This window comes from Arthrobacter sp. SLBN-53, from assembly GCF_006715585.1.
Taxonomy (GTDB): Bacteria; Actinomycetota; Actinomycetes; order Mycobacteriales; family Mycobacteriaceae; genus Mycobacterium; species Mycobacterium neoaurum_A.
In genome coordinates, this window is sequence record NZ_VFNN01000001.1 from 398,321 (window position 1) to 454,870 (window position 56,550).

The 56,550-nt window shown below is 67.8% G+C and carries 57 protein-coding genes (2 of these 57 only partly in view); 26 read left to right on the top strand and 31 right to left on the bottom strand.

All coding sequences use genetic code 11. The features are described from left to right. From FBY28_RS01955 to FBY28_RS01975, 5 genes are all read right to left on the bottom strand, one after another. On the bottom strand, positions 1–145 hold the 5' end (the start) of the coding sequence (locus tag FBY28_RS01955) for an Rv1815 family serine proteinase (protein ID WP_216847441.1). 626 nt of this gene lie to the left of the window's left edge; the window shows 145 of its 771 coding nt (coding positions 1–145); it begins with the start codon at positions 143–145; its stop codon lies beyond the left edge, outside the window. A 153-nt stretch (positions 146–298) separates the two neighbouring features. Continuing rightward, entirely contained in the window at positions 299–514 is a 216-nt protein-coding gene (locus FBY28_RS01960; protein ID WP_286177648.1) for a LysM peptidoglycan-binding domain-containing protein, read from the bottom strand. 78 nt (positions 515–592) lie between these two features. Next, positions 593–2,002, bottom strand: a complete 1,410-nt coding sequence (locus FBY28_RS01965) for an NAD(P)/FAD-dependent oxidoreductase (RefSeq protein WP_286178484.1) — start codon at positions 2,000–2,002, stop codon at positions 593–595. A gap of 27 nt (positions 2,003–2,029) precedes the next feature. Further along, complete coding sequence (locus FBY28_RS01970; RefSeq protein WP_141863866.1) at positions 2,030–2,989, bottom strand: sterol desaturase family protein; 960 nt, start codon at positions 2,987–2,989, stop codon at positions 2,030–2,032. Between the two features lie 29 nt (positions 2,990–3,018). Continuing rightward, positions 3,019–4,587: a carboxylesterase/lipase family protein gene (locus FBY28_RS01975; RefSeq protein ID WP_141863868.1), complete on the bottom strand. Its 1,569-nt coding sequence runs from the start codon at positions 4,585–4,587 to the stop codon at positions 3,019–3,021. Between the two features lie 117 nt (positions 4,588–4,704). Between FBY28_RS01975 and FBY28_RS01980 the strand changes: the two genes are divergently transcribed. Then, on the top strand, positions 4,705–5,046 hold the full coding sequence (locus FBY28_RS01980; protein WP_141863870.1) for a DMT family transporter: 342 nt from the start codon (positions 4,705–4,707) through the stop codon (positions 5,044–5,046). Then, positions 5,046–5,369 (top strand): DMT family transporter, encoded by a 324-nt coding sequence (locus FBY28_RS01985; RefSeq protein WP_174241764.1) that lies wholly within the window; start codon positions 5,046–5,048, stop codon positions 5,367–5,369. The genes FBY28_RS01980 and FBY28_RS01985 overlap by 1 nt, the downstream gene beginning before the upstream one ends. Here FBY28_RS01985 and FBY28_RS01990 read toward each other — a convergent pair. After that, positions 5,338–6,540 (bottom strand): MFS transporter, encoded by a 1,203-nt coding sequence (locus tag FBY28_RS01990; protein ID WP_141863874.1) that lies wholly within the window; start codon positions 6,538–6,540, stop codon positions 5,338–5,340. The genes FBY28_RS01985 and FBY28_RS01990 overlap by 32 nt on opposite strands. Positions 6,541–6,621: 81 nt before the next feature. On the opposite strand from FBY28_RS01990, the gene malQ reads away from it, so the two are divergent. From malQ to FBY28_RS02005, 3 genes are all read left to right on the top strand, one after another. Further along, complete coding sequence (gene malQ, locus FBY28_RS01995) at positions 6,622–8,730, top strand: 4-alpha-glucanotransferase (protein WP_141863876.1); 2,109 nt, start codon at positions 6,622–6,624, stop codon at positions 8,728–8,730. Positions 8,731–8,794: 64 nt separating this feature from the next. Then, positions 8,795–9,235, top strand: coding sequence for a hypothetical protein (locus FBY28_RS02000; protein WP_019509954.1), 441 nt, complete (start codon positions 8,795–8,797; stop codon positions 9,233–9,235). Between the two features lie 22 nt (positions 9,236–9,257). Then, complete coding sequence (locus FBY28_RS02005; protein ID WP_141863878.1) at positions 9,258–10,682, top strand: serine/threonine-protein kinase; 1,425 nt, start codon at positions 9,258–9,260, stop codon at positions 10,680–10,682. A 27-nt stretch (positions 10,683–10,709) separates the two neighbouring features. Here the strand turns inward: FBY28_RS02005 and FBY28_RS02010 are convergent, their stop codons facing one another. After that, entirely contained in the window at positions 10,710–11,186 is a 477-nt protein-coding gene (locus FBY28_RS02010) for an NUDIX hydrolase (protein ID WP_141863880.1), read from the bottom strand. Positions 11,187–11,208: 22 nt separating this feature from the next. Here FBY28_RS02010 and FBY28_RS02015 point away from each other — a divergent pair, with 22 nt between their 5' ends. Next, positions 11,209–12,177 (top strand): SGNH/GDSL hydrolase family protein, encoded by a 969-nt coding sequence (locus FBY28_RS02015; RefSeq protein ID WP_216847443.1) that lies wholly within the window; start codon positions 11,209–11,211, stop codon positions 12,175–12,177. Here FBY28_RS02015 and FBY28_RS02020 read toward each other — a convergent pair. Genes FBY28_RS02020 through FBY28_RS02030 form a run of 3 tightly spaced genes read right to left on the bottom strand, consistent with a single transcriptional unit; the run spans position 12,064 to position 13,919 of the window. Then, positions 12,064–12,432, bottom strand: coding sequence for a DUF732 domain-containing protein (locus FBY28_RS02020; protein ID WP_141863882.1), 369 nt, complete (start codon positions 12,430–12,432; stop codon positions 12,064–12,066). The two genes, FBY28_RS02015 and FBY28_RS02020, sit on opposite strands and share 114 nt — an antisense overlap. Positions 12,433–12,472: 40 nt before the next feature. Beyond that, positions 12,473–13,066 (bottom strand): hypothetical protein, encoded by a 594-nt coding sequence (locus FBY28_RS02025; protein ID WP_141863884.1) that lies wholly within the window; start codon positions 13,064–13,066, stop codon positions 12,473–12,475. Between the two features lie 52 nt (positions 13,067–13,118). Further along, entirely contained in the window at positions 13,119–13,919 is an 801-nt protein-coding gene (locus FBY28_RS02030) for a ketosteroid isomerase family protein (protein ID WP_141863886.1), read from the bottom strand. 37 nt (positions 13,920–13,956) lie between these two features. On the opposite strand from FBY28_RS02030, the gene FBY28_RS02035 reads away from it, so the two are divergent. Beyond that, positions 13,957–14,313, top strand: coding sequence for an Rv0313 family protein (locus FBY28_RS02035; RefSeq protein WP_019509948.1), 357 nt, complete (start codon positions 13,957–13,959; stop codon positions 14,311–14,313). A gap of 64 nt (positions 14,314–14,377) precedes the next feature. After that, positions 14,378–14,782, top strand: coding sequence for a hypothetical protein (locus FBY28_RS02040; RefSeq protein ID WP_019509947.1), 405 nt, complete (start codon positions 14,378–14,380; stop codon positions 14,780–14,782). A 39-nt stretch (positions 14,783–14,821) separates the two neighbouring features. On the opposite strand, the gene FBY28_RS02045 is transcribed toward FBY28_RS02040, so the two are convergent. From FBY28_RS02045 to FBY28_RS02055, 3 genes are all read right to left on the bottom strand, one after another. Continuing rightward, a complete protein-coding gene (locus FBY28_RS02045; protein WP_141863888.1) occupies positions 14,822–15,901 on the bottom strand; it encodes an NADH:flavin oxidoreductase/NADH oxidase in 1,080 nt (359 codons plus the stop codon). A gap of 5 nt (positions 15,902–15,906) precedes the next feature. Next, positions 15,907–16,890, bottom strand: coding sequence for an amidohydrolase family protein (locus FBY28_RS02050; protein WP_141863890.1), 984 nt, complete (start codon positions 16,888–16,890; stop codon positions 15,907–15,909). A gap of 129 nt (positions 16,891–17,019) precedes the next feature. After that, positions 17,020–18,822, bottom strand: a complete 1,803-nt coding sequence (locus FBY28_RS02055) for a helix-turn-helix domain-containing protein (protein WP_141863892.1) — start codon at positions 18,820–18,822, stop codon at positions 17,020–17,022. Positions 18,823–18,949: 127 nt separating this feature from the next. On the opposite strand from FBY28_RS02055, the gene FBY28_RS02060 reads away from it, so the two are divergent. From FBY28_RS02060 to FBY28_RS02080, 5 genes are all read left to right on the top strand, one after another. Further along, positions 18,950–20,440: an aldehyde dehydrogenase gene (locus FBY28_RS02060; protein ID WP_141863894.1), complete on the top strand. Its 1,491-nt coding sequence runs from the start codon at positions 18,950–18,952 to the stop codon at positions 20,438–20,440. Between the two features lie 90 nt (positions 20,441–20,530). Further along, positions 20,531–21,838: an MFS transporter gene (locus tag FBY28_RS02065; RefSeq protein ID WP_216847444.1), complete on the top strand. Its 1,308-nt coding sequence runs from the start codon at positions 20,531–20,533 to the stop codon at positions 21,836–21,838. Then, positions 21,835–23,025 (top strand): FAD binding domain-containing protein, encoded by a 1,191-nt coding sequence (locus FBY28_RS02070; RefSeq protein WP_141863899.1) that lies wholly within the window; start codon positions 21,835–21,837, stop codon positions 23,023–23,025. Before FBY28_RS02065 ends, FBY28_RS02070 begins: the two co-directional genes overlap by 4 nt. A 45-nt stretch (positions 23,026–23,070) precedes the next feature. Then, positions 23,071–23,505: a cupin domain-containing protein gene (locus tag FBY28_RS02075; protein WP_141863901.1), complete on the top strand. Its 435-nt coding sequence runs from the start codon at positions 23,071–23,073 to the stop codon at positions 23,503–23,505. A gap of 49 nt (positions 23,506–23,554) precedes the next feature. Then, positions 23,555–25,219 (top strand): acyl-CoA synthetase, encoded by a 1,665-nt coding sequence (locus FBY28_RS02080; RefSeq protein ID WP_141863903.1) that lies wholly within the window; start codon positions 23,555–23,557, stop codon positions 25,217–25,219. Here FBY28_RS02080 and FBY28_RS02085 read toward each other — a convergent pair. Then, positions 25,216–26,091 (bottom strand): SAM-dependent methyltransferase, encoded by an 876-nt coding sequence (locus FBY28_RS02085; protein ID WP_141863905.1) that lies wholly within the window; start codon positions 26,089–26,091, stop codon positions 25,216–25,218. The genes FBY28_RS02080 and FBY28_RS02085 overlap by 4 nt on opposite strands. A gap of 121 nt (positions 26,092–26,212) precedes the next feature. Continuing rightward, positions 26,213–27,382, bottom strand: a complete 1,170-nt coding sequence (locus FBY28_RS02090; RefSeq protein WP_141863907.1) for a DUF7159 family protein — start codon at positions 27,380–27,382, stop codon at positions 26,213–26,215. 263 nt (positions 27,383–27,645) lie between these two features. Between FBY28_RS02090 and FBY28_RS02095 the strand changes: the two genes are divergently transcribed. Next, positions 27,646–27,915: a metal-sensitive transcriptional regulator gene (locus FBY28_RS02095; protein WP_023985870.1), complete on the top strand. Its 270-nt coding sequence runs from the start codon at positions 27,646–27,648 to the stop codon at positions 27,913–27,915. Here FBY28_RS02095 and FBY28_RS02100 read toward each other — a convergent pair. The 3 genes from FBY28_RS02100 to FBY28_RS02110 form a co-directional block, all read right to left on the bottom strand. Next, complete coding sequence (locus FBY28_RS02100) at positions 27,899–28,267, bottom strand: DUF202 domain-containing protein (protein ID WP_141863909.1); 369 nt, start codon at positions 28,265–28,267, stop codon at positions 27,899–27,901. The two genes, FBY28_RS02095 and FBY28_RS02100, sit on opposite strands and share 17 nt — an antisense overlap. Before the next feature lies 1 nt (position 28,268). Further along, complete coding sequence (locus FBY28_RS02105; protein ID WP_141863912.1) at positions 28,269–28,637, bottom strand: YidH family protein; 369 nt, start codon at positions 28,635–28,637, stop codon at positions 28,269–28,271. Positions 28,638–28,716: 79 nt separating this feature from the next. Continuing rightward, on the bottom strand, positions 28,717–29,355 hold the full coding sequence (locus tag FBY28_RS02110; RefSeq protein ID WP_141863914.1) for a TetR/AcrR family transcriptional regulator: 639 nt from the start codon (positions 29,353–29,355) through the stop codon (positions 28,717–28,719). 87 nt (positions 29,356–29,442) lie between these two features. On the opposite strand from FBY28_RS02110, the gene FBY28_RS02115 reads away from it, so the two are divergent. Beyond that, positions 29,443–30,600, top strand: a complete 1,158-nt coding sequence (locus tag FBY28_RS02115) for an acyl-CoA dehydrogenase family protein (RefSeq protein ID WP_141863916.1) — start codon at positions 29,443–29,445, stop codon at positions 30,598–30,600. A 106-nt stretch (positions 30,601–30,706) separates the two neighbouring features. Continuing rightward, complete coding sequence (locus tag FBY28_RS02120; RefSeq protein WP_141869998.1) at positions 30,707–31,951, top strand: MCE family protein; 1,245 nt, start codon at positions 30,707–30,709, stop codon at positions 31,949–31,951. Here the strand turns inward: FBY28_RS02120 and FBY28_RS02125 are convergent, their stop codons facing one another. The 6 genes from FBY28_RS02125 to FBY28_RS02150 all read right to left on the bottom strand — a co-directional run bounded on the left by FBY28_RS02125 (position 31,952) and on the right by FBY28_RS02150 (position 38,755). Beyond that, entirely contained in the window at positions 31,952–32,221 is a 270-nt protein-coding gene (locus FBY28_RS02125; RefSeq protein ID WP_141863918.1) for a YdeI/OmpD-associated family protein, read from the bottom strand. Positions 32,222–32,242: 21 nt separating this feature from the next. Beyond that, positions 32,243–34,621 carry a Tex family protein gene (locus FBY28_RS02130; RefSeq protein WP_141863920.1) on the bottom strand — a complete coding sequence of 793 codons (2,379 nt, stop codon included), beginning with the start codon at positions 34,619–34,621 and terminating at the stop codon, positions 32,243–32,245. A 66-nt stretch (positions 34,622–34,687) separates the two neighbouring features. After that, complete coding sequence (locus FBY28_RS02135; RefSeq protein WP_141863922.1) at positions 34,688–35,995, bottom strand: acyltransferase family protein; 1,308 nt, start codon at positions 35,993–35,995, stop codon at positions 34,688–34,690. 53 nt (positions 35,996–36,048) lie between these two features. Next, positions 36,049–36,690, bottom strand: coding sequence for a sensor domain-containing protein (locus tag FBY28_RS02140; RefSeq protein ID WP_216847445.1), 642 nt, complete (start codon positions 36,688–36,690; stop codon positions 36,049–36,051). A 2-nt stretch (positions 36,691–36,692) separates the two neighbouring features. Continuing rightward, positions 36,693–38,378 (bottom strand): SulP family inorganic anion transporter, encoded by a 1,686-nt coding sequence (locus tag FBY28_RS02145; RefSeq protein ID WP_141863924.1) that lies wholly within the window; start codon positions 38,376–38,378, stop codon positions 36,693–36,695. Continuing rightward, positions 38,375–38,755, bottom strand: coding sequence for an ArsR/SmtB family transcription factor (locus tag FBY28_RS02150; protein WP_141863926.1), 381 nt, complete (start codon positions 38,753–38,755; stop codon positions 38,375–38,377). Before FBY28_RS02150 ends, FBY28_RS02145 begins: the two co-directional genes overlap by 4 nt. A gap of 73 nt (positions 38,756–38,828) precedes the next feature. On the opposite strand from FBY28_RS02150, the gene FBY28_RS02155 reads away from it, so the two are divergent. Continuing rightward, positions 38,829–39,248 (top strand): DUF5313 domain-containing protein, encoded by a 420-nt coding sequence (locus FBY28_RS02155; protein WP_141863928.1) that lies wholly within the window; start codon positions 38,829–38,831, stop codon positions 39,246–39,248. Here FBY28_RS02155 and FBY28_RS02160 read toward each other — a convergent pair. After that, a complete protein-coding gene (locus FBY28_RS02160) occupies positions 39,236–39,634 on the bottom strand; it encodes a DUF4267 domain-containing protein (RefSeq protein ID WP_286177653.1) in 399 nt (132 codons plus the stop codon). The two genes, FBY28_RS02155 and FBY28_RS02160, sit on opposite strands and share 13 nt — an antisense overlap. A 157-nt stretch (positions 39,635–39,791) precedes the next feature. Here FBY28_RS02160 and aceA point away from each other — a divergent pair, with 157 nt between their 5' ends. Then, positions 39,792–42,071 (top strand): isocitrate lyase ICL2, encoded by a 2,280-nt coding sequence (aceA, locus tag FBY28_RS02165; protein ID WP_141863932.1) that lies wholly within the window; start codon positions 39,792–39,794, stop codon positions 42,069–42,071. On the opposite strand, the gene FBY28_RS02170 is transcribed toward aceA, so the two are convergent. Beyond that, entirely contained in the window at positions 42,068–44,404 is a 2,337-nt protein-coding gene (locus tag FBY28_RS02170; protein ID WP_141863934.1) for an esterase-like activity of phytase family protein, read from the bottom strand. The genes aceA and FBY28_RS02170 overlap by 4 nt on opposite strands. A 132-nt stretch (positions 44,405–44,536) precedes the next feature. Further along, entirely contained in the window at positions 44,537–46,264 is a 1,728-nt protein-coding gene (locus FBY28_RS02175) for a hypothetical protein (protein WP_141863936.1), read from the bottom strand. Between the two features lie 357 nt (positions 46,265–46,621). Here FBY28_RS02175 and FBY28_RS02180 point away from each other — a divergent pair, with 357 nt between their 5' ends. After that, a complete protein-coding gene (locus FBY28_RS02180) occupies positions 46,622–47,290 on the top strand; it encodes a VldE C-terminal domain-containing protein (RefSeq protein ID WP_216847447.1) in 669 nt (222 codons plus the stop codon). A gap of 4 nt (positions 47,291–47,294) precedes the next feature. Here FBY28_RS02180 and FBY28_RS02185 read toward each other — a convergent pair whose 3' ends face one another. Beyond that, complete coding sequence (locus FBY28_RS02185) at positions 47,295–48,893, bottom strand: alkaline phosphatase family protein (RefSeq protein ID WP_216847448.1); 1,599 nt, start codon at positions 48,891–48,893, stop codon at positions 47,295–47,297. Positions 48,894–49,164: 271 nt separating this feature from the next. Here FBY28_RS02185 and FBY28_RS02190 point away from each other — a divergent pair, with 271 nt between their 5' ends. The 5 genes from FBY28_RS02190 to FBY28_RS02210 all read left to right on the top strand — a co-directional run bounded on the left by FBY28_RS02190 (position 49,165) and on the right by FBY28_RS02210 (position 53,483). Further along, the gene (locus tag FBY28_RS02190; protein WP_141863938.1) at positions 49,165–49,473 is read left to right on the top strand and encodes a hypothetical protein; all 309 of its coding nucleotides are present in this window, start codon (positions 49,165–49,167) and stop codon (positions 49,471–49,473) included. A 119-nt stretch (positions 49,474–49,592) separates the two neighbouring features. Continuing rightward, on the top strand, positions 49,593–50,507 hold the full coding sequence (locus FBY28_RS02195; RefSeq protein WP_286177654.1) for a lytic transglycosylase domain-containing protein: 915 nt from the start codon (positions 49,593–49,595) through the stop codon (positions 50,505–50,507). A gap of 43 nt (positions 50,508–50,550) precedes the next feature. Then, a complete protein-coding gene (locus FBY28_RS02200) occupies positions 50,551–51,927 on the top strand; it encodes an FAD-dependent oxidoreductase (RefSeq protein WP_141863940.1) in 1,377 nt (458 codons plus the stop codon). A gap of 591 nt (positions 51,928–52,518) precedes the next feature. Next, on the top strand, positions 52,519–53,151 hold the full coding sequence (locus FBY28_RS02205; RefSeq protein ID WP_141863942.1) for a hypothetical protein: 633 nt from the start codon (positions 52,519–52,521) through the stop codon (positions 53,149–53,151). Next, entirely contained in the window at positions 53,148–53,483 is a 336-nt protein-coding gene (locus FBY28_RS02210) for a hypothetical protein (RefSeq protein ID WP_141863944.1), read from the top strand. The genes FBY28_RS02205 and FBY28_RS02210 overlap by 4 nt, the downstream gene beginning before the upstream one ends. 18 nt (positions 53,484–53,501) lie before the next feature. Here FBY28_RS02210 and FBY28_RS02215 read toward each other — a convergent pair whose 3' ends face one another. The 3 genes from FBY28_RS02215 to FBY28_RS02225 are packed head-to-tail and all read right to left on the bottom strand — an operon-like array spanning position 53,502 to position 55,407. Beyond that, the gene (locus tag FBY28_RS02215) at positions 53,502–54,104 is read right to left on the bottom strand and encodes an energy-coupling factor transporter transmembrane component T family protein (protein WP_141863946.1); all 603 of its coding nucleotides are present in this window, start codon (positions 54,102–54,104) and stop codon (positions 53,502–53,504) included. Then, positions 54,101–54,787 carry an energy-coupling factor ABC transporter ATP-binding protein gene (locus FBY28_RS02220; RefSeq protein WP_141863948.1) on the bottom strand — a complete coding sequence of 229 codons (687 nt, stop codon included), beginning with the start codon at positions 54,785–54,787 and terminating at the stop codon, positions 54,101–54,103. The genes FBY28_RS02215 and FBY28_RS02220 overlap by 4 nt, the downstream gene beginning before the upstream one ends. A gap of 17 nt (positions 54,788–54,804) precedes the next feature. After that, on the bottom strand, positions 54,805–55,407 hold the full coding sequence (locus FBY28_RS02225) for a biotin transporter BioY (protein ID WP_141863950.1): 603 nt from the start codon (positions 55,405–55,407) through the stop codon (positions 54,805–54,807). Positions 55,408–55,512: 105 nt separating this feature from the next. Here FBY28_RS02225 and FBY28_RS02230 point away from each other — a divergent pair, with 105 nt between their 5' ends. Then, the gene (locus FBY28_RS02230; RefSeq protein ID WP_141863952.1) at positions 55,513–56,526 is read left to right on the top strand and encodes a TerC family protein; all 1,014 of its coding nucleotides are present in this window, start codon (positions 55,513–55,515) and stop codon (positions 56,524–56,526) included. A gap of 9 nt (positions 56,527–56,535) precedes the next feature. Beyond that, positions 56,536–56,550 carry the 5' portion of an MFS transporter gene (locus FBY28_RS02235; protein WP_141863954.1) on the top strand. The gene runs 1,572 nt beyond the window's last position, so only the first 15 of its 1,587 coding nucleotides appear in the window; it begins with the start codon at positions 56,536–56,538; its stop codon lies off the right edge, out of view.

The window sequence follows — 56,550 nt, forward strand, 5'->3', positions numbered from 1 at the left end:
GGATTTCCATACCCGGGTGCACGGTGACTGCAGGTCCGGCGGCGGCAGGTCCGGCGGCGGCAGGTTCGGCGGCGGCAATACCGGCCGGGAACACACCGACCGCGGCGGCCGCGGCGATCATTGTCAGGAACAACCGTGCGCGCATCCAACCCTCCGATCCTCCACCCCTCCGGGACGAAATTACCGGGGTGCTGACGGGTGAATCGGATAACGGTCAGATCTCGTTACATCACAAGTCGTGTAACGACCCGCGTGTCACACCAGTCACACCAGTAACATGGCGTAACGTTCGTCGGCCCTACGGAAGGGTCAAGATCTGGCCGGGATGGACCAGGTCGACATCGGTCAGCCCGCTCGCTTCGGCGATGCGCTGCTGCTCGCTGCCGTCCCCATAGAACCGCTCCGCGATGCCCCACAGCGTGTCGCCGGACACCACGGCGTAGGTCCGTGGGCGTGGTGGCGCCACCGGCGAGCCCAATGCTGGCCTCTTGGCGCGCTGAAGTCGAATCCCCATGTCGTTCTCCCCTCGTGGCCACAGCCTAGAGACCACGAAGGCGGTCATGGGAGGTATTTGCACACTGCGGCCGGACCGTCAGGAATCGAAGCCCAGCCCCAGCTTGTCCAGCGTGCGTAACAGCACATTGCGCCGGCCCGCGGAATGGTCGGCGCGATCCAGTGACCACCGCGTCGCCTGGATCCCCACCGACGCGAACGGTTCCGGGGGGAACGGCAGCGGTTTCTTGCGGACCATCTCCAGTCGGGTGCGCGGTGTCGGCGTGCCGTCCAACAGATCGAGACAGACGTCGGCGGCAAAACGCGTCGCGCCCACCCCAAGTCCGGTGAACCCGTTCACGTACGCGACCCTCCCCCGGTGCGCGGTACCCCAGTGCGCGCAGAACCGGGTGTTGGTATCGATTGCGCCCGCCCAGCGGTGACTGAAGCGGACGTCATCGAGCTGGGGGAACGTGATGAAGAAGTGCTCGGCCAACCTGCGGTAGGTCTGCGGCCGGTCTTCATAGGTGGGATCGACCCGGCGACCGAAGTGATAAACCGCGTCGTAACCGCCCCAGACGATCCGGTTGTCCGCGCTGAGCCGGTAGTAGTGGAATTGGTTGGCGCTGTCGCCGACGCCTTGCCGACCGGTCCAGCCGATCCGCTCCAGTTGCGCTGCGGTCAGCGGCTCGGTGGACAACACGTAGTCATAGACAGGAACGGTGTACCAGCGATTGCGGCGCAGCAGACTGGGAAAGACATTGGTGGCCAAGATGACCCGGTCCGCCGTCACCGCGCCCGAGCCGGTGCCCACACGCAGGGCACCATCTGCGGACTCCAGCGATATCGCCCGTGTGTGCTCATGCACCTGCACGCCGGCCTCCAGACAGGCCCTGGCCAGCTCCATGGCGAGTTTGGCCGGGTGCACCAGTGCGCAGCTGTCCGGCTCGTAAAGCCCGGCCCGATAGGTCGGCGAGTGGACCTCCGCGCGCACCTGCTCCTGATCGAGGAGCCGTCCCTCGCCGGCGGCGGCGGATTCGGCGAGCCAGTCCACCTGGTGCGGCTCGGTGGCCACCGAGAGCATCCCGGTCCGTTCCCAATCGACGTCCAACCCGAGCCGTTCGATATCGGCGGCCATGCCGTCCAGGTTCGCCATTCCGAGCTCGGTGAGGGTGTCGAATTCGGCTGCCCACCTTGATCGCCCGTTCTCGGCGCCGTGGGTGAGGCTGGCGTCGACGAAACCACCGTTGCGGCCCGAGGCCGCCCAGCCGACCCGGTCCGACTCGATCAGGATGATGCGGCGGTCCGGATACCGTTCGGCGGCGTGCAGCGCCGCCCACAGCCCGGTGTACCCGCCGCCGACGACCAGCAGATCGCAGCTCTGCGACCCGACCAGAGGTGGATGGTCCGGGCGTGCGATATCCAGCCACATCGGGGCGAACACACTTGCCGCCAGCGACCGTTCGACCAGCGCGGGGTCGACAGGGGCATCGAAGACTGTCCTCACCAGGGCGACACTACGTGGTGAACGGGCGGTTCAGTGCGCAGCCGATCGGACCGGCTCGGTGCTGCGGGTCGGGGTCCACCCCGGCGGCCCGAACACGTATCCGAGCTTGTCTCGCAATCCGCGCGCGCTGCGCACCGCACGGGCGATCTTGACGTACTCATGGGTCTGCAATGTCCAGATGTTGAAGGTATCGACCTGCGTGGTCAACCCGTAGTGCGGTCGGAACAGCTCATCCTGGTAGCTGCCGAACAGCCTGTCCCACAGGATCAGGATCCCGCCATAGTTCTTGTCGAGGTACTCGGCATCCATACCGTGGTGCACCCGATGGTGCGACGGCGTGTTGAAGACGAATTCTATTGGCCGCCATAGCTTGTCGATGCGCTCCGTATGCACCCAGAATTGGTAGACGAGGTTCACCGAGAAGCTCGCGAACACGACCCATGGCGGAACACCGAGCAGGGGCAGCGGAATCCACATCAGGATCTCGCCGCTGTTGTTCCACTTTTGGCGCAGGGCGGTGGCGAAGTTGTAGTACTGACTGGAGTGGTGGGCCTGGTGGGTGGCCCAGATCAGTCGTACCCGATGTGCAGCCCGGTGGTAGGCGTAGAACAACAGGTCCACGCCGAGCAACGCGATCACCCAGGTGTACCACCGATCCGCCGGTAGCTGCCATGGCGCCAGGTAGGCGTAGATCGCCGCATAGCCCAGCAGCGCTGCCGCCTTCCACGCAGCGGTGGTGACCACCGAGACCAATCCCATCGACAGGCTCGTCCAGGCGTCGCGGCGCTGGTAAGCGCCCGCGGGACTGCGCTGGTCTGCGCCTGCGGCGCTGGGCTGGCCTGCGCCTGCGGCGCTGGGCTCGAGGTGTTCGAGCCGGCGCGCCGCGGCCCATTCCACGACGAGCAGCAGCAGGAAGAACGGGATGGCGAACAGGACCGGGTCGCGCATCTGCGCAGGCAGCGCGGAGAGCAATCCCATGACGGCGTCCATCCACGGAGCCTAACCGCAGCGGTGCCGGTTCAGCGGAAGCTCAACACCTCGGTTCCCCAGGTGCTGCGCTGGATATGGTCCGGATCGAAGGCCAGCTGATCATCGCGCCCGATCAACAGATTGACGCGGTTCTTTTCGTCGTATGGGCGCCACCGCGGGCCGTTGTCGGCATCCGGTGACCCACCGCGCGCAAAATTGCACCACCGCTGCCGCATCATGTGTGAGACCTCGGTGCCTGCGGCGAGACCACCGAGCTTGAATGTCGGGTCACGACGGCCGGCCACCAAGTTGCCCCACACATAGGGCAGTTCGGTGGCATGCGCGCCGCCCAATCCGAGAACACGGAGCATGGGGGTCGACCAGTCGAACCGATACATGTACACCGGCGCGACCACGCTGTGGCCCTCGGCAAACCAGATCGACGGCATCCGGAAGCCGATGTCACGTGCAACTCCGAGACCGGGTTTCTTGCCGCGCCCGCGGTAGACCGCCGCGATCTGGGCCGGGGTGGGGATCTGCAGGTCGGGTTGTTCGGAAGCGATCGCGGTGAACATCTCGCTGATGGCCTGTCCGCTGATGGGTAGCAGCGGCGAGCGCATCCACCGGAACAATGCCGCCTCGTGCTCGTTGGTGCCGATGATCAGCGGAACCGGCAGCGTACGGCCCGATCTGGCGACGTTCACCGGGTAGTCGGGCACGATGTCACCGTCGACGATGGGGGCGAACCCCAGGGTGCCCGGCGCCAACCGCGGCACGTCGTTGAACAATTCCTTGGCCGCGGCGATGATGGCAGCCGCCGGCAGCTCGCTCAACTGGTCCGATTGCCGAGCCGTCATACCGAGTTCGCCGAGGAACTGCTCACCGATCCGCTGCGCGCGTTTCTGGTCGTAGACCGAGGTGACCGGCGAACTCTGGGCGATCGCGCGATTGAACAATCCCTCGGCGGCGGGGCTGGCCAGCAGCGTGGTGACCACGCCCCCGCCCGCCGACTCACCGAACAGCGTGACCCGATCCGGGTCGCCGCCGAAATTGGCGATGTTCTCGCGCACCCACCGCAACGCGAACAGCACATCGCGCAGGCCGGTGTTGGTCTCGAAACCCTCGCCGAGCCACGACAGGTCCAGGAAGCCGAACGGGCCGAGACGGTAGTTCACCGTCACCACGACGACATCCCCGCCGGCGGCCAGTTCGCGCCCGTTGTAGAGCGGCTGGGCACCCGAACCCAGGATGTAGGCGCCGCCGTGCACCCACACCAGGACCGGCTTGCGCCCATCTCGCTCGTGGACGTCGCCGTGGGCCGGAGCCCAGATGTTCACCGTCAGGCAATCGGCTCCCTGCGGCGCGCCCAGATCCAGCGGGATCCGCGGGTCGGTGGGCTGCGGGCACACTGGGCCGAGCACGGTGGCATCGGCCGGCTCGGTCCACGGTTGCGGCGGTTGGGGCGCACGCCAGCGCAGCGGTCCGACGGGCGCGGCGGCATATCGAACCCCCAACCAGTGGGTGACGACGCCGTCGCCGGCGCCACGCACCGGGCCGTTGGTGGTCTCGACGACCGCGCTGTCGTGCATCGAGAATCGGGTATCGGTCACATCCCCCATAGTGGCACCGCCGATCTCGGGCGCACCGATACGTGACGGGGTCCATATCTCCCACCCGCAAGTCGCCACCACCACCCGACACCAGCCGGAGGCCGGGCGCACGGCTAAGTTGGCGCCGTGCGTAAGTGGGTTCTGCTGAGCGGAGCGATCACGACAGAGGTCGGCGGAACACTGTCGCTGCGTGCCTCACAGGACCATTCCGGTTGGCTGATCCTGGTGGTCGCCGGCTACCTGTCGTCGTTCATCTTGATGGCCGCGGTGCTGCGGACCGGGATGCCCGTCGGGGTCGCCTACGGAATCTGGGGCGCGACGGGTACCGCCGTCACCGCCGTCGCTGCGTCCCTGATCTTCGGTGAGGCGTTCACCTGGCCGCTGCTGGCCGGCATCGCGCTGATCATCGCCGGTGTCCTGCTGGTCGAATTCGGCTCCCACGACAGGCCCGCCGAGGTGACCCCGTGATGTGGCTGGCGCTGGCCGGGGCCATCGGGACGGAAGTGCTCGCCACGTTGTCGCTGCGGGCATCCGATGGTTTCCGCCGCCGCCGGTGGATCGTCCCGGTGGCGGCCGGCTATCTGGTGTCCTTCTATCTGCTGTGGGTTTCGCTGTCGTTGGGGATGCCGGTGGGCGTGGCCTATGGCATCTGGACCGCGTGCGGTGTCGCGCTGGTGGCCGTCGCCGCACGGGTGCTCTTCCGTGATCCACTGACCTGGCGGATGGTGGCGGGCATCGCCCTGATCATCGCCGGCGTGCTCACGATCGAGATGGCCGGCGTGGCGCACTGAGCACGCCGGGCACACAGGTCAAAACGGCGACCAGTAGTCCCACCGCCGGGACCAGCAGCAGTCCCACCCGCAGCCCGGCAGCATCGGCGATCAGCCCGATCACCGGCGGCGAGGCGACGAACCCCAGCCGCATCAGCCACGCCACCACCGTCAGTCCGGTACCCGGCCGCAGCCCGGGTAGTCGATCGGCGCCGTGCATCGCCGCAGGCACCAGTGTCGCCACCCCGAGGCCGACCGCGGCAAAACCGGCGATCGTGCCGGGTACCGACGGAAACGCAAGGGCCAAACCCATACCGGCCGCCATCACCAGTCCCCCGGTCCTGGTCACGATGCGCTCGCCGAACCTGTCCACCAGACGATCACCTGTCAGCCGCCCGACGAACATGCACCCGATCAACGCGACGTACCCGAACACCGCGACCGCCCCCGGCGCGCCGAGCCCATCGCGCAGATAGAGCGTGGCCCAGGTGTTGCCGACATCCTCGATGACGGCCCCCGCGATGGCCACGACCACCAGAACTGCCAGCAACGCATACGCCGGAAGATGTGCCCGCCGCCCCAACCCGGTGGAACCGCCGTGGTGGTTGTCGGCTCGATCGGGTCCCGGCAACAGGAACGGATAGGACGCCAGTGCCACCGCCGCGAACACCGCCGCGGCGATGGCCAGGTGCACTGCGCGCCCGAGACCCAGGGCGATGGCGGCGGCGCCCATGGATCCGCCGAGGATGCCCCCGGCGGCCCAGACCGCATGCAGCGAGTTGATGATCGAGCGACCATAGGTCTGTTGAACCCGCAGGCCATGCACGTTCTGCGCGACATCGGTCACGGCATCACAGGCGCCGGCAAAAAAGAGTGCGGCGGCCAGCAACGCAGGCGTGCTCGCCGAACCGGCGGTCGCGATCAACACTGCCAGGAGTACCGACGACCCCACCGCAGTGCGGGCCGATCCGAATCGCCGGACGGTTGCGCCGGCGGCCAGCCCGGCGACCAACGCACCCGCGGCGAAAGCCGCCACCACCGCCCCGTAGCCGGCATTGGACAGCGCCAGATCGCTCTTGATCTCCGGGTACCTCGGCAACAGGTTGGCGAACATCGCACCATTGGTCAGGAACAGCGCTCCTACGGCGATCCGGGCCCGCCGGGCCGGGTCGGTGCTGGCTCCTGGCGGCATGCCCGCCGACGATACTGACGCCACGCACAACGGTGCCCACCGGTCCGGCGGCGGGACGGCGGATCCGGCAAGATTGCGAGCATGACCGAATTGGCCGAGCTCGCACAGCGGTACGCGGTGGCAACGGAGTTCGTCGACTGGCGTGGCCGCAGCGTTCCGGTGCCCGAGCACACGCTGGTGTCCGTGCTCGCCGCGCTCGGGGTCCCGGCCGATACCCCGGCCGACCGCGAGCGCGCCGCGCGGACGCACGACCGTGAGCATTGGGGCGACACCCTGCCACCCACGGTGGTGGCCCGCTCGGGCACCGCGTCGTCGTTCTGGGTGCATGTCACCCATGGCCTGCCGGTCGACGTATGGGTCGAGCTGGAGGACGGCTCCCTGCGCACCGAGCTGCGCCAGCTCGAAAACAATCGTGCGCCATATGATCTGGACGGGCGGACAATCGGCGAGGCCACCTTCGAGCTGCCAGCCGATCTGCCGCCCGGATATCACCGCCTGCATGCCAGGACCGACACCGGCGAGACCGACACCACCGTGATCGTCGCACCCGCCGTGCTGGCGCCGCCGCGCGGGCGGCACTGGGGTCTGGCCACCCAGCTCTACAGCGTCACCTCCGAACAGTCTTGGGGCACCGGCGATCTGACGGATCTGACCGATCTTGCCATCTGGTCGGCGGCTCGCCATGGCGCGGGATTCATCCTGGTCAATCCATTGCACGCCGCCGCACCGGTGGCGCCGATGGAGCCGTCGCCCTATCTGCCGACCTCCCGCAGGTTCGTCAATCCGCTGTATCTGCGGGTCGAGGCCATCGACGAGTACGCCCAGCTGCGCAGGCGCGGGCCACTACGCAAGGCCCGCGCCGAGTTGGCCGGCCGCGCCCGACGCCGCGACGGTATCGACCGGGACGCGGCGTGGAAGGTGAAACGTGCTGCCTTGCAACAGGTGTACCGGGTGCCGCGATCCGCGGGCCGGGACCTGGCGTACGCGGCATTCCGCGATCGCGAGGGGCGCAGCCTCGACGACTTCGCCACGTGGTGCGCGCTGGCCGAAGTGCACGGGCCGGACTGGCACAGCTGGCCGCAAAAGCTGACCCATCCCGACAACCCCGAGGTCGCGGCGTTCGCCGCCGCCAACGAGGCGGCCGTCGACTTCCACCGCTGGCTGCAATGGCAGCTCGATGATCAGCTGACCACCGCCCAGGCCCGAGCCACCCAGGCCGGCATGGGCCTGGGCATCATGCACGACCTCGCCGTCGGGGTCGATCCCGACGGCGCGGATGCCTGGGCATTGCAGGATGTGCTGGCGCGCGGGGTGAGCGCCGGGGCGCCGCCGGACGAGTACAACCAGCTCGGCCAGAACTGGTCACAACCACCATGGCGGCCCGACCAGTTGCGACGAACCGGCTATGCGCCGTTCCGCGCCCTGGTCAACGCGGTACTGCGCCATGCCGGCGGGGTCCGGATCGATCACATCATCGGGTTGTTCCGGTTGTGGTGGATCCCCCAGGGTGCGGCGCCGACCGAAGGCACCTACGTGCGCTACGACCATGATGCGCTGATCGGCATCGTGGCGCTTGAGGCATATCGCAGTGGCGCGGTCGTGGTCGGCGAGGATCTGGGCACGGTCGAGCCGTGGGTGCGTGACTACCTGCGCGACCGCGGATTGTTCGGTACGTCGATCCTGTGGTTCGAACGCACCGACGGGGGCGCACCGCTGCCCGCCGAGCGCTGGCGCGAGGCCTGCCTGTCCGCGGTGACCACCCACGATCTGCCGCCGACAGCCGGTTACCTGGCCGGTGAGCACATCCGGCTGCGAGAGTCGCTGGGGCTGCTGACCCGGCCGGTCGAGGAGGAGATCGCCGACGATCGGATCGAACAGCAGGCCTGGCTCGACGAACTGCGCCGGCTCGGTCTGCTCGGCGAGCAGCCCGATATCGACGAGATCGTCCGTGGTCTGCACGCCTTCCTCGGCCGCACACCGTCGAAACTGCTGGCCTTGGCCTTACCGGACGCGGTCGGCGACCTCCGCGCGCAGAACCAGCCGGGCACCACCGACGAGTACCCGAACTGGCGTGTGCCACTGTGCGGGCCCGACGGTGAGCGCATGTCCCTGGAGGACGTGTTCAGCGATCCCCGCGCCAATGCTCTCGCCGAAGTAATGAAAGCCCAGGTGCCGGCGATGGACACGTGACTGGAGTTTCTACAGGTGTGGTTCTGCGATATGTTCGCACCGCACCGCGACACCCGGAGGTCACGTGAAGAAGCTAATCGGCTTGGGGCTGGGCGCCTGCGCCATCGCATCGGCGGCGATCGTCACCGCAGGCACGGCGAGCTCGGACCCGCAGGCGGCGCAGGCCGCGTACAACGTGGTCGGCGAACCGTACGGCAAGGCCGTGGCGATCCTCAAGAGCATGGGCATTCCGTCGATGTTCGGCGGCGCGGTGGGCAGTGACATCCAACAGAGCATGTGCATCGTGGAGAAGCAGAAGTACATCCCGTCCGGGAAGATGCAGCTGATGCTCAATTGCACACAGGCGGCTTTCGACGCCGCCGGTGCCAGCCGGTCCACCGGATCGGGACCGGGTGGACGCACGGTCGGCGCGAACGGTGTCACCACCGTGACTCCGACCCCGATGCCGCCGGCCCAGGCCGGAGTTCCCACCTCGCCGGCGCCCGTTCCTCCGCCGGCTGGCTGAGTCCGGCGTCTAGTATTCGCCCATGCCATTGGCGCCTGGCGCGACGTTCGCCGGATACACGATCGTTCGCGCCCTCGGCGCCGGCGGGATGGGTGAGGTCTACCTCGCCCAGCACCCACGACTCCCGCGCCAGGACGCGCTGAAGATCCTGCTCGCGCAGGTGTCGACCGATGACGAATATCGCCAACGTTTCGAACGCGAGGCGGATATCGCGGCCACGCTGTGGCATCCGCACATCGTCGGTGTGCACGACCGCGGTGAGAGCGACGGTCAGCTATGGATCGCGATGGACTACGTTCCCGGCACCGACACCTCCCGCCTGTTGCGCGAGGAGCACCCACAGGGTCTGCCGCCACAGCAGGTCATCGAGATCGTCACAGCGGTCGCCGAGGCGTTGGACTACGCCCATCAGCGCAATCTGCTGCATCGGGACGTCAAACCGGCCAACATCCTGATCTGTGGTCCGGAGTCCGGTGATCGACGCATCATGCTGGCCGATTTCGGTATCGCGCGGTGGTCCGATGATGTCAGCGGGCTGACCGCGACCAACATGACCGTCGGCACGGTGTCCTATGCGGCGCCCGAACAGCTGATGGGCAATCCCCTGGACGGCCGGTCCGATCAGTACGCCCTGGCGGCCACGGCCTACGAGCTGCTCTCCGGAACGCCGCCGTTCCGTAACTCCAACCCGGCGGTGGTCATCAGCCAGCACCTGTCGGCCTCGCCGCCTGCGATCGGCAGCCGGCGCCCCGAACTGGCGCACCTGGACCCGGTTTTCACCAAGGCCCTGGCCAAGGAGCCCGGTGAGCGGTTCGATCGGTGCACCGACTTCGCGCGCGCGCTCGGACACCAGCTGGCCGGTGACATCTCCGAGCAGACCACGCTGGCACCGGCACCCAAGAAGCCCAAGGCGCGCAGGCAGCGTCCCGCGGCCGCGATCCTGGTGGCCGGGATTCTGGCGGTCCTGCTGTGCGTGGCGATCGTGATCGCCGCGTTCGAATTCGGCCGCGCCGACGATGAGCGCCCGGAGGCCGCCCCGACCACCACGTCCAGCGCCCGGCCGGCCACCACGGCGATCCCCGCGCCGCCACCGGTGGCGAGCGCGACCACCTCCACTCCCGATCCGACCGTCACGGTCACCACCGATGTGACCGAACCGGCCACCGCCGCAGTGGTCGGTGCCGATTGCGGCCCGCTCGGCGGCACCGGCACCACCGCCGAGGGCACGACGGTGTATTGCGAGACCCTGGCGGGCACCCAAGCGACCATCTGGTCGCTGACGCAGGGGCCGGTGGCGAGTCCCACGGTGACGACCGAGGCGCCGGATCCCAGCGAGAGGCCACTACCGGGGGTTCTGGACCCCTCGGTGCGGGTGTGCATGCAGCAGACCGGTCAGACCCGCCGAGAGTGCCGCGAGCAGATCCGCATCAGCAACGGGTCGCCCTGATACATCATCCGGCCCGGCCGGCATGAACTATTCGCCGGCCCTGCCGGCCAACCGCTCCATCAGCTGATCCAGCAGTGGCCGTTGCCCTTTGAGTAGTTTGATGCGGGCCTCTGCGACGGTGAACCACTGCACGCGGTCGAGTTCCGGGTACTGCCGGACACGACCGGAGCCCCTTGGCCATTCCAATTCGAAGGTGTTGCTGACCGCGTCCGTGACATCGAGATCCGCCTCGACGGCGAACGCGGTGACGATCTTGCCGCCGGGCTGGCGCAGCGGCGGGAAGTCCATTCGCTCACCGTCGGGCATCGGCAACCCGATCTCCTCGGCGAACTCTCGGCGGGCCGCCGACCAGGCGTCCTCGGACTCGTCGAACTCGCCTTTCGGAATCGACCATGCGCCATCGTCTTTGCGTGCCCAGAACGGGCCGCCGGGGTGTCCGATCAGCACCTCGGCCATGCCGTCGGTCACGCGGTACAGCAGCACCCCTGCGCTTGCACGTGGCATCAGCGCAGCGTAGTCCACGACCGTGCCGACGGATCTCGGCGCGCACCACGGCGGTGTCGGCGCTACAGTCACCACCGTGGCCGGCATCCGGTACAGCAGGTACGTCGCCGTGGGTGACAGTCAGACCGAAGGCCTTTGGGATGTCGACGAGTCCGGGGCGCTGGTCGGATTCGCCGATCGACTGGCACGCATGATCGCGGCCGAATCCCCTGGCCTGCAGTATGCCAACCTGGCGATCCGGGGTAAGCGCATCGCCGATGTGCTGAATGTGCAGCTGCCACAGGCCCTGGCGATGCAGCCCGATCTGATCACGGTGTGCGTGGGCATGAACGATGTGACCCGACCCGGCCGGAAATTCGACCGTGCACTCGGCGACCTGGACACCCTGCACGAGAGCTTGGCGTCATCGGGGGCCACGGTGGTGACCACCACGTTCCCCGATATCACCAAGATCCTGCCCGCCGGACGATTGCTGGTGTCGCGGGTGCTGCGCATCAACGATGTCATCCGTGGCGCTGCGGACCGGCACGGTTTTCGGCTGGTCGACCTCTACACCGCCGCTTCGATGACCGATCCCGCGGTGTGGAGCCCGGACCGGGTGCACGGTTCCACCGCCGGGCATGTGCTGTTCGCCGCGGCGGCGGCGGAAGCCCTGGAACTGGCCGGGGCCGATCATGATTGGGCTCTGGCGGCGGCCGGCGACGATCACCGATCGGTACGGTCCCGGATGTCGGCGCAGCTGGCGTGGACGCAGAACATGTTCATGCCGTGGATATGGCGACATCTGCGGGGCCGCAGCGCCTTTCACGGGCACCAGGCGCGGAATCCGCAGCTGGCGCCGGTCCCGGCGAACTCAGCGGTACAGGAGCGACGACGTTCAGCGGCCGAACGGGTCGAAGCCGAAGATCTTGCCGTCGCCGATACCGGCCACGGCCGCCGGGCAGAACATCGAGATCGCCACGCCGGTGAACATCGTCGCCGGACCCAATGACATGCCGGCACGATCGGCAACCGTGGCCGCGGCATTGGCCACGTTCTGGCCGGGCGCCGACAGCATCGGGCAGACCGACTCACCCAGCGCCAGCGTGTCCACCGCGTTGAGTGTGGCCGGTGCGGTCACCCCGGCGGCGTCGAGTGCGCCGAGGAAGACATCGGCCGCCGAATCCGCATGTGCCGGGCCGGCGAGCCCGAGGGCGAGACCGGCCGTCGCCACGGTGGTGAGCACACAGGTGTTGATTCGACGCATGGGTGACCATGCTAGGGCACCATCGCCGCCTGCCGCGCCCTCAGCTGTGCCAGGCACCGTCGATCTGCTGGGCCACGTCGATGATTCGGGCCGCCCTGGCTCCGGGACTGTCGATCTCACCGGCCACATGGGCCGAGACGAACCGCTTGATCTCGGCGTCGATACCGGCCATCACGCGCAGCACCTCGGCGCGCAACGTCCCCGACGTCACGTGGATGGCGATATCGCGCGGCCCCGGCTTGCCGACGTCGAGGATCAGCAGCAACGGTTCGGCGGCCCGCGCGGTGGCCTGCAGCGAGATCTCCCCGAACACCATGAAGCGCGGTTTGTCGATCCGCAGGTCGATCACCATGTTGATCTCCAACGGAATGCGGATGTCGAAGGAGATGGCCTCGCCCACGTGGCGCGTCACGCGCGGGTACTGCACGCGCACCCGGGCGGTCACCTTGGCGATACCGCCCGGCCCCTGGCCCATCGGGCCCATTTCGAACTCGTCACCGGCGATCGCCCCGATGGCGTCGGCGACACGCTTCTCGGACACCGCGACATCGAAGAAGCGGCGGCCGAACTCCTCGTAGCTGAGGTACCTGGCCGACGCGCCGGTGGCGGGGTCCGCCGGTGAGGAACTGTCCATGGTGATCACTACCGTCTCACGTGGCACACGCGACCGTGCGCGACACACCCATCTAGCCGGGCGCCTCGGTGAACAATCGCACCCGTCGCACCCGGCTGGGCCGGACCCCCACCTCGGTGATCAGGACTGCTGCACCGTCGGTGCCGGTCAGACTGACGACGACATGCCGGCCCGCGGTCAGGATCGTCCGCCGGCGTTTGCCCGCGAGCGCGGCCACCAGTTCGCTGGGTCGCAGCCGGCCGAGATCACCGGTGGTGATCTCGGCGTCACCGAGCCCCCGCTTGACCGTCATCTCGTCACCGGCGATCGCATCGTCGACAAGTTGCCCGATCAGCCGCCTGCCGCGGGCTCCGACACCGTTGACCCCGGCGACGAAGCCCAGTGCACCCGCCGGACCCTGGTTGGCCAGCAGGGAACGGGTCAGGGCGATGGCCGCGGGGAAGGCGGCCGGACCATTGCGGGTGAACCTCCATGCCATCGCGGGTAGCTCCCAGTAGGCCCGTAACCGGTCGATGGCCAGCGCGTCACCGACCTCGGCGAGGTCATAGCGCAACAGTGCCGGGATGCGCATCGTCACCGACGCGTTCATCGCGACCTCCAGGACCACGTCACGCAACACGGTGGTGCCGCAGACGATGTCGATATCGCGATGGAAGGTGATGTCCCGCGGACCGATGAAGGTGTCATAGAACTGTTCGATCTCGGACCGACCGGTGTGCGGGCGCGACCCCACCGGATCCTCGATGCGCGCCCCCGCGGTGAACAGGCCCACCCATCCCGCCCTGTCATGCGCGGCGGCGGCCGCCGGCGAGCGTTCCACCGCTGCCAGAACCGCTGATCGTGTTGTGGACATATCCTTGGGTACCACCCCTGTGCGAAGGAGGACGGCAATGAGCCAGAACGGGCCGTTCGGTATCGACCCAGAAGAGTTTGACAGGCTCGCCCGCGAAGCCGGCGAGGGACTGCGAGATGCGCTGGACAGGTTCGGCAAGAGGGCAGGCTGGTCGACGCTGATCGACCAGTTCACCGCCCAGGCCACCCCGGCGGCACCCGAGACCACCGGGGACGCCGGTGACGGGGTGTGGGCCATCTACACCGTCGATGCCGCGGGCGGTGCGCACATCGAAGAGGTCTACCCCAACGAACTGCAGGCGTTGCGGGCCAACAAGAACAACACCGACCCGGCCAGGCGGGTGCGCTTCCTGCCGTATGGCATCGCGGTCAGTGCGCTCGACGCGCCGGAATAGCCACCATCGCCCGGCCGACACCACTAGGCTTTGCCGGAACGATCGACCACGGTGAGGGCGGGACATGTTTCGTGAACTGACGGTTGCTGCTTCGACCATCGTCGCCGCGGTGGGTTTCGCTGTCCCCGCAGCCGCCGATGACGGATCGGGCCAGTACCCCAATGATGTGCCCGGCATGAACTACCACGCGGCACTCGGCGCACCGTGCGAGAACACCCAGCTGTTCACGTTCGGCCGCGGCCGCGGTGGCCAGCCGATGAAATGCAGCTGGATCCCCAATCAATGGCCGCCGGTCTACACCGGTTTCTGGACCATGTCCTACGACCTGCACGGTGTGCAGGAGGTGGGTGCGCCGTGCTCGGTGCCCCAGGGTGCGGCCCAGACGGCCGACGGCAGGCCGATGCTCTGTCTGGGAGCCCGCGGATGGCAGCCAGGGACCTTGACCGGCGACGGGTTCTTCCCTGCCTGATGGGGGCGACCTCGCAGGACCCCGGTTGACCGAAGCCGGTCAGGCGAAGGCGCGGCGGTAGGCGGGCGGATGACGCAGTTCGGCGCCCAGTTGCCGCGCTGCCTGCCAGACCCAGCCCGGGTTGCGCAGTAGCTCCCTGGCCAGGAACACCGCATCGGCTTGCTCGCCGGCGATGATGCTCTCGGCCTGTTCGGCGTCGGTGATCAAGCCGACAGCGCTGGTGGGGATCTCGGTCTCCTTGCGGACGCGAGCGGCGAACGGCACCTGGTAGCCGGGGCCTACCGGGATCGGCGCATCGGGGACCGATCCCCCGCTGGACACGTCAATCAGGTCCACGCCGAGCGCCTTCAGACGCGCCGCGAGGGTCACGGTCTCTGCGACGGTCCACCCCGGGCGCGGGTCCTCGCCGTCGCCGCCGAGCCAGTCGGTCGCCGACGCCCGGAAGAACAGCGGTAGGTCGGGCGGCCACACCGAGCGCACGGCGCCGACGACCTCCAGGGCGAAACGCATCCGGTTTTCCAGCGTGCCGCCGTACCTGTCGGTGCGGCGGTTGGATTGCGGAGAGAGGAACTGGTGGATCAGGTACCCGTGTGCACCGTGGATCTCCAGCACCTTGAAACCGGCTCGCGCGGCCCGGCCCGCGGCGTCGGCGAATGCCGTTGTGATGGAGCCGATCTCGTCGATATCGAGTTCAGCGGGAGTCGGCAGACGACCGAACGGCGCAGCGCTGGGCCCCACCGTGGGCCAGCGCTGTTCGTCGACTCCCCACGGACGCCCGGTGGAACCCTTACGGCCGGCGTGCACGATCTGGATACCCGGCACGGACCCCTGCGCGGTGACGAATTCGGCGATGCGACGCAGACCGTCGGCCTGCCGCTCGTTCCACAGACCGAGGTCGAACACGCTGCTGCGGCCCACCGGGTGCACGGCGGTCGCCTCGACCATGATCAGTGCCGCTCCGGCGACGGCACGCGAACCGAGATGTTGCAGATGCCAGTCGGTGGGCGATCCCTCGTCGGGACCCGAAGGTACGGCGGCGAACTGCATCATCGGCGACATCCATGCCCGGTGGGCGAAGGTCACCGAGCGCAGGGTGAGCGGGCTGAACAACCGTGTCATGTCCGCTACCCCTGATCCAGGCCGAGGTATGCCATGGCGGCCCGGATGATGCTGTCGCGCCCCGGACCGTGGTCGACGGCAAAGCGGGCCGGATCGGTATCGGCCATGTCGAACGGATAATCGCTACCGCAGACCACCTTGTCGGTGCCTGCGAGCGTGCAGAGCAGCTCCAGCTGGGCCGCTCCGTGCGTGACGGTGTCGAAGAACAGCTCACCGAACACCTCCTGCGGTGCACGCGCCCCGGCGGCCCGGACATCGGCACGCGCCCGCCAGCCGTGGTTCCACCGGCCGAGAAGACCTGGGGCGCAACCGCCGCCGTGCACGAAACAGATCCGCAGGCCCGGCAGTTGGTCTTTGAGTCCGCTGAGGATCAGCGCTGCCACCGCGGTGGCCGATTCGGTCGGATTGCCGATGAGGTTGTTCAGGTAGTAGTTCGCCCACTGCGGCTGCGGCAGTTGCATCGGGTGCACCAACACCGACAGCCCGAGCCGAGCCGCCTCACGCAGCACGTGCCCGAGGGCGGGACCGTCCAGGGACTCGTTGCCCAACAGCGGTGGGACGGCCACGCCGGCAATGCCTTCGGAGCCGGCCAGCTGTGTCAGCTGCGTGGTGACGGCCGCACTGTCGGCCAGACTGACCAGTCCCAGTCCGAGCAGCGCGCCGTCGGCATCGGCGACGACCTCGGTCAGCGCACTGTTGAAGGCGCCCACGTAGTCGTCGGCGGCGGCGCCCGGTTGCAGCGGGAACGCGAAGGGCGGTGCCGACAACACCCGAACCCCGACCTCGCTGCGGCGCATATCGGCACGGATGGCGGCGATATCGCTCATCGCGTCGGCGGCGATCGACAGTGGGATCTCGCCGAGAAAGAGTTGACCGTCGCGATCGTGCATGCGTCCGTGTGGGCCGGCGCCGGGGAGGTCGAACAACTCCCGCGGCAACCAGTGCGCGTGCACATCGATCACGCCGGGCGCCAGATCTGCGCTGATCATCGATACGTCCTTTCTCGGGAGTGCTTACGAGTGTCAGCCCCACGAGGACCATGCTCAATGTCAACAGACACATAATTTCGCGCATCCAATGTGCCGGAGACCATGAGCACTCACGTGGCGGCCGGCGGCCTACCGACCGGTGGCCACGGCGTCGACGGTGAGTGCGGTGGCGAACTGCAGCACCACCGCGGGGTCGGCCAGCGTCACCTGGCACAACGCCTCGGCGCGCTGCAACCGTTGGGTCAAGGTGTTGGGGTGGATGTGCAGAGCCGAGGCAGCACCCCTGCGGTCCTGGTTGTGCGCCAGATACGTGCGGATGGTGCTGACCAGTTCCGTGCCGTGGGCCAGGTCGTAGTCGCGCAACGGCCCGAGTGTGCGCGCGGCGAAGGCGGTCAGCAGAGCCGGATCATCGAGTTGCAGGAGGAGCCCGGCGACACCCAGATCCTCCAGGGTCACCACGGTATTGGTGCGCCGCGCGGCCACCGCGATCGACAGCGCACCTTTGACGATGCGGTACGCCTCGGCGTAGGTCTGCCGCCCAGGAGTCACCCCGGCCACGGTCACCTCGACCCCGTCGGCCAGGCGGGTCAGCGCACCGTGGACGGCCGCAGCGACCGCCGCGGCGGACCCCTCACCGCCACCGGGCACCGGAACCCCCTGTGGCCACAGCACGACCACATCGTCACGGATATTCGCCGCCAGTGGCCGAAAGCGTTGTCCGGTAGCAAGATCGGAGATCAGCCCGAAGATGCGCTGGCGCAACATCTTGTCGGGCACCCCGGCCGAGCGGTCGATCCGCGCCACGATGACATCATGCGGTTGGCTCAGATCATGCCCGAGCAACTGCGCCCTGCGCAGCACGGTCTCGGGAAGGTCGGCCTGCTCGCTGAGCACCTCTGAGAGCAGTTCGCCACGCAGTCGCTGCTCCACCTCGGCCGCGGTGCGGGCGCGCAGCAGCTCCAACGACACCACCATCGACGCGTGCTCGACGGCACGCACCGTAATCGGGTCGGGCTCGAGCTCGCCATCGGGAAACCAGATGCGGGCCACCAACTCCCCGTCGAGTTCGGGCGAGGACACCAGGAATGATCCGTCGGCCGACCGCACCGGCCGGGAAGATCCGTCGTGGGAGGGCGCGCTCTGGATCCGCAGGTCGGAATCCGGCAGCGAGTCCGAATCCCCTGCGACGGCGAGGATCTCATGCAACGGATCCTCGATCAGCACCGGCCTGCCGATCAGATTTGACAGCGCATGGGCGACGCCGTCGAGCCCGCCGGAGCGCAGCGTCACCGCCAGCAGGCTGTTGTGGATCTCCTCCGAGCGCGCCAGGGCGTCGCGTTGTTCCCGCAGCTCGCGGTTGAGCGTGCGCAACTGGTCCAACCGGTCGGCCGAGGTCAGTGCGATCGCTGCATGGTTGGCCAGCAGGGTCATCCGCTCGGTCTCGGTCGACGTGAAGGTGTGCACCGGCATGTAGTAGCCGTTGAGCGTGCCCAGTGTGCGGCCACCCGCGATCAGCGGCACGCTGATCAGTGCCCGGTACCCCTGTTCCTGCGCCGCACCTCCCCACGGCGTGAACTCCGGGTCCGCGGTGATATCGCGGATGGTGACCGACTGCGCACTGTGGAACGCGCGGGCCGAGGGGGCACCGCCGTCGAGGCGGATCGGCCGGTCGCCGTTGACCTGATCCACATAATCCTCGGACAACCCGCTCCATCCGGCCACGATCAGCCTGGTGCGCTCGGAGTCCGGGATCAGCACGCCACAGAAGTCGAATCCCAGCAGTGCGCGCGCCGTCGTCGCGATCTGGCCGAGCAATTCGGCCAGGCCCGCGGCCGAGGTGGCGGCGGCGCTGAGTTCACGCATGGCACCGAGCCATGTCGACATCTCGGCACCCGGCCTGCCCTCGACAGTGTCCGTCTCGGTTGAACTCACCGGATCAGCATGACACGACCATGTCCGCGCGAACATAAAAACAGCGCTCTTATGGTCCGAACTACATTGTCCAACCCTCCCGACGTGACGACACTCATAGTCACGCCGAGGAGAAGGACACCCCCACATGACCAGCAGCACCGACGCCGCACCCGTCACCGCGCCGCCATCGGCACTCGATGTCCGCGCGATCATCAATCCGGCCACCGCGAGCGTGATCACCACGGTCGCCGAGATGGGCGCCGCGGATGTCGACACCGCCGTGGCCGCCGCCAAGGCCGCCTTCGCCGACGGCCCGTGGGCCGACATGCCGCGCAGCGAGCGCGCCCGATTGTTGCTGCGCATCGCCGATGCCATCGAGGAGCAGGCCGAACGGCTCTACACATTGGAAGCCGAGAACAATGGCAGACCCATCACCGAAACAAGGGCTCAGCTGTCCCGCGTGCCCGAGTGGTTCCGCTACAACGCGGGACTACTTGCCGCCCAGCGTCATTCGGTCCTGCCGGGCGATGGCCCGTACCTCACCTATCAGCAGCGGCTGCCGTTGGGCGTATGCGGCATCATCACCCCGTTCAACCATCCGCTGCTGATCCTGGCTCGCAGCCTGTCCGCGGCATTGGCCAACGGCAACACCGTGGTGGTCAAGCCTTCGGAGATGACACCGCTGACCACGCTGGCGCTGGCCGACATCATCGCCGGGACCGGGATACCGGAAGGGGTCGTCAACGTGGTGACCGGCGGACGCGAGGCCGGCATCCGGTTGACCGAGCATCCGGACGTCGCCAAGATCACGCTGACCGGCGGCACCGAGGCAGGACGATCGGCCGCCGTGGCGACGGCAACCCGGTTCGCCCGGGTGACGGCCGAACTGGGCGGCAAGACCCCGGTCATCGTCTTCGACGATGTCGACCCGGTCGACGCCGCCGAGGGCGCGGCGTTCTCCGCCTTCGTGGCCGCCGGCCAGTCGTGCGTCGCCGGTTCGCGCTTTCTGGTGCACCGCAGCATCTACGACGCGTTCGTCGCTGCCCTGGTGCACCGTGCGCGGGCCATCGTCGTCGGCGATCCCGCCGCCCCGGAGACCCAGATGGGCCCGCTCATCAGCGCCCGCCAACGCGATAATGTGCGTCGGCTGATCCAGACCGGTGTCGACCAGGGTGCTCGCCTCGCGGCCGGCGGCGAGGCCCCCCGGCTGCCCGTGGACCTGCGCGACGGATTCTTCCTGTCCCCCACCGTCCTGGCCGACGCCACCATGGCCATGACGGTGGCCCGCGAGGAGATCTTCGGGCCGGTGGCGGTGGTCATCCCCTTCGATACCGAGGCCGACGCCGTCGCGATGGCAAACGACAACGAGTTCGGACTCGGCGCCGGGGTGTGGACCCTCGACGTGGCCCGAGCGCATCGTGTCGCCGCGCGGATCACCGCGGGCATGGTGTGGATCAACGACCACCACCGGCTGGAGCCATCGTTGCCGTGGGGTGGCGTGAAGGAATCCGGTACCGGAAAAGACGCGGGTACCGAATCCTTCGACGATTTCTCGTGGATCAAGACCATCGTGGTGCGCACTGCCGCCGAACCCGTGGACTGGTACGGCAACTTCGGCCAGCGCCGCCTGAACTGACCCCGGATCCGGACTCCTGAAAGGCTTTTCGTGAACCACAACACGACCCGTGGGCCGGCCGGTAGCGGCTGGCGACATGAAATCACCCGAGTGCAATGGCTTGTCCTTGCCGGCACCACCCTGGGCTGGGGCCTCGACGGCTTCGCAGGCAGCCTCTACGTGTTGGTCCTCGGACCCACCATGACCGAACTGCTACCCAACAGCGGCGTCGAGGTCTCCTCATCGTCGATCGGGTTGTACGGCGGACTGACCGTGGCGCTGTTCCTGACGGGCTGGGCGGTCGGCGGCATCATGTTCGGGATGTTGGCCGACTACTTCGGCCGCACCAGGGTTCTCTCGGTGGGCATCCTGACCTACGCCGTGTTCAGCGCCCTGGCCGCCTTCGCCGACACCTGGTGGCAGCTGGGCCTGTTGCGATTCATCGCAGGCGTCGGATCCGGTGTCGAGGCGCCGGTGGGTGCCGCGCTGATCGCCGAGACCTGGCGCAATCGCTACCGTGCCCGCGCGGGCGGAGTCATGATGGCCGGCTACGCCGGCGGGTTCTTCGCCGCCGCTGCGGTGTACGCACTGCTGGGTGATCACGGCTGGCGGTTCATGATGCTGCTGGCCGGCCTGCCCGCGCTGCTGGTCTGGTTCATCCGACGCTATGTCCCCGAGCCTCCGGAGATCAACGCCGCGATGCACGTCCGCAAGCAGCGCAAGGCCGCGGGCACCCGCGAACAGTTCGTGCTGCGCCGCCTCATCTCACCGCCGCTGCGCAGGCCGATGCTGGTGTGCACCGCACTCGCCTCCGGCGCGCTGCTGGCCTTCTGGAGTGTGTCCACCTGGTATCCACAGATCATCCGGCAGATCAGCGCGAATGAGTCTGTGCCGCAAGCGGTCACCGATCATCGGGTCGCCGTCACGGCAATGTTGTTCAACGCCGGCGGCATCATCGGCTATGCCGCATGGGGCTTCATCGCCGACGCCATCGGGCGCCGCAGGACCTTCCTGATGAGCTTCACCGTCTCCGCCGCCTCGATCGCCTGGACCTTCCCCTTCGACCGCGGGTACACCGAGTTCCTGTTCGCCATGCCGCTGCTGGGGTTCGGATTGTTCGGCGCCTTGTCGGGCACCTTCATCTACGGGCCCGAGGTGTTCCCGCCCAGCGTGCGGGCCACCGCGCTTGCCGTGTCCAACAGCGTCGGTCGATTCGTCACCGCGCTGGGACCGCTTAGCGCCGGCGTGATCGCCACATCATGGTTCGGCGGCGACCTCGGGGTGGCCACCGCCACGGTGGCGGCGCTGGGACTGATCGCCGTCGTGGGCCTGGCGTTCGCCGCCGAGACCCGCGGCACCCCATTGCCCACCGACAGTCATTTCGAGCCCGTCACCCCCACCGAGAAGAGCCACTCATGAGCGAGTACCCCCATTCGTCGGCGATCGTCATCGGCGGATCCATCGGCGGACTGACCGCCGCCCTGCTACTGCGCGACCTGGGCTTCACCGTCGATGTGTACGAGCGGACGCCCGGCCCGTTGGACGGCCGCGGCGGAGGTATCGTGCTGCAACCCGACACCGTGCGCTGGTTCGTCGAGCGCAGCAGCCAGCGGCTCGACGACCTTCACACCGCGACCTCGCACGTCCAATACCTCAACGCCGACGGCAGTATCGCCCACCGCGAGCCCGCGCGCTGGACGTACACCTCGTGGGGCACGTTCTACCGGGCCCTGTTGGCGGACTTCGGCACCGAGCACTACCACTATGGCGAATACGCCTGCGGTTTCGACCAGGACGACACGCGAGCCACCGTGCGTTTCGTCAGCGGCCGTACCGAGAGTGCCGACCTGGTGGTGTTCGCCGACGGCATCACCTCCGCGGCGCGGCAGCGCTTCGACCCGACCGCCGAACTCATCTACTCCGGCTATGTAGGGTGGCGCGGAACGGTGCCGCAGTCGATGCTCACCGAAGCCACCCGCGCCACGCTGCACGACGCGATCACCTATGACGTGGTGCCGAATTCGCACATCACCATGTACCCGATTCCCGGTGAGGAGGGACTCGACGAGGCGCACCGGCTGATCAACTATGTCTGGTACCGCAATGTGCCGGCCGGGCCCGACCTCGGCGAGATGCTGATCGACAAGCGTGGGTTCACCGGTTCGGTGTCCATTCATCCCGGCCAGGTCCAGGACCGCTACATCGACGAGATGCGCCGTGCCGCAACCGAACTGTTTGCCCCGGCGGTCGCCGAGGTCGTCGTGGCCACCCCGACGCCGTACCTGCAGGTCCTTTCCGATGTCCGTTCCAACCGGATGGCCTTGGGTCGGGTGGCACTGATCGGTGATGCGGCGTGCGCGTCGCGACCGCATGCCGCCGCGGGTACCGCCAAGGCAGCGGCCGACGCGTGGACGCTGGCCACCGCGCTGGCCGAGACCACCGGCGATATTCCCTCGGCGCTGGCGAAATGGGAGCCCGCGCAGTTACAGCTCAGCGATTCCCTGTTGCGACGCGTGGTCGGCATGGGCGAACGGTCCCAGTTCCACAACACCTGGGATCCCCGGGATCCTGATCTGCGGTTCGGCCTCTACGGCCCCGGCATCTGACCCCCGCGTGAACACCTCACACCCCTCCTCTGAAAGGCATATCGCATGACCGACAACAGCTTTCTGACCGACCTGCCGCTCGCCGGCGAACTCGTCGCAGAAGATTTCGACACCTGGCCGGACTGGCTGAAGACCGAATTCGAGGAACACTCGCACGACGGCGCGGTCGGATCGCGGCTGCTCAGTGCGAATGACCGGGTCCGGGTATGGGAGATCAGGTTAGCCCCCGGGGAACGCTGGCATGCCCACCGCCATGTGCTGGATTACTTCTGGACAGCGGTCAACGCGGGACGCAGCCGTCAGCACACCCACGACGGGACGGTGCGCGAGGTCTCCTACGGTGCGGGCGAGACGCGGCATTTCCATTTCGGTCCCGGCGAGTTCCTGCTGCACGATATCGAGAACATCGGAGACGGCGAACTGGTATTCACGACGGTGGAACACCTCGACAGCGCCAATGCCCCACTTCCGCTGAGCTGAGGCAGCCGATCCCGACCATACGCTTTAGCCCGCAATGTATGGTCAACGTATGAGCGACGCGACCTTCAACCTGTCATCGGTCTTCGGCACCGTGGCCCGGGCCGTCGGCGACCAGACGTTCCTGGTCTGGCGGGATCGCCGGTTGAGCTACGCCGATGTCGACGCCCGGGTCGACGGCTTCGCGCACTTCCTTGCCGCGCAAGGCCTCGGTTGCCACACCGAACGCGAAGACCTGGCGGGCCACGAGTCCGGCCAGGACCACCTTGGCATCTACCTGCGCAACGGTAACGAGTACCTGGAGTCCATGATCGGTGCCTATCGGGCCCGCGTCGCCGGATTCAACGTCAGTTTCCGCTACGTCGAGGACGAGCTGATCTATCTGCTCAACGACTCGAAGGCCCGGGCACTGGTCTACAACGCCGAGTTCGCTCCGCGGGTGGCCTCGATCCGGGACCGGGTACCGCACCTGCAGATTTTGATCCAGGTCGACGACGGCACCGGCCACGACCTGCTGCCCGGCGCAGTGGACTACGAACAGGCCGTGCGCACGCCCGCCCCGGCCGCCGGACTGCCCGAGGTGTCCGGTGACGATCTGTACATCCTCTACACCGGCGGCACCACCGGGATGCCCAAGGGCGTGCTGTGGCGCCAGCATGACATCTTCCTGTCCTCGATGGGCGGCCGGCCGTTCGGTGCCGATCGGGCGCTGGCCTCCTATGACGAGCTGGCCGAGAAGGCCCGCGCCGGCGCGGGTGCGCTGGCCATGCTGATGATCCCGCCGTTCATGCACGGCGCCGCCCAGTGGGCGGCCTACAACGCGATCACCATGGGCGGGCGCCTGGTCATCCCCGACGATGTCGAGCGGCTGCGGCCCGCCGAGGTGCTGAAATTGGCCGAACGTGAACGTGTACTGACGATTCCGGTGGTCGGCGATGCGGTGGCCCGACCACTGGTCGAGGAGATCGAACGTGGGGACTACGACCTGTCCGGGCTGTTCACCGTCACCAACGGCGGGGCCACGCTCTCCCCGACGGTGCGCGAGCGGATCCTGGCCGCGCTGCCCCATGTGACGCTGCTCGATGCGGTCGGCGCCTCGGAATCCGGCGCCCAGTTGAGCACGTTCTCCACCTCCGGCGGCGAGACGACACCGGCGGTCTTCACCGCGCAGTCCGATACCGCGGTGGTCGCCGAGGACCTGTCGAGGGTGCTGACCGCCGGCGAGGGCGGCGGCTGGCTGGCGCGCCGCGATCTGATCCCGTTGGGCTATCTCGGCGATGCGGACAAGACAGCGCGCACCTTCCCGACCATCGACGGGGTGCGCTGGTCGGTGCCCGGCGACCGGGCCGATGTCCTGGACGACGGCCGCATCCGACTCTTGGGCAGGGATTCGGTCACCATCAACTCCGGTGGCGAGAAGATCTTCGTCGAGGAGGTGGAACGCGCCATCGCCGCGCACCCCGCGGTCTATGACGTCGTGGTGGTCGGACGCCCCTCGGAGCGGTGGGGCTCGGAGGTGGTGGCCGTGGTGCAGCTCGCCGAGGGTGCTGACGCCGACGACGAGGACCTCGCGGCGGTGTGTGGGCAGACGGTGGCGCGCTACAAGGTCCCGAAGGCCTTCATCCGTCATCCGAAGATCCAGCGGTCGCCGGCGGGCAAGGCCGACTACCGCTGGGCCAAGGCCGTCGCCACCGGCGAGAGCCTGCCCGCGAGCTAACGCTCGCCGAGCGTGGCGGACAGATAGGTGATATCGCCGAAGGCGGAGAGCACCTCGGTGGACGCGGGCATCCCGTACTCGGCGAACAGTTCCGAACTCGCCCGCAGCACGGGCCGCCACCCGGAGCCGGCCAGGTAGGTCGCCGACTCGCTGCGTTCGCCGGGATAGAACAGTTCGGCGATATCGACGTCGACCCCCAGGTCGATCCCCTTGTCTAGCCACCTCCCGCGCATCTCCTGCATGCGTTCGCTGATCATCACCAGATCGTCCGAGCTGATGGTCGCGGTGTTCTCGGTGGCGATCCGGCTTCCCGGTGCGCTGAGCTCGGTGATGTTGTCCAACAACCGATCCTGGGCCTCCGGCGGCAGGTACACCAGCAATCCCTCGGCCAGCCACGCGGCCGGTTCCGAGCTGTCGAATCCGGCCGCGCGCAATGCGGCGGGCCAGTCGTCGCGCAGGTCCACCCCGATGGTGCGGTGCTCCGCCGCCGGGGTCGCGCCCAGATCTGCCAGGGTTCGGGTCTTGAACTCGATCACCTGCGGCTGGTCCAGCTCGTAGACCACGACATCGGACGGCCAGCGCAGCCGGTAGGCGCGGGCATCCAGACCCGAGGCCAGGATGACGACCTGCCGGATACCAGAATCGACTGCGTCGGCGACGAAGTCGTCGTAGAAGCGGGTGCGCGCGGCGATACCGTCGGCCATCCGGGCTATGTCGTCGGCCGCCGCACCATCGATCTCGCCACGGGCGTATCGGGCGTACGCGCCGATCCCGACGGCCGATACCAGCGGCTCGGCGTACGGATCGCTGATCCCGGCGATATTCGCCCTGGTGGCGATCGCCCGGTTCATGGCCACGGCAGTGGCCGTCACACCGACGCTTGTTGCAAGGTCCCAGGTGTCACTGTCGACTCGTCCCATAGTTAGACAGCCTACGCTTCTGCTGGGCGGACGATGGCGACGAACAGTGGGCGGCGCCGTTGGGGCTGGACCGTCAGGGCAGCGCGCCGAGGATCGGATCGACAGACTGGGCCGGCGCAGGTGGGGCAGGTGCAGGCGGGGCAGGCATCAAGGGAACTGCCGGCTCCACCGCTACCGGCTGCGGCGCCATATCCGCCGGGGCCGGACCCGGGAGCGCGCCGGGGGCGGGAACAGGCTCGCCCGCCGGCACCGGTACGGCGGGGACGGTCAGCATCGACGCATCCGGTGCCGGCACCTGCGCTTCGGGGCCGGGCGCCGCGACGGGAACGACGGGATCCCCGAGATGCGATACCGGCTCGGGCAACGCCACCGGTGCAGCGGGTGCGGGCACGGCATACTCCACGGCCGGTGGCACCCAATCCGTGCTGGGACTCGTGTCGACAACGGGACTCGACGCCGGGTCCGGGGCAAGAGCCACCGGGGGCACGGGCGGCAGCGCGACCACCGGCGCGGCCACCGGCGCGGCCACCGGTTGCGCAGGCACGATGGGCGAGGTCTGCGGCGTGGAGACGGTGGCTCGGTTTGCCAGGGTCGCCGATTCCGGCACCTCTGATCCGCCGAACTGCGAGCCGACGGCGAACAGCGCGATCACAGCTGTCACCGCGGCCGCTCCGGCCAGGGACAGCAGTCGCCCGCCCAACTGCGCGCGCAGGCGCGTGCCGCGAGCCGGCTGCTCCTCAGCGGTCCGGGTCGGAACCGCGTTGGTCAACACCAGATGCGCGGCCCGATAAGCCGGCGCCTGCATGACTTCGGGATCGCAATCCGAGACACGGCCCGCGCAGTCGGCGACAACGGTGTCGATCGCGGCACCGAACAGGTCCGCGGGCACCTGCGCGGCGGCCTCCGAGTCGGCAAGCTCGTCAAATTCGGGTACCGGGGGCGTGATCTGCCGGACCGGCCGGACATCGGCCCAGCCGGCATCGCGCAGCGCCGCGAGCAGGTCGGTGGATCGGTCTTCCAGATCGGCGCTCCAACACACGCCGACCGCACCGACCCGATAGCCGGCCGCCGCGGCGATACCGGCGGCCCCGCGGACCGCGGCCAGACAACGCGGCACCAGGTCGTCGAGGTGTCGGACCGCGAACCGGTCGTCATCGATGGGACGCCCCGTGGGCACGGTGGCATCGACCAGAACCCAGCCGACACCATTGGTGGTGACCGACAATCCGAGTACGGTTCTCAACCCCTGACCTCTGCTCCTGTCTCATCCCCCGGCTGCGGATCGCGACGAAGCCTAGTTTGCTCGCTTCGACTCGGCATCTCGTGAGAACGCCGTTTCCGGCGCTGTCTACTGGTTATCGTCGCCACCATGACGGGCGTTACCAGGCACGACCCCGGCAGCGGGAACCATCTGCCCGGGCCGTGAATTCACCGAGAGTTCATTCACCGATGTCGGGAATACCCCCGCCGGTACCATTGCTGTTCGGTGCGACGAAGGGAGCAGACATGGTCGGCGACGAGGAAGCAATCACAGCGGTGTTGAACCGCCTGCGCAGGGCGCAGGGTCAACTTGCCGGCGTCATATCGATGATCGAGCAGGGCCGCGACTGCAAGGACGTGGTGACTCAGCTGGCCGCCGTGTCGCGTGCCCTGGACCGGGCCGGCTTCAAGATCGTCGCGACGGGCATGCGGGACTGCCTGACCGGTGAGTCGGCCGATGGGCAGCGGCCGATGACCGAAGCCGAACTGGAGAAGTTGTTCATGGCGTTGGCCTGACGCCCGGCGCATGACCGAAGATCGCCGACGCGACGAGCGTGCCGACGATGACGATCGCGAAAACCACGGTCGCGGTACCGATCCACATCACCTCCGCATGCGCGGCGGGCACGCTGGTCTGCCCGGGGACGCGGTGGTTGAGCAGCTTCGCACGTCGCCAACCGACCACGAGCACACTCAACGCCAGACACGTGGCGATCAGCGCCAGTAGCGCACGACCGGGCCCGAAGGGCCCGTGCTGACGGATGATCAGCAGCGCTCCTCCGCCGATGAAGCCCAAAGCGCTTCTCTCCCAGGACAACAGGGTGCGCTCCGCCGGTAAACCAGGTTTCTGCGGCTGCGACCGTGGCATCTCACCGACCGCCGGGAGGCCAGATGACCAAGACGACGAGCACGGCCACGGTGATCGCGAAGATCGCCACACCGAGCATGGCGGGAATCAGCGTGGGCGGTAGATCCGCATCACGGCGCATCGCCTCTTGCACGCGGCGCCAGCGCCAAACCGCCAGGGCGGCCAGCACTCCCCCTCCCGCCGTCAACACGATGCTCAAACCGTGTCGAACGCCGGTGATTCCGAACGACGGGACGAACTGGACGACCGCGATACCGCCGGCTATGAGGGCCAGCGCGGTGCGGATCCACGCCAGGAACGTCCGCTCGTTGGCCAGGGTGAACCGGTAATCCGGTTCTGAATCCACCCGTTCGTCGTCGGATTCGGTCATCTCCGCTCCCCGGTGCCAGGCATCACCGGTCAGCGTACGTCGCACAGTCGGAGCGGTGCGCCGGTATGGCGCGAGGAAGTCAGACTCCCGCCGCGCGATCGACGATGGCGTAACGGGCCTGCAATCCGTCGATGAACGACGTGAGCGCGAGATCGAAGCTGGCCTGGTCGATCTCGTCCGCCATTGCGGGCAGTCGGTGCGCCTGCTGCATGTGCGGATAACGGTCCCGGTAGACCTGCGCATCATCGGCGAAACCTCGCGAGAACGAACCGATGGTCGACCCGAGCACCAACGAACGGGTGGCGGCGCCGATCATCGTCGCCTCGCGAGCAGGCCATCCGGCCCGCACCAACCCGCCGTGCACGGCATTGGCGATGCGCAGGCTCTCATCGCGGTGCCTGAGCCCCAGCGCCAGGAACGGCACCAGATTGGGGTGCGCCGCCAGCGCCGAGCGGTAGGAGCGCGCCCACTCGGCCAGCGCCAGGTCCCACGGCTCGTCGGTGTCGAAGGCGGAGGTGTCGACGACACCCACGACCATGCCGGCTATCTCGTCGAGCACCTCGGTCTTGGTCAGGTAGTGCTTGTAGAGCGAGGCGGCCTGCACTCCGAGATCGGCGGCCAGGTTACGCATGGACAACCCCTCCAGGCCATCCCGGTCGATGATGCCGAGCGCGCTGTCGCGGATCCGTTCGCGGCTGAGAATGCGCGGCCTGGCCACCATGAGCTCCTTCGTTGCGTTGGCGAACGATGTTAGCTTATAGTGATCACCACTGGCTAACGCCGTTCACCGTCAAGGAAGGTTGCGATGCGCAGGGACGTCTACACCCAGGAACATGAGGACTTTCGCGCGATGATCCGGGCGTTCATCGAAGCCGAGGTCGTGCCGGTGTACGACAAGTGGTTCGAAGACGGCATCGCGCCTCGCGACTTCTACTACAAGCTGGGCGAGCTGGGCCTGTTCGGCATCGAGATCCCCACCGAGTACGGCGGATCCGGCATCGACTCGTACAAGTTCCAGGCCATCATCACCGAGGAGTGCTCGCGCGCAGCAGTGTCCTTCGGCGGCTCCAGCGTCCACATCGGATTGTGCCTGCCCTACCTCAAGGAGCTGGCCACCGAGGAGCAGAAGCAGCGCTGGTTCCCGGGCATGATGTCGGGCGAGACCATGTTCGCCATCGCCATGACCGAGCCGGGCACCGGCTCAGATCTGGCGGGAATGCGCACCACCGCAAAGCCTTCCGGTGACGGTACGCACTACGTACTGAACGGGTCCAAGACCTTCATCACCGGTGGCGTCCATGCCGACCGCGTCATCGTGTGCGCCCGTACCGCGGCACCGCGGGAAGACGATCGACGGTTCGGCATCACGCTGCTGGTCGTGGACACCGCCTCCGCCGGTTACACCGTCGGCCGCAAGCTCGACAAGTTGGGCCTGCGGACCTCCGACACCGCCGAACTGAACTTCACCGACGTGATCGTGCCCGCCGAGGACGTGCTCGGCGAGGTGAACATGGGCTTCTCCTATCTCGGCCGCAACCTTCCCCGCGAGCGGCTGGCCATCGCGGTCGGCTCCTACGCGCAGGCGGCGGCCGCCGTGCGCTTCGCGGCGCAGTACACCAAGGACCGCACGGTCTTCGGCAAGCCGGTCGCCGCGTTCCAGAACACCAAGTTCGAACTCGCCGCCTGCAAGGCCGATGTCGACGCCATGGAGGCGGTGGTGGACCGCGCGATGAACGCCCACGACGCCGACGAACTGACACCCGCCGATGCCGCCGCGGCCAAGCTGTTTTGCACCGATCTGGCGTCCAAGGTCATCGATCGCTGCCTGCAGCTGCACGGGGGCTACGGCTATATCAACGAGTACCCGATCGCTCGGCTCTATGCCGACAACCGGGTCAGCCGGATCTACGGCGGGACCAGTGAGGTGATGAAGATGATCATCGCTAAGGACATGGGCCTGTAGAGAGCGCGGTTGTAACCGCCATCACAACGGGCGGTCGGTGACATCGGCGTCACAGCCCGGTGGTGATCGTAAATCCCTTGCGCTGTGGTGCAATTGGCCGGTGATCATGGCACCTGGGGCCGATAGCACCGAATCGGTCGATGAGGAGCCCACCAACGACCCGAAGGAACCACCGTATCGGGCGGCGGGCGCGGTCCTGCTGCTGATCGTCGCACTGATATTCGGCCTGACCTGGGTGCAGTTCCGCGGCTACCTCGAAGACGTTGTGCCACTGGTGATCATGGCCGAACGCGCCGGGTTGTCGATGGATCCGGGTTCGAAGGTGACCTTCAACGGAGTCCCTATCGGCCGTCTGACGTCCGCCGGGGTGGTGACCGAGGGTGACGATATCCGTGCGAAGCTGCTGTTGGATGTCAAACCTCAGTATCTGGAGCTGATTCCGTCCAACGTGGATGCGCAGTTGCGGGCCACGACGGTCTTCGGCAACAAATACATCTCGCTGGTCTCGCCCGCCGATCCGTCATCCGAACGACTCGCACCCGGCGCGGTGATCAACGCGTCGGCGACCACCACCGAGTTCAACACCGTCTTCGAGACGATCATGGGGATCGCCCAGCAGATCGATCCGGTCAAGCTCAACCAGACCCTGACCGCCACCGCCCAGGCCTTGAACGGATTGGGAGACAAGTTCGGTCGGTCGCTGGTCGACAGCAACGATATTCTCGGTGAGCTCAATGCGCGGATGCCGCAGATCCGTCGCGACGTATCCGGACTGATCGCGTTGTCCGACACCTACGCCGATGCCGCGCCCGACCTGTTCGACGGCCTGAACAACGCCACGATCACCGCACGTGCCATGAACGACGAACGCGGTGCGGTGGACGCAGCGCTGCTGTCAGCGGTCGGGTTCGGTAACAATGCCGGCGATGTTCTCGAGCGCGGCGGTCCGTACCTGGTGCGCGGCGCCCAGGACCTGTTACCGACCAGCGCGCTGCTGGACTACTACAGTCCGCAGTTGTTGTGCAGCTTGCGCAATTACCACAACGTGGCACCGAAGTACGCCGATATGCTCGGCGGCAACGGTTACTCCCTGGTGCTGCGTGACCAGCTGGTCGGCGCCGGCAATCGCTATGTGTTCCCGGACAACTTGCCGCGCGTCAACGCCCGTGGCGGGCCGGGCGGCCGTCCCGGTTGCTGGCAGCCGATCACCCGGGACCTGTGGCCGATGCCGTACCTGGTGATGGACACCGGCGCCAGCATCGCACCATACAACCACTTCGAGCTCGGACAGCCGATCATGAACGAATACGTCTGGGGACGTCAGGTCGGCGAGGACACCATCAACCCCTGATCAAGCCTTCCCGGTGCGCTCACGGTGCTTGCAGCCGGGCCAGCAGCACGGTCGCCGCTTCCCCTCCTCGAGCTCCTCCTGCGTCCGCCGGATCCGGCGCTCCCGGGTCTTGTCCTGCTTGGCGTCTTCGACCCAGCAGATGAACTCGTTGCGGGCCAGCGGCGTGATGTCCTTCCATGCCGCCAGCGCCGTGCCGTTGCCGATCAGCGCGGAACGCAGGTCCGCGGGCAAGGGATGCACCACTCCGCCGGGGACCTGCTGTTCTGCCATGCCGGCAATATATCCCGGGGGCTACTTGCCGAAGCCCGCATTGCGCAGTGCATCCGCCATGGATCCCGACGGCGCCGACTCGCGGCGGCCGGAGTTGTTCCCGCGGTTGGGCTTTCGCTGCGGATCTCGCTGTTGATTGCCACGCTGCTGGTTGCCGCGGTTCTGCTGCCCCTGTCCGCCCTTGCCGGGCCCGCGGTCACCGCTGCGGGCGGGCTCGTCGTTGAGCCGCAGGGACAATCCGATCCGCTGCCGGTCGACGTCGACTTCGACGACCTTGACCCGCACCACCTGTCCGGATTTGACCACCTCGTGGGGATCGGAGACGAATCGGTCCGACATCGCCGACACGTGCACCAGCCCATCCTGGTGCACGCCCACATCCACGAAGGCGCCGAACGCCGCCACGTTGGTGACCACGCCCTCGAGAACCATCCCCGCCTTCAGATCGGCGACCTTCTCCACACCGGCGGCAAAGGTCGCGGTGGAGAATGCCGGGCGCGGGTCGCGGCCGGGCTTCTCCAGTTCGGAGAGGATGTCGGTGACCGTGGGCACGCCGAACCGCTCGTCGGCGAAATCTGTCGGCGCAAGCGCGCGCAGGGCGCGCTCGTTGCCGATCAACTCGGCCAGCGTGATGTTGGAACGGTCCAGGATGCGCCGCACCACCGGATAGGACTCCGGGTGCACCCCGGAGGCATCCAGTGGATCATCACCGCCGGTGATCCGCAGGAAGCCCGCGCACTGTTCAAAGGCCTTGGGCCCCAGCCGAGGCACCTTCAACAGTGCGCTGCGGCTGCGAAACGGGCCGGTGTTCTCCCGATGCGCGACGATGGCCTCGGCCAAGGTGTCGGTGACACCGGAAACCCGCGCCAACAGCGGCACCGATGCGGTGTTCAGGTCGACGCCGACAGCGTTGACGGCATCCTCGACCACCGCGTCGAGACTGCGGGCCAGGGTGCCCGGCGTGACATCGTGCTGATACTGGCCGACACCGATCGACTTCGGCTCGATCTTGACCAGTTCGGCCAGCGGATCCTGCAGTCGCCGTGCGATGGACACCGCCCCGCGCAGCGTCACATCCAGTTGTGGCAGTTCGTGGGCCGCATAGGCAGACGCCGAATACACCGAGGCGCCGGCCTCGCTGACCATCGCTTTCACCGGTGCGGGCCCGCTGGCGGCACGGATGTCGGCGATCAGTTCGGCGGCCAGGGCATCGGTCTCCCGGGAGGCGGTGCCGTTGCCGACCGCGATCAACTCGACGCCGTGGCGGGCGACAAGCGCGGCCAGCGTGGCCTTGGCGGTATCCCATTGCTTCTGCGGCTGGTGCGGGAAGATCGCACAGGTATCGACCACCTTGCCGGTGCCGTCCACGACGGCGACCTTGACCCCGGTCCGGAACCCCGGGTCGAGCCCCAGCGTGGTGCGCGTCCCGGCCGGCGCGGCCAGCAGCAGATCCTTCAGATTACGGGCGAACACTGCGACGGCATCGGCTTCGGCGCGCTGGCGCAACCGGATGCGAGCGTCGACGGCCGCCGAGATCATCAGCTTGGTCCGCCAGGCCAACCGCACGGTGGTGGCCAGCCACGGGGTGGCCGGGCCCGCAGCGGCCAGGTCGATACCGAGGCTCTGGGCGACCCGCGCCTGGTACACCTCATCGGCCCCGCCGTCGAAGTTCACCGCGAGGATCTGCTCCTTCTCGCCACGCAACACCGCGAGCACCCGATGCGACGGCATCTTCTCCAGCGGTTCGGAGAACTCGAAGTAGTCGCGGAACTTCTGTCCGGCCGGGCTCTTCGCCGCCTCGTCGGACCACGGTCCGGTCCGCAGCGTGCCGTCGGCCCAGAATTTGGTGCGCACGTCACCGACCAGTTCGGCGTCCTCGGCCGCCCGCTCGATCAGGATGTGCCGGGCCCCGTCGAGGGCGGCGGCGGAGTCGGCGACCTGCTCCCCCACGAATTCGGCGGCAATCTCGTCGGGTACCAGGGACGGGTCCGCGAGCAGCCGATCCGCCAGCGGCTCCAAACCGGCTTCGCGAGCGATCTGCGCCTTGGTACGCCGCTTCGGCTTGTAGGGCAGGTAGATGTCTTCGATGCGGGCCTTGGTCTCCGCCGTCAGCAGCGCGTTCCTCAGCTCGTCGGTCAGCTTGCCCTGCTCCTCGATGGAAGCCAGCACGGCGTCGCGGCGCCGATCGAGTTCACGCAGGTATGCCAACCGCTCCTCAAGGGTGCGCAGCTGACCATCATCGAGGCTGCCGGTCACCTCCTTGCGGTACCGCGCGATGAACGGGACCGTGGCACCCTCGTCGAGCAAATGCACGGCGGCCGCAACCTGGCGTTCGGCAACCGCCAGTTCCTCAGCGAGACGGGCATTTACGGTACGGATCACGGGCGCGCTCGAAGTCACGCCGAGACCCTACCGAATAGCCCTGACAGCGATTCGGAGGGTAAGAGCGCAGTGACCGGGATGAAGTCATGACGCGCAGGCACGCGCGGCCAGCACCCCGACCAGGAAACACGCCAACGGCACCCAGCCGTCGGCCCCGGCCAGCCCGTTCTTGGCGACCAGCAGCATCGCCACCCCCGACACGCAGATCAGCACCCCTGCCACCACCGACCGAACCTCCGCTCGTCCCGAGTGTTCCCCGGCCGCCCCGACCGGGGCGTCCCACCACGGCAGCCTGCGGTGTTCCAGCGGGGACAGCAGCAGGAACGTCACGAACATCACGACCGCGAAGACGGCAGCACGCAGCGCCAACATCGCCCAGAAGTCCGGCGCGTGCACGTCGTAGGCGTCGAGTCCGAATGCGTTCAGCGCAAAGGTGGCGACGGCGATCGCCGGGATGTGCCACAGATAGAGGGTCATGGCGCCCGAATTGCCGACCGCGACCACGTACCAGACCCGGGGGCGCTGCGCCCAGCGGCCGACGGGACCGGCGGCCGCGACGAAGACGCAGGACATCCAGATGCAGTGCAGGGCCAGCAACACCGTGGGCGGTGACACGTTCGAGACACCGTGGCTGCTGCCGGTGGTGACCAGCGACACCTCGTAGGTCTGCGTCAGCGCCAGCAGTACCTGGGCAGCGAAAGCGGTCACCGCCACGGCCAGCGCCCCGACGGGCCTGATCAGCCTGCGGGCGTACGCCACGCCGATGACCACCGGGATCAGCCAGACGAACAAGAAGTTGCCGACCCCGGCTTCGGCCGAACCCACGGCGAAACGGATCTGGTCGACACCCGCGGCGACGGCCACCAGCAGCGCCACCACGGCCGCGGCGCCACCGGTACTGCGGATGCGGGTGAGCAGCGGAACGAAGGCGATCACGACCAGGTAGACGCCCAGAAACCACAGCAGCGCCACACATTCGCGGCCCAACCGGTCGGCCGATTCACCACCGAGGACCAACCGCGCCACCACCAGCGCCGCCGTCCAGAACGCCAGGTACCAGAACACCGGCCGGCACAGGCGCTGCGCGCGGCTCACCAGCCAGCCGCCCCACGGGGTGCCCGGATGCCAGCCGTAGGCGGCCGCCGCTCCGCCTGCGAAGAAGAACAGCGGCATCACCTGGACCACCCAGGTGATGGGGGTCAGCTGCGGCAACTCGCCGAGAATGTTGCCGATCCACAGTCCGTCGCTGTCGATGGTGGCGAGCAACAGTGCACAGTGCCCGAACATGACGACGACCAGGGCGGAGAGCCGGGCGACATCGATGGCGCGGTCCCGGTCACCCGCGTCGGCGGTCACCGAACTGGGCGCGGGCAGGAGCTTGGCGAGCGGCATGGTTACAGCGTGCCGCAATCGGCGGCCGCGCGGATGAGTAGGACTACCCGAGTTCAGGCGGTGTTGTCGGCCAGCATCTCGATGCGTTCGAGCGCCTGCTCGGCGGCCGCGACGGTGTCCATCCCACCGCTCGGTCCGCAGCTGGTCGCCTCGATGGCTGCGTTGTACGCCGCCACCACCAGGTTGTCGCAGTTCCACTCCGTGCTGCGCAGCGACCACAGCACCGAACCCGCAGGTGCCGGTACGGCGGGCGCCTCGACGGTGAACGTGTAGGTGCGGTCGGCCATGGTCGTCACGTCCACCTCGCTACCGGTGCAGGATTCGATGACCCGCCGCGCCGATGCGAGTGCGTCGGCGGCCGAGAAGTCCGACGGGTACACCGCGACCATCTCCTCGTTGACCACCTCGGAGCTGCCGCCGACCCCTGACCAGTGCCCGCCGTCCTCGGCCGCGGGCCCGTGGTCGACCAGGAACGGCGGGTCGACCTCAAGTGCCGTGCCGGCACAGCCGGCCGGAACGACGACGGCGAATCTGTTGCCATCCCGATTCTGGATATCGGGACTGAGCAGATCGGCGACCTGTCCGGCCGCGATCGGTCCGATCGACGCTTGGGGCGTGGCCCGCGGGTTGTCCACCGTCCTGGTGCAGCCGGCCACTACGCAGATCAGCACTACCGCAGCCAGCCGCTTCGTCACGGCTACGAGTCTAGGCGTGGCGCCAAACCCTGTGCTGTCATCGCATTTTCGCGGTGCACGTGCGCGCGTGCGTGGGCGATGGCCTCGTCGAGACCGTTCATCAGATGGGTCTCGTGCCGCAACGATTCGAGGATGCCGACGTTGGTCAGCAGATCGTGTTGCTCGGGGTCGACACCTTTGATGATGACCATCGTTCCGCGTGACTCCAGTTGTTCGGTGATCCGACTCAGGGCATGGGCACCCGTCGCGTCGAGGTGGTGCAGGCCGGACATCCGGATGATCACCACCGCAGTCCCGGAGACCGCGAGGTCGGCGATCGTGGCCGACATCCGCTCGGCGGCGCCGAAGAACATTGCGCCGTCCAACCGGAGCAGCATGATGCGTTCATCCCCGGGTCGGTACGCCCCCGGTAATGCTTCGCGATGAACACCGCTGCGCCGGGCCATCGCGGCCAGCGCGAACAACGCCGCCACCAACATTCCCAGTTCCACGGCCTGGATCAGATCCAGGCACACCGTGACACCCGCGGTGACCAAGAAGATCAGCGCTCCCGACCGACCGCTCCGCAGAATCCTGACGATGACGCCGCCGGAGATCATCGTCACCGCCGTCACCATCAGCACCGCGGCCAGTGCCGCCAACGGGATGGCACCCACCGGCCCACTGAGCAGATAGACGACACCGATCAGCAGCACCGAATGTGTCAGCGCGGCGATCCGCGTTCTGGCACCGGCTTTGACATTGACCGCGGTGCGCGCGATCGCACCCGTTGCGGGCATCCCACCGAACAGTCCGGCGGCCACCGATGCCATTCCCTGCCCGACGAGCTCGCGATCGGGATCACCGGCGGCGGTGCCCGACAGACTCGCGGCCACCCGGGCCGACAGCAGCGACTCGATGGCAGCCAATGCCGCGATCGCCAGTGCCGCACCGAACAATGCCTTCATCGCCGCGAGATCAGCGTGCGGCCAGGTCGGCATAGGCAATCCGGCCGGCAGCTCGCCGATCCGTGGGATCGGCAGCGCGGCAACGGAAACCACCACCGCTGCGACGATCACCGCCACCAGCGATGACGGGAAGGTCGGGAGCAGGCGGCGCAGGCCGACCATCACCACGATCACCACGGCCACCACCAGCAGGGCCCATCTGGCGGTCGCACCATCTGCGGTCGTCAGCGCCTCGAGGGCGGCGGCCAAGGGCCGCAACCCCTCCGGCGCTGTGGCGCCGACGGCCGCGGGCACCTGTTGCAGAAAGATGATCACCGCGATGCCGAGGGTGAACCCTTCGATGACGGGCCACGGGATGACCGTCACGAGCCGACCCACACCCGTCGCACCGGCGACGAACACCATGGCGCCGGCCATGATGGTCACGATGGCCACGCTGGAAAGACCGTGCTGGGCGACGACGGGCGCCAAGACCACGGCCATGGCTCCGGTGGGCCCGGACACCTGCACATGGGAGCCGCCGAACACCGCGGCGACGATGCCCGCGACGATTGCGGTGACCAGCCCCGCTGCCGCACCGACCCCCGAGCTGAGCCCGAATGCGAGCGCCAACGGCAGCGCCACGACACCCACGGTGATACCGGCAAGGACGTCGTGTCGCCACGATGACCGCAGACCGGCGTAGTCGCGAGCTCCTGGCAGCAACGCGCGGGTGGTTGTCCACCATCGCGACGGTTTCATCTCGCCGCCGTGCCGATGGGCGGCAGTGCGCCGATGGCGTCGAGCTGGTCGCGCTGAGCCGAGAGGGTGTCGGTCAAGAACACGCGCGCGATGACGAGCAACTCGGCGACCTTGGGGTGCGCGAGTTCGTAGTACACGGCATTGCCGACCCGGTGACCACGCACGACGTGGTGGCGCTTCAGCACGGCGAGGTGTTGGGAGAGCTGCGTGGGTTCGATATCGGTATCGGCGAGGATCGCGCTCACCGGGGTGGCTGCCGCACTGGTCGAGAGAATCTCCAGGATCCGGATTCGCGCCGGGTGCGCCAAGGCCTTGAACAGATTGGCCTTGATCTCGTAGAGCGGTCGTTCGGGTCCGCCAAGGAAACTGTCCGCCACGCCCGCCGCACCCCTGATTTGATGGATTGATATAATTCGCAATTCATCATACCGACGTTTAGACTCCGAGTCCATGCCGACTGCCACAGGGCCCGAGACGCGACCCGGCCCGCTCCAGTACATCGCCTACTGCTACGGCAAGACGCTTCCCGCTCCCATGCGGCAGTGGGTCGCCGAGGATCTGGCCGGACCCGGCGCCACGGTGCGCATGATGGCCAGGGTGGCGGTTCCGGCCGTCGCCATCCTGGCTCCCATCTGGTTCATCCCGATGTCGCTGTACCTGCACGTCAGCATGACCCTGCCGATCTTCATCCCGTTCGTGTTCTTCTCACACGCGCTCAACAAGGTCTGGCGTCGGCACATGCTCGCCAAGCACGGGCTGAACCCCAACCTGGTCGACGCCCTGTCCCGCCAGCGCAATGCGCACAAACACCGGGCCTACGAGGAGCGTTACGGGCCACGGTCGGGTCCCGCGGGCAGTCACGACATCTGATGCCCGGGCACACTCGCCGTCGGTCCGCTCTGCACCACCCGCCGCCGGGTGGCACCCCACAGGCCGACACCGATGCCGACAACCGCGCCGCCGAGACCGATGATCCGCTGGGACTGCGGCATCTGATGGTGAACTCCGGCGCCACCGAGCAGGTCGGCGGCGTCGGCCCCGCCGGACGCGTGGGGGCACCTCCCGCTCGCGGGGGAAAACCACCCGCGGGTGTTCCTACCGCGGACACCGGCGGCCAGCAAGAATCCCCCGATCAACGCATCGCGGTATCCCATCGACCGCAACAACAGCTGGGCGGTGGCGTCGGGGCTATCGGGCGAGCCCCACAGCCGGTTCGCGCGTAGTGGATCCACCAAAAACGAGATGCCCGAAGCCATCCGCAATCCTCCGACTGCCACGGCCGCACCGTCGATAGACATGGCAGCCTAGGTCCGGGCTCGGCCGGTCGGGTGCAATCGGCCCAACTCGCCTCCGGTCGCGATCCCGCACCGCGATAATCGAATGGTCCGCAGAGGCTCGACGAGGAGCAGATAGATGGCCAGCAGCGCCGACACCACATCCGAAGAGCAGTTCTCCCAGGATGTGGCCGCCACCCAGGAGTACTTCGACAGCCCGCGCTTCGACGGCATCACCCGGCTGTACTCGGCCCGCCAGGTCGCCGAACAGCGGGGCACCATTCCCTCGGACTATCCGGTGGCGCGCGAGGCGGCCACGGCGTTCTATCCACGACTGCGGGAACTCTTCGAGCAGAAGAAGAGCATCACCACCTTCGGGCCCTACTCTCCCGGCCAGGCCGTGACCATGAAGCGGATGGGGATCGAGGGCATCTATCTCGGCGGTTGGGCGACCTCGGCGAAGGGGTCGATCAGCGAGGACCCCGGACCAGATCTGGCCAGCTACCCGCTCAGTCAGGTACCCGACGAGGCGGCCGGACTTGTCCGCGCGCTGCTGACCGCCGACCGCAACCAGCAGTACCTGCGGTTGAAGATGACCCCCGAGCAACGTGCCGCGCAACCGCCCATCGACTACCGGCCGTTCATCATCGCCGACGCCGATACCGGCCACGGCGGAGATCCGCACGTACGCAACCTGATTCGGCGATTTGTCGAATCAGGCGTCCCCGGCTATCACATCGAGGACCAGCGGCCTGGCACCAAGAAGTGCGGACACCAGGGCGGCAAGGTGCTGGTCCCGTCGGACGAACAGATCAAGCGGCTCAACACCGCCCGCTTCCAGTTGGACATCATGCGGGTGCCCGGCATCATCGTCGCGCGCACCGATGCCGAGGCCGCCAACCTGATCGACAGCCGTGCCGACGAGCGTGATCAACCGTTCCTACTCGGGGCGACCAATGTGAAAATCCCGCCGTACAAGGCCTGCTTCCTGGCGATCACCCGGCGCTTCCACACCCTCGGGATCACCGAACTCAACGGTCATCTGCTCTATGCGTTGCCCGAGGGTGAATACGCGGCGGCCGAATCCTGGCTGGAACGCCAGGGTCTGCTCGACGCGGTGTCCAGGGCAGCCGAGTCCTACCGGCCCGGCCAGTCCGTCGATGCCCTGTTCGACGAGGTGGAATCACAATTCGTCCAGGCGTGGCAGGACGATGCGGGGTTGGAGACCTACGGCGATGCCGTGGCCGAACTGTTGGAATTCCGCGAGCGCGAAGGCGAACGCGCGGACATGAGTGCCGCCGACTGGCGGGAGTTCGCCAAGACCGCCTCGCTGTACGCCGCACGTGAGAAGGCGAAATCCCTCGGTGCGGACGTGGTGTGGGACCCCGAACGAGTGAAGACACCGGAGGGCTACTACCAGATCCGCGGCGGCATTCCCTACGCGATCGCCAAATCGCTTGCCGCGGCACCATTTGCCGACATCCTATGGATGGAGACGAAGACCGCCGACCTTGCCGACGCCCGCGAGTTCGCCCACGCGATCCATGCGGTGTACCCGGACAAGATGCTGGCCTACAACCTTTCACCGTCCTTCAACTGGGACACCACCGGTATGAGCGATGACGAGATGCGGGCTTTCCCCGAGGAGATCGGCAAGCTCGGCTTCGTGTTCAACTTCATGACCTACGGCGGACATCAGATCGACGGGGTGGCCGCCGAGGAATTCGCGACCGCGTTGCTCCAGGACGGCATGTTGTCCCTGGCCCGACTGCAGCGCAAGATGCGCCTGGTCGAATCGCCTTATCGCACACCGCAAACCCTCGTCGGTGGTCCGCGCAGCGATGCCGCGCTCGCCGCATCGTCGGGGCGTACCGCGACGACCAAGTCGATGGGCAAGGGATCTACCCAACACCAGCACCTCGTGCAGACCGAGGTGCCCAAGAAGCTGCTGGAAGAGTGGCTGACCATCTGGGGCGAGCACTATCAGCTCAGCGAGACCCTGCGGGTCCAGCTGCGGCCGCGTCGCGCCGGATCCGATGTGCTGGAGCTCGGCATCTACGGCGACGGGGAAGAGAAGGTCGCCGACGTCATCGTCGATCCGATCAAGGACCGGCACGGCCGCAGCATCCTGACGGTGCGCGACCAGAACACCTACGCCGAGAAACTGCGCAAGAAGCGCCTGATGGACGTGATCCATCTGTGGCTCATCCACCGCTTCAAGCCCGAGATCGTGTACTACGTGACGCCCACCGAGGACAACATCTACCAAACCGAGAAGCTGAAGAAGCACGGCCTGTTCAGCAACGTGTATCAGGAGGTCGGTGAGATCATCGTCGCCGACGTCAACCAGGCGCGTATCGACGAGTTGTTGTCTGCCGACCGCGCCGCACTGGGCCGGCTGATCCGCAAGGAGGATTAACCGAGCGCCTTGCGAGCGGGGCCGAGGTTCAACAGCACCGTCTCGCCGGTGCCGGCCTCGGCACCATCGTTGTCGGTGACGACATAGAGGTTCCCGTTGCCGGCGATCGCGAAGCCCTCCACCTTTTCCTGGATGAATCCCTTGGTGGCCGCCAGATCGGGAACTAGGTCGCGGGCGAGTGTCTTGGGCAGCACCGGCGGCTCGGCGGTACCGACCGCGCCGGGCCCGGCGGGCAGCTCGACCCGGTAGATGGCCTTCACCCGGGCTTCGGGACCGGTGCGGTTGTCGCGCTCGAGGACCAGCAACGCCCCGTCGTGTACGACGATCTCGGACAGGCTCATCCGATCCCCGTCGGCCTCGATCGGCTCCAGCCGGTAGCCGAACCAGTCCCACTGCCGGTTCGCCGGGGTGTACCTGCCCAGTCGCACGACTCCCGGTGGATCACCGGCGATCTCGCGCTGCAGGGTCACCCAGATCGTCTCACCGTCGATCGCCACCCCCTCCAGGCCCTGACCGGCCAGGCCCGCGGCGACCTCGGCGGGCAGGCGCACGTGATCCTTGATGGCACCGTCCGGTGCGACATTGACCAACTCGTTGCCGCCACCATCGGGCCCCTCGACGGCCAGCACATAGCCGTCGGGACGTACCACCAGGCCCTCGATGTCCAGGGTCGCCGGTGATCCGTTCTCGGTGATGGGCAGTTCGCTGTCGATCAACGCGGGTGTCTTGGACAGGTCGATGCTCAGCACACGTGCCGGTCCGTACGCGCCGTCGGTCGCGGTGAACAGCCGGTCCGCAGCGGCCGGGTCGGCCGCCAGCGCACCGAGCGCGCCCCAGCCGATGGGCGTTCCGTCGAGGTCGCCGGAGACGACGGACGGGAACAGGGGCCTGCCGGCATCGATGCCCGCGTACGCACCGCCGTACCCGAAGATCGTGATCGCCGAACGCACGCCGTCATCGGCATGATCTGCCTCCGAAGAGACCACCAGCAGATTGCGCGAAGGGATCGCCAGGATGCCCTCCGGGTTGGCCGTGGTGGGCAGGATCTGGCGGAACGCCGGGGCCTTCGGGTCACTGACGTCATAGCCGGCGACGAAGTTGCTCCGCTCGGAGGCCACCAACACCATCGGCCGACCGCCGATCTCGGTGCTGATCAGGCCCTCTGGTTCGGAGCCCCTCGATTCGGCCCGCGATTCCACGTGCATTCCGGTGCGGACCGCGAGCTCTTCCAGCGAATTGCCGGCATCCCAGGTGATCTCGCCGGTGGCGGCGTCGAACACCGTCCAGCCTCTGGTACCGCCCTTCCAGTCACCCTCGTTGGCCGTGGCGACATGATCGTCACCGATCCAGCCGATGGCGTCCGGTTCGCGCGGCACCGCTGCGATCGAGCCGCTCTGGTCGACGCTGCCGTCCTCGTGAGTGTCGATACCCTCGACGGCCTGGGTGCCCGCGCTGAAGATCGAGGAGACAGCACCGGTGTTCCCGTCGATGATGGCGATGCCATTGTTCTCCTGCAGCGTCACCGCGACCTGTCCGCGCGCGTTGATGCTGACGTACTCCGGTTCGAGATCCTCCGGTGTGTCCAGACCGGCGGCGCGGGCCCGCTCGATATCGAAGTCCACCCGGCGGGACCGCCACTGGGCGGGCCCACCTTCGAGGGTCAACAACTGGAGGAATCCGGTCGGCGGCTGCGGGAGGTCACCTTCGGCACCACCGGGTGGCGCAGTCTCTTCGTCACGCTGGTTCTCCATGGCGATGGCCGCAAAGCTGCCGTCCGGGCTCAGCGCGATCGAATCGGGCTGTCCACCGAGATCGATACTGCGCACCCGGGTCCGGTCGGCGACCCGGATGACGTCCACCCGTCCCGACGGTGTGGTGAGGTCCGTTCCGGTGCCGTCGACGACCACCAGCACGAACTCCCCCACCGCGGTGATCGATGTCGGCCGGTCGTCGGCACGTCCGAGCGATCGGAGTGAAATGGTGCCTTCACCAACGGGGTTGAGGGGATCGCTGATGTCGACGAAGCCAATGCGCTTGGCCGCGGCATCGGTGTAGATGACGGTGTTGCCGTCGGCGCCGGCGGTGCAGATCTCGGCCGCGGTCTCGGCCGCCGGGTCCGCGCCCGCCGGCCGGTTCAGATACACCGGATAGGTCGCCAGCCGGTGGTACCGCTCCGATTCCGGCAAGGCGAAGTTGATCGGCGAGGTGGCGCGTTGCGCCTGCGGACCGAGTCGGCCGTGATCATCGGGTCCCGAGTCGGTGGAGCACGCTGCGACGAGGACGGTGACTGCCGCGACGAGGGCGGTGGCCCGGAACAGACCGGACGTGGTCATGGGCCCCCCGTGTTCGATTCGGTGCCAAGCGATCGTGACACCGCCGGACGTAGGTCCAGTGTCACTCAGCAGGCCAACGAGAAAGGGCCGACCCTTGTTCCGCGGGTCGGCCCTTCTCACATACGCGATCGGTCAGACGACGTTGCCGCCGACGTTGCCCGGGCCGCCGCCGGGGCTGCCGCCCTGGCCGGGATTGCCGTTGGACTGGCCGCCGTTGCCGCCGTTGCCGCCGAATCCACCGAAGTTGCCGTTACCGCCGTTGCCGCCGCTGCCGCCGTTGCCACTGTTGAAGCCGCCGTCACCGACGCCGTTACCACCGTCGCCGCCGCGTCCGCCGCCGGTCAGGATGCCCCGGCCGTTACCGCCCTGACCGCCGGCGCCGCCGGTGCCGCCTTCGTCGTTCTTGGTGCCGTTGCCGCCGTCGCCACCGCGACCACCGCCGAAGAGCACCAGGCCGCTGCCACCGCCGCTGCCGCCGGCACCACCGGTTCCGGCACCGGTCTGCGATGTCCCGTTACCGCCGTTGCCGCCGCGCCCGCCCCCGCCGACGATCGCGTTGCCACCGCCGCTGCCGCCGGCACCACCGGTGGCGTTACCGGACGTTGCCGTCGCGTCACCGCCGGTGCCGCCGTCGCCGGCGAATCCGAGTTCGACCACACCACCGGTACCACCGGCACCTCCGACGGCCGAACCGGTCTCGGACGCGGTCGCCGAGCCACCGTTGCCACCGCGCCCGGGCGCGTACAGACCCTGGCCACCGTCACCGCCGGCACCACCGGTGGCGGTCCCACCGATGACATCTTCGGTTCCGGTCGCGCTGCCTCCGGCGCCACCGCCGCCACCGGCACCGAGGATGCCTGCGGTACCGCCGTCGCCGCCGGCACCGCCGACCGCGTTCAGGCCTTCCGCACTGCCGCCGTCACCACCGGCACCGCCGTTGCCGACGAGCAGGCCCGCCTGTCCGCCGGCGCCACCGGCACCGCCGACCGCGCCGGTATTGGCGAGATCACCGTTACCGCCGCGACCACCATCACCGAAGATCAGGCCACCGCGCCCGCCGTCGCCACCGTTGATCGCGCCAATACCGTCGCCGCCGCGCCCGCCGTTACCCAGCAACCCGGCGTGACCGCCGTTGCCGCCGCCGAGGCCGCCGTCGCCGCCGCTGCCGAGCAGACCGCCCTGGCCGCCGTCGGCGCCCAATCCACCGGCGCCACCGTTGCCGAAGAGCAAACCGCCCCGACCACCGTTGACACCGGCCGTGACCGAGGTGAATCCGTTGCCGATGAGCAGGCCGCCGTCGGGGTTGGCCGCGTCACCGTTGCGGACGAAGAAGCTGATCACCGGGATACGGCCGCCGATATCACCGAGCAACCCGGCGATGGCGCCGGGCAGATCGCCGAGATTGGTCTGCGCGACCTGCAGGGAGCCGTCCGCCGCCGCGATCATCATGGTGACCGGCGTGTCACGGTCTCCACCGGTGCGTGCGACGGCGTCTGCCAACACCTCAGGCGTGAACTCGGGCGCCACCGAACGCGCGGAGTCACCGGGCGCGGCGGAGAAATCGTCGGCACCGTTGTCGGTGGGAACGAACGTGATCAGGGTGCCACCGGCATCAGCGGCGGCCGGGGCGCCGGCATCCTGGGCGCCGGCACCGACCTGCGCACCGTAGAGCGCATTGGGGGCCGGGGCGGGCAGCACCGCGGTCGCAGCGGCCAGCACCGGTTGCGCGTGCACGATGTGCGGGGCCGCGACGGTTGCCGCGCCCGCAAGTTCCGCGCGCTCACCGTCCACCGAGACGACGGCCACCCCCGTTGTCGCCAAAACACCCGCTGCCAATGCCGAAAAGACTGTGCTGGGCACGTTTCCCACCGAAGCTCCTTAAGCTGACACAATTTGCCGCGAGCAGTATGTCAGACATGCGCTTAGAAAACTCTCAGTTTGCGACACATCGCGCGAACGTGTTCTGTCGAGCGCCACACGTCGGCCATTGACCGTTCATTTGTCCGGCGTCATCGCGCCAACCCTGTACCGAATCCCCTCGGCCTCATTTTGCTGATCCACGCGAGGCGACCACGGTGCCCGTCCGATACATCGGTTGCTGCTCAATCAACGTGACGCGGCAGCCGGCGCCGGGTCGAGGTCCTGTCGGGCGAACTCGACGGGTCAGTTCATCGACATTGCCGTGATCCACCCGACACCGGGTTTAAGGTGCATTCCGTGAGCAAGTTCGCGTTAGCCGGCAACCGTGGCAGGTGGCTCGCGCTCACGATGTCGGTGGCGGTGTCGGCGACCGTGGTCATCGTCCAGAACGGTGCACCTCCGGCGCACCTCTCGGACCCCGAGCACGGGGCGGCAGCCGGTGCGAACCCGACGCCACCGCCCTCCTCCTCGGCCCCACCCGGACAGAGCGCCACCGAGGCCGAGTTGCTGGCCGCGACCGCCCCGGTCGAACCTCGGGTTCTCGACTTCCCGTTGGCCTCCGGCGTTGCGCCGGAGGCGGGCTTGCAGGCGAAGACGATCTGGGTGGCCCGGGCCATCAGCATGATGTACCCGGAGATCACGACCATCGGTGGCTACCGGCAGGATCCGCTGAAATGGCATCCCAACGGTTTGGCGATCGATGTGATGATTCCCGACCACAACAGCGAGCAGGGTATCGAGTTGGGCAACCAGATCGCCGGACTCGCGCTGGCCAACGCCGAACGCTGGGGTGTCATCCACGTGATCTGGCGGCAGGGCTTTTATCCCGGCATCGGCGCGCCCAGCTGGACGGCCGACTACGGTTCGGAAACCCTGAACCATTTCGATCACGTCCACATCGCCACCGATGGCGGCGGCTATCCCACCGGCGACGAGTCCTACTACCTGGGCTCGATGAAACCCTGACCGCTCAGACCGCGATCGACGCCGGGCACTGTGTCGCGGCGGCCGCGCTCGGGTCTCCGCACACCGCGACCATCGTGATCAGCTGATCCGGGTCATACGGAGTGAAATCGGGTGCGGCGGGCGGCCACAGCGGGAAGATGCTGGCACCGGTGACCCCGGTGATCCGCGCGACGATCTGCGCGGCGAAGTTGGTCACCACGTAGCCGAGGTCGCCGATGAACTCGACGGGACCGACGGCCGCACCGGCCAGGAAGCTGACCAGGAAGATGTTCTGCCCGGCAACCGCTTTCAGTCCACCGACGATGCCGTCGACGATATCGACCAGGAAGTAGGGGATGGAGGCGAAGATGGTGCGGATCCCCAGCGCCACATCGGTGGCGATGTCCGGGTAGCCGTTCATGCCGATGATGTCCTGCAGGGCAGCGCGCAAGGCACCGTCGTTGTCGATCGGTCGGACATTGTTGGTGAGCTCGGTCATCGAGGTGCCGTCGCTACCCGGTCGGACGGTGCCGCCGAACAACGTGACAACGGTCGGGGTGACATCGACGATTTCGTACTGCAGGTTGATCAGGCCGTTCCCCGGGCTCGATCCGCCGAATCCTTCACCACGCACGATGACGAAAGTGCCTGTCTCGTCCGGGGATTGGAAACCGTGGCCGAGCCCTCGCTGCGGCTGATGACCATGGTCGGTGACCAGGATGACCGTCCATGTCTCACCGTTGGCGGCCTCCCAGTCACGCACCTGCTGCATGATCGCACCCAGGTTGCGGTCGAAGTTCAGCAGCGCATCGGTGTACTCCTGCGAGCCGCCGCCGTAGGCGTGGCCGGCCTCGTCGACACCGACGAAATAGCTGAAGACGAAGTTGGCGACATCGCGGTCGGCGGCGGCGATGGTGGCACCGGTGACCGAACCGACCAGATCGTCGGACGCCGCCCAACTGGACTCCGGGCCGATGTAGTGAACGGTGTCGGCCCGATTGGCGCCTGCCGCGGCGATGGCCGCGATGACGTCCCAGTTGGCGATGGCCGTGGTCTGGATAGAGTCGCCGTGTGCACCCTCGAGCTGGTTGAACACCGTCGGGTAGTTGTCATAGGTCCAGGGCGTGAAGATGTTGTTGATCACCCCGGTCCGCTCACCCCAGAACCCGGTCAGGATGGAAGTCCACGACGGATTCGAGATGGTCGTGTGTCCCACGATGCTCGACGGCGCGGTGGTGCTCTCCTGGATCAGCGTGAAGAAGTTGGCGTTGGCGGGATCGGACAGCACCTTGCTGAGATTCGTGCCGTCCACCCCGATCAGCAGGACGTTTTTGCTCTCCGGCGATGCCGCCGTCGCTGCCGCCGGAGAGGCGTTGCGGCGCATCGAGTTACGTTCCAGCTCGTCGCGCACGGCCGCCAGTGCGGCGACGGCCACCGCGGCCTGCAACGGCGGTTGCTCCGGATCGGTCTCGACGAGCGGTTGCCCGATGGCCGCCGAGGCGAGCTCGGTCGGCGTCGTGGCGGCACCGGCACCGAGGACCGGCTGGGCGGCCTCGGCGACGGTGGCCGGCGCCCCGGTCGGTGACAACCGGTCTGCGGTCACGACCGGCGAGGTGCTCGACATGGTGCCCGGCTGCTCGATACCGGTCTGTCGGGCGGTGCTGCGGTCGGTGCCCGATTGCGTGTCGGAGCCGGGGGCCTCGGCGGCGCGGGTGGTGGTACGGCGCTCCAGAACGCCCGATGTCCCGGCCTGACGGGCCGATTTCCTGGTGGTCTTCTTCGTGTCCGGCGCGGCGTCGGATTCCTCGGCGCCCGCCTGCCCCGATGTGTCGGTCGGGTCCGTCGGACCTGGATCTGTGCCCGACGGAGCAGTCGATCCCCCCGCGGTGGGTGACGTGGCAGGGCTTGTGTCGGAAGGTGACGTCTCCGAGGAACTCGACGTCGACGACCCGGCAGAGGAGGACGAACTTGTGCCCGAGGATGACGAGGAAGACGAGGAAGACGAGGAAGCGGAAGACGTGCTCGATGACGTGTCACCCGAGACATCGGCCGACGCCGCCGGCGCCCACCCCACCGCGACACCGACCCCCAATGTGACCGCCAACGCCCCCACTCGTCCGATGTGCGCGGCATATCCCATGAGAGTCCCTTCCGAAGCGATACCGATGCACCGCACCGAATCCGCAGCACGGGCGTGCCGATGACGGCCGCTTGCTATGGTCGCCACATCGTCGTCACACGCTGCTCGGTGAAGCTGCATCGCAAATTACGCGAACGACACCGCCCGACGGCCGGGAATGCGCGACTTGGCCGGGACGTGTCGGTGGCGGTGGCTGTCGCCGCGGCGATGACGGTGCTGACATCGACGGTCGCCTGCGCGCACCCTCGGCCGCCGGCCGAGAATCCGGCCGCCACCGCACCGACCGTTGCGTCGCAGCCACGTCCGGCACCGGCAGCTCCCGCACAGCCACGGCTGGCGGCCGATCCGGCTCAGATCGCCGATGAGCTGGTCGCCGACGAACGGGTGCTGCGTGACGCCGGCGCATCGGAGCAGGTGCTGCAGAACGCGGCGCGCCGCCAACAGATGGCCTATCGAACCATCGGCAGGCGTCCGGACTGGGATGCGATCGTTCGCCCACGCATCGCGGCGGAGTTTGTCGCGGTCTACGACCTGAACATCACCGCACGCCGCCATCTGGACGCGTTGCTCACCACGGAGGCCAACGCAACCCTGCCGGCCTGGCGGATCGTCGCGCCAGAGCCCGCCGATGAACTGCTCGACCATTACCGGGCGGCCCAGGCCACCTCGGGCGTGGGCTGGAATTACCTGGCCGCGGTCAACCTGGTCGAGACCCGGCTCGGCAGCATCACCGGCACCAGCAGCGCCGGTGCACAGGGACCCATGCAGTTCATACCGTCGACGTTCGCCGCGCACGGCGCCGGCGGAGACATCAACGACCCGCGCGACGCGATTCTGGCCGCGGGCCGCTATCTGGCCGTCAACGGCTTCGTCGACGATCCCGATCATGCGCTGTTCCGCTACAACAACTCCGATGACTACGTGGCGGCCGTCAAGGCCTACGCGGCGGTACTCGCCGCCGATCCACGCGCCTTCGCCGGCTTCTACCGATGGGAGGTGTACTACCGGACCACGGCCGGCGACGTCTTGCTCCCGGTCGGTTACCGACGACTCTCCCCTGTTCCGGCCGTCGAGTACATCGCGGCGCATCCACAGTGACACCGGCGCTGACGAATCCCGTTGCGTCGCAGAGGAGGACAGGATGACACATCTGCGAGTGGACCTGCTGGTCATCGGATTCGGCAAGGGCGGCAAGACCTTGGCCGCGATCCTCGGCAACCAGGGCCGCAGCGTGGTCCTGGTCGAACAGTCCCCGGCGATGTACGGCGGCACCTGCATCAACGTGGGGTGCGTGCCGACCAAATCGATGGTCTATCGCAGTGAGCAACGTCGCCCGGGCGAGGACGGCGTCACCGCTCACGCCGTCGCGGTAACGGCCACGCAGGCCCTGACCGCGGATCTGCGCGCGGTCAACCACGGGATGTTCGATCTCATTCCCAGCGTCAGGGTGCTGACCGGCAAAGCTGTTTTCACCGGGCCCGATTCGGTATCGGTGGGCACCGCCGACGGTGCGGTGACCGTGTCGGCCGCCGCCACCGTGATCGACACCGGTTCGGTGCCGGTGGTTCCCGACATCCCGGGTCTTCGCGAATGCCCGGTTGCCGTCACCAGCGCCGCAATGCTCTCCGGCGTCCCACGATCGGATCGGCTGGTGGTGCTCGGCGGTGGGTACATCGGACTGGAGTTCGCATCGATGATGGCGGGCTTCGGCACCGAAGTGACAGTCCTGGAACACCATTCGCAGATCCTCCGATTCGAGGACGACGATGTCGCCGCGTCGGCGCGCGATCTGTTGGAGCGGCGCGGGGTGCGGATCGTCACCGGGGCGGCCATCCATGAGGTCAGCACTGTGGCAGGCGGGGCGCGGGTGAGCTATTCGGTCGACGGCCGCACCACCGCCGCGGACGGTGACACCATCCTGGTCGCCCTGGGTCGGGTTCCCGACACCGCGGGCCTCGGCCTCGACACGGCCGGGATACGCACCGCTGCCAATGGCGCCGTCGCGGTCGACGAGTTCCTGCGCACCAGCGCGCCCAACGTGTATGCCGTCGGAGATGTCAACGGTGGCCCACAATTCACCTATATCTCCCTGGACGATCACCGCATAGTGCTCGACCAGCTGTCGGGTGTCGCTCGGCCACGCTCCACGGCCCAGCGCACGGCCGTACCCAACTGTCTGTTCCTGACGCCGCCGCTGGCGCGCGTCGGGGTGACCGAGCGCGAGGCACGCCAGGCCGGTCGAGCCGTTCGGGTGGCGGTCAGTCCGGTGGCGAAGCTGGCGACGGTGCCGCGGGCCCGCATCGTCGGTGAGACCGCGGGCCTGATGAAACTGGTGGTCGACGCCGAGACCGACCTGATCCTCGGCGCGGCGCTGCTGTGCCATGACGCGCACGAGATCATCAATCTGGTGTCATTTGCGATGCGGCACCGGATTACCGCCACCGCCATGCGGGAGGGGATGTACACCCACCCGTCGATGTCCGAATTCTTCAATCAGCTGCTGGGAATGCTGCGTTGAACCGCACCGATCGATGATGACGGTTACGCGGCGACGATCGGACCGGGTCGCGCGTCGGCATGCTCGCCCTGCGCAGCGCTCAGCAACGGGGCACAGACCGCGCAAGCCTGCGGACCGATCACCGGATAGCCGCAACCCGGACACAAACCGAGCCGCCGCTCCCCTGCATTAGTCATCGGACTCCCTTTCGCCGACGCACGCGTACCCCGTGCACGCATATTTCACGCAACGACCGTCAATATTTTCGCTCCGCGTCCGAGTCCTCGTTTTGTGCACCTGTCCGGCACATATTCGGGGTGGCATCGGCGCGCCGGAGAGATTTTCGCACGGCGAGGACGCGAAAATACAACTGTGGTTGATGATGCGAATGTGGCCGACGGTGCAAACGTGGCCGACGGTGCGACTGTGACCAGTGACACCACTGAGACCAATGACACCAATATGGCTGAGGGGTCAACTGTGGCTAAGCCGCCGCCGGCGACCTCGGACCCACAGTCCGCGGGCCCGGGCGATCCGCCCGCCACCGAGTCCACACCGGCCGACGCGAAGACCACCGCACAAGATCCTCGACAGGGCGCTCGAGGATGGTCGATGCCGAAGAATCCGGTGACCCGGCGGCATGTCGACACTGCAGGCCGGCTGGCCCGCAGCGCGGGAACTGTCCTGCTCACGGCGGCCCACGCGGTGGCCACATCCGGTGCCCACGTCGCACGCGCCACGAGCCGGGCAGTCGGTTCCGTGCCGCCGGCGCTGCGCACCATGGCGGTGCTGGCCGCACTGATGCTGCTCGGCATCGTGGGTTCGATCGCCTGGCAGGGCACAGCAGGCCTGCTCTGCTCGGTGGTCGTGATTCCGGTGTGCGCCATCGCACTCGGCGCGCTCGGCCATCGCCGGTACGGCAGCGGCCACTCCCGGGCCGACCACACCGTGCAGGCCGCGACAGCCGCTCCGGTGGCCTCCGAGAAAGACCTGCAGCGTGCGGTGGACTATGTCGACCACAAGCTCACGCTGGCGCTGAACTCCTTCGGCGCCGAACGCCAGCAGGCGGCGATGATCGCACTGTTCCAGGCCAAGACCGCCCTCGAACTCACCCTCGGCACCGAGCAGACCGAGACGACGTCCATCGACGCACTGCTGCTCCCCGACGAGTCCGCGGCCCGCCCGCGCATCCGCGCCGGCGCCAAAACCGCCCTGCGGGAGAGCAGTTCGTTGGCGGCCTCGTGAACGGCCAGGTAGCCCATATCGAAGACGACTACACCCTGGTCATCAACCGGGGTTCGCAGGCCGGGGTGACGGCGGGCATGGTGTTCGCGGTCCACTCGGAGTTCGGCCAGGTGATCACCGACCCCGAGTCCGGACGCGAGCTGGGCCGTCTCACGCGGGAAAAGCTACGCGTCAAGGTGTTCGACGTGCAGCCGCTCTTCGCGCGGGCCCACACCGTCGCGCGCACCGACGACATCCATGGCCTGTTCCAGGCGACGGCCGTGGTCACCATCGATGTCGGTGACACCGTCGAACTGGTCCACGGCGAGGCCGGCCTCGCCGAGAGCGGCTAGCTCCGCGCACGGGCCCGGTCAATCGAGACCGCGCGCAATCAGCGCCTCGTTGAAATCATCGGCGGCCTGCAAGGCCCCCACGATGATCGGGACGAACACGATCCGCGGGGTGACGCGCAGGCCACGGGCGCGCCGCGCCTCGTCGACGCGGGCGATGATGTCGACAAGCAAGGGGATCGACCGGATCGTCAGTGCCAGGGCCAGAGCCACCTGTCGGACCGGGAAACCGAACCGTGCCAGCGGTGCCATCGCCCGCATCGCCGCATCCAGCATCGCCGTCGTCCGGGTGGTCAGGGTCACCATCGCCGCCGAGGCCACGGCGAGCAGCAACACCCCGCACACCACCAGCGCCCGGCGCCAGTCGGTGAGCACGATCTGCAGAACGAAGATGAAGCCCACCACCCAGAGCACCTGGCGCAGTTGCGCGATCAGCGACCAGACCGACAGCCGCGCCGATACGGCGGCCACCAGCAGTGCGACGGTGGCCACGGCCAGCTCCATCGGGGAGTTCACCACGATGGTCATCACGATGATCACCGCGCCCAGGCCGACCAGCTTCACCCCGGCCGGGGATCGGTGCAGCCATGATGTCCCCGGCCGGTAATCGCCAAGCACGCTCACCCCATCAACCGCCGGTACACCGCGAGCGCTGCGGCAGGTTCGTCATCGGCCACCACCCGGCCCTCGTCCAGCACGATCACCCGATCGGCGTCCTCGATGAGGTCCAGGTCATGGGTGACAACGATCAACTGGGTGTCCAATTCGGCGAAGGCGGTGCGGAGCATCCGCGCGTTGCGCATATCCAACAGCGTGGTCGGCTCGTCGGCGACCACCACCGTCGGCTCGGTGACCAACACGGTGGCCAGCGCCAACAACTGCTTCTGTCCGCCCGAGAGCAGGTGCGCGGGCTGGTCGGCATGCCCGGACAGTCCGAACCTCTCGAGCACCTCGGCCACCCGCGCCGCCTTGGCGGCCCGGTCCATCGACAGGCGCGACAGCGAGAGCTCGACGTCCTCGCCCACGGTCGGCATCAGGATCTGGCGGTCGGGGTCGGTGAACACGAACCCCACCAGGCGGCGCACCTGTTTGACCGAGCGCCTGGTGTCCAGACCGCGCACCCGCACCACGCCGGTGTCGGGTATCACCAGCCCGTTGAGCAACCGGGCCAGCGTCGACTTGCCGCTTCCGTTGGCTCCGACGATGCCGACGCGGCGCTCGCCGATGGTCAGCGTGATGTTGCGCAACACCGTGCGCTCCCCGAATGCGTGCGAGACGCCGTCGAGGACAATGGGCTCCTCGGTCACGCTGTGTCCGTCCCCGTCTAGGCCCGCGCGGTCCGCCACGGGGTGATCAGCCCGGGACGCGCGCGATGGACCTGTGCGGCGACGACACCGCACAACACCGCCTTGGCGATATCGCCGGGCACATAGATGCCGTTGGTGGACAGCGCGGCCCACCAGGACAGGTCGGTCCGCAGCATCAGGCCCGCGGTGCCGAACAGATAGATGACCGCCATTCCGCCGACGATGTTGATGCCGATACCCCACAGCGTCCGGTAGCGCGGCATCATCAGCGCGGTCAGCGCTCCGATCACGATGACGGCGGGCAGCCAGCCGACGAAGAATCCGGCCGTCGGCGACGACAGTGACACCAGCCCGGTACGGCCACCGGCCAGGATCGGTAACCCTGCGATGGCCAGCACGGCGAACAACCCGACCGCCAACGCGCCCTTTCGTGGTCCCAGGATGGATCCGGCCAACATCACACCCAGGGTCTGCAACGTGATGGGTACACCCGTCGGCCCGAGCGTCAGCGTGCCGGGCAGACCCAGCGCGGCCAATAGACCAGCGAAAACTGCGGCCTGGGTCAGGTCGGCGGACTCGATGCGTCCGAACCGACGCGACCGGGAGGTCTGTGCACTCACGGAGGAATTATGGTCGACACCAGGAAGTGATTGACGACTCCCCCGACTGGGTACCGGTGATCTTGAAAACCGGATGTGCCGGTCGCCCGGAGGAGACGCACACACATGCTCGATATCAGCCCGGTGACGTGGGGCCTGACGATAGCCGTGATCATCGTCCTGCTCGCCGTCGACCTCCTCCTGGCCGCGCTGCGACCGCACCGGGTCGGTTTCAAGGAGGCCACCGCGTGGTCGGTGTTCTACATCCTGGTGGCCGTGGCGTTCGGAGTCTGGTTCGCCATGACCTACGGCGGTGACGCCGGCACCGAGTACTTCGCGGGCTACCTGGTCGAGAAGAGCCTTTCGGTGGACAACCTGTTCGTCTTCGTCATCATCATGACGACGTTCGCCGTCCCCGAGGAGCACCAGCACAAAGTGCTGACCTTCGGCATCATCCTGGCGTTGATCATGCGCGCCATCTTCATCGCGCTCGGCGCGACGCTACTGTCGCTGTTCTCGTTCATGTTCCTGGTCTTCGGCCTGCTGCTCATCTACACCGCCATCCAGCTGTTTCGGCACCGCGACGAGGATCCCGACGTCGAGAACAACTTCGTGGTCCGCGCGACGCGCCGCTTCGTGCCGGTGACCGACGACTATGACGGCGGAAAGCTGTTCACCCGGGCCCAGGGCCGCCGGATGGCGACGCCGATGCTGGCGGTGCTGATCGCGATCGGCAGCGTCGATCTGCTGTTCGCGCTGGACTCCATCCCCGCGGTCTTCGGCATCACCAGCGAGGCCTATATCGTCTTCGCCGCCAACGCCTTCGCACTGCTGGGGCTACGCGCGCTGTTCTTCCTCGTGAAGGGGCTGCTCGACCGGTTGGTGTACCTGTCCACCGGACTGTCGATCATCTTGGCCTTCATCGGCGTGAAGCTCGTCCTGCACTGGGGTCATGTCGACATCAACCCCAGCATTCCCGAGATCGACACCTACGTGAGCCTGGCCGTGATCATCGTCATCCTGACGATCGTGACCGTCGCCAGCCTCATCAAGACACGCAAGGATCCCGACGCGAAGGCGCACCCCGGTTCGCTGCGGGCCAGCCCGCATCGGCCGGAAGAGCGCACCGATGGCGCGTAGATTGAGCGCGTGAGCTCGCCGGTG

What these genes read in the sequence shown, in the direction of transcription:
- FBY28_RS01960 (WP_286177648.1), bottom strand. Translation starts at nt 514, where the DNA reads ATGGGGATTCGACTTCAGCGCGCCAAGAGGCCAGCATTGGGCTCGCCG.
- FBY28_RS01970 (WP_141863866.1), bottom strand. Translation starts at nt 2,989, where the DNA reads ATGGACGCCGTCATGGGATTGCTCTCCGCGCTGCCTGCGCAGATGCGC.
- FBY28_RS01975 (WP_141863868.1), bottom strand. Translation starts at nt 4,587, where the DNA reads ATGGGGGATGTGACCGATACCCGATTCTCGATGCACGACAGCGCGGTC.
- FBY28_RS01985 (WP_174241764.1), top strand. Translation starts at nt 5,046, where the DNA reads ATGTGGCTGGCGCTGGCCGGGGCCATCGGGACGGAAGTGCTCGCCACG.
- FBY28_RS01990 (WP_141863874.1), bottom strand. Translation starts at nt 6,540, where the DNA reads ATGCCGCCAGGAGCCAGCACCGACCCGGCCCGGCGGGCCCGGATCGCC.
- malQ (WP_141863876.1), top strand. Translation starts at nt 6,622, where the DNA reads ATGACCGAATTGGCCGAGCTCGCACAGCGGTACGCGGTGGCAACGGAG.
- FBY28_RS02005 (WP_141863878.1), top strand. Translation starts at nt 9,258, where the DNA reads ATGCCATTGGCGCCTGGCGCGACGTTCGCCGGATACACGATCGTTCGC.
- FBY28_RS02010 (WP_141863880.1), bottom strand. Translation starts at nt 11,186, where the DNA reads ATGCCACGTGCAAGCGCAGGGGTGCTGCTGTACCGCGTGACCGACGGC.
- FBY28_RS02020 (WP_141863882.1), bottom strand. Translation starts at nt 12,432, where the DNA reads ATGCGTCGAATCAACACCTGTGTGCTCACCACCGTGGCGACGGCCGGT.
- FBY28_RS02025 (WP_141863884.1), bottom strand. Translation starts at nt 13,066, where the DNA reads ATGGACAGTTCCTCACCGGCGGACCCCGCCACCGGCGCGTCGGCCAGG.
- FBY28_RS02030 (WP_141863886.1), bottom strand. Translation starts at nt 13,919, where the DNA reads ATGTCCACAACACGATCAGCGGTTCTGGCAGCGGTGGAACGCTCGCCG.
- FBY28_RS02035 (WP_019509948.1), top strand. Translation starts at nt 13,957, where the DNA reads ATGAGCCAGAACGGGCCGTTCGGTATCGACCCAGAAGAGTTTGACAGG.
- FBY28_RS02040 (WP_019509947.1), top strand. Translation starts at nt 14,378, where the DNA reads ATGTTTCGTGAACTGACGGTTGCTGCTTCGACCATCGTCGCCGCGGTG.
- FBY28_RS02045 (WP_141863888.1), bottom strand. Translation starts at nt 15,901, where the DNA reads ATGACACGGTTGTTCAGCCCGCTCACCCTGCGCTCGGTGACCTTCGCC.
- FBY28_RS02050 (WP_141863890.1), bottom strand. Translation starts at nt 16,890, where the DNA reads ATGATCAGCGCAGATCTGGCGCCCGGCGTGATCGATGTGCACGCGCAC.
- FBY28_RS02060 (WP_141863894.1), top strand. Translation starts at nt 18,950, where the DNA reads ATGACCAGCAGCACCGACGCCGCACCCGTCACCGCGCCGCCATCGGCA.
- FBY28_RS02070 (WP_141863899.1), top strand. Translation starts at nt 21,835, where the DNA reads ATGAGCGAGTACCCCCATTCGTCGGCGATCGTCATCGGCGGATCCATC.
- FBY28_RS02075 (WP_141863901.1), top strand. Translation starts at nt 23,071, where the DNA reads ATGACCGACAACAGCTTTCTGACCGACCTGCCGCTCGCCGGCGAACTC.
- FBY28_RS02080 (WP_141863903.1), top strand. Translation starts at nt 23,555, where the DNA reads ATGAGCGACGCGACCTTCAACCTGTCATCGGTCTTCGGCACCGTGGCC.
- FBY28_RS02095 (WP_023985870.1), top strand. Translation starts at nt 27,646, where the DNA reads ATGGTCGGCGACGAGGAAGCAATCACAGCGGTGTTGAACCGCCTGCGC.
- FBY28_RS02100 (WP_141863909.1), bottom strand. Translation starts at nt 28,267, where the DNA reads ATGCCACGGTCGCAGCCGCAGAAACCTGGTTTACCGGCGGAGCGCACC.
- FBY28_RS02105 (WP_141863912.1), bottom strand. Translation starts at nt 28,637, where the DNA reads ATGACCGAATCCGACGACGAACGGGTGGATTCAGAACCGGATTACCGG.
- FBY28_RS02115 (WP_141863916.1), top strand. Translation starts at nt 29,443, where the DNA reads ATGCGCAGGGACGTCTACACCCAGGAACATGAGGACTTTCGCGCGATG.
- FBY28_RS02120 (WP_141869998.1), top strand. Translation starts at nt 30,707, where the DNA reads ATGGCACCTGGGGCCGATAGCACCGAATCGGTCGATGAGGAGCCCACC.
- FBY28_RS02125 (WP_141863918.1), bottom strand. Translation starts at nt 32,221, where the DNA reads ATGGCAGAACAGCAGGTCCCCGGCGGAGTGGTGCATCCCTTGCCCGCG.
- FBY28_RS02135 (WP_141863922.1), bottom strand. Translation starts at nt 35,995, where the DNA reads ATGCCGCTCGCCAAGCTCCTGCCCGCGCCCAGTTCGGTGACCGCCGAC.
- FBY28_RS02145 (WP_141863924.1), bottom strand. Translation starts at nt 38,378, where the DNA reads ATGAAACCGTCGCGATGGTGGACAACCACCCGCGCGTTGCTGCCAGGA.
- FBY28_RS02155 (WP_141863928.1), top strand. Translation starts at nt 38,829, where the DNA reads ATGCCGACTGCCACAGGGCCCGAGACGCGACCCGGCCCGCTCCAGTAC.
- FBY28_RS02160 (WP_286177653.1), bottom strand. Translation starts at nt 39,634, where the DNA reads ATGGCTTCGGGCATCTCGTTTTTGGTGGATCCACTACGCGCGAACCGG.
- aceA (WP_141863932.1), top strand. Translation starts at nt 39,792, where the DNA reads ATGGCCAGCAGCGCCGACACCACATCCGAAGAGCAGTTCTCCCAGGAT.
- FBY28_RS02170 (WP_141863934.1), bottom strand. Translation starts at nt 44,404, where the DNA reads ATGACCACGTCCGGTCTGTTCCGGGCCACCGCCCTCGTCGCGGCAGTC.
- FBY28_RS02185 (WP_216847448.1), bottom strand. Translation starts at nt 48,893, where the DNA reads ATGTCGAGCACCTCGCCGGTCGTGACCGCAGACCGGTTGTCACCGACC.
- FBY28_RS02200 (WP_141863940.1), top strand. Translation starts at nt 50,551, where the DNA reads ATGACACATCTGCGAGTGGACCTGCTGGTCATCGGATTCGGCAAGGGC.
- FBY28_RS02205 (WP_141863942.1), top strand. Translation starts at nt 52,519, where the DNA reads ATGCCGAAGAATCCGGTGACCCGGCGGCATGTCGACACTGCAGGCCGG.
- FBY28_RS02230 (WP_141863952.1), top strand. Translation starts at nt 55,513, where the DNA reads ATGCTCGATATCAGCCCGGTGACGTGGGGCCTGACGATAGCCGTGATC.